Below are 48,656 nucleotides of genomic sequence, written 5' to 3'. Positions count from 1 at the left end.
GATCACAGGAGTAAGGTTTCATTCTACAGGCACTTAGACGTTGATATACTCCATCATCCCATACTGTATTGCACTCAAGCAGGAACTGCTATAGACCTTAAAGCAATGTCTTATGGTTAGATATGTTAAATTCCTAAGCAAAAAAATGATTTTTCATTTATATAACTTAATATAATGATTAGGGACAAGCTGATCGCGTTATGATTTATAATGCACTATAGTTTTATAGTACAATAGTACTAAATAGTCAAAAATTATTATTTATACTGAGAGGCAGTATGAAAGCAGAGCTTCTCAAGAGATTTTTTAGAGCGATCGCTAGTTCAGATCAAGAAGCGATTGACAAGCTGACATATTTAGTAATTGAGGAAGAACGCACTAAGGGGCATACTCTCTTAGCTGACCAGTTAGAGAATATCACTAAAAAAAGCCAGAAAGAGAAGCCTACTAACATCAGCAAACCTGCTTCTTCAATACCAGAAAACTTACAGGCTTTAACTGAATTACCAACTAGTAAGCGATTTAATCTTCCTCTGGTAACTATTATACCAAGGGACAATTTGCGGCATCATATGGTGTTGCCTGAAAATATTGAGAAACGTTTTCGCCGAATTGAACGCGAATATGCAGCAAGAGATAGGCTTGCTCATCATGGATTGCGTTACAGACAAAAAATTCTTCTATATGGGCCTCCTGGCTGTGGAAAGACGCTAGGAGCAGAACGTTTAGCTTGGAATACCGGTTTACCACTTCTGAAAGTTCGATTTGATGCAATGGTATCGTCTTTTTTAGGGGAAACTGCGAGCAATTTGAGACTTGTATTTGAGGATGCTTCAAAAAATCCATGCTTATTGTTTCTTGATGAATGTGACTCAATTGCTAAGACACGAGAAGATTCTCAGGAAGTAGGAGAAATTAAGCGAGTAGTAAATACATTTTTGCAAATTTTGGATGAGTATCAACCCTCTTCAGGGCTTTTAGTAGCAGCAACAAATTTAAATAAATCTCTGGATACTGCTCTTTGGAGAAGATTTGATGATTTGATCGCAGTACCCAAACCCGGAGAACAAGAGCTAGAATTTATACTAAAGGAAACACTATCTGCAATTGAAGTGGGATCTATCAACTGGCCAAGGATCATTGAGCAGATGAGAGGTTTTTCTGCGGCTCAAGCTGTGAGGGTTGCACAAGATGCAGCTAAACGAGCAATCCTTGAGCGGGAGGAGCTAGTGATTCAAGAACACTTAGAAGAAGCGATCGCAGAAATCAAAGTTTCCTAGTATTAAATTTTGCTGTCTGGAAAAATAAATGGTTGAAAGTTTTCAGGGTTTTCCGCATATCCGGCTTAGGCTAACAACAGAAGGACGTGCTGCATCGCCATCAGGAGGAGGAAAAAATAATCTTATAACAGTCGTTAATCTGGGTAATCGCCAGGGACATGGAGGTAAACTCAAAAGTTCGGTTAACTCCTTGATCTTTGAATGGCAAGAAACTCAAGAAGAACGAGAGCAAGAAGAGAAGCCGCCACTTAAATCTCGACGTATTATCTTAGAAATTGATCCTGATTCTTTTAATCCAGATGGGTTGAAAGCATATGGCATTGAATTGATTGCTGATACCGAAGATGGATATATTATCGGTGCATCAGCAGATTTAGAACTTAGTGAATTACAAAAAAAAATAGAAAAATTTATTAATGAGCTGTATGGTGGTAATAAAGTTGCTGAAATTTGGGAAGTAATAGACGGTAAAAAAAAGCCAGAATTGATTCTTTCTCCAAACTTATTCGCTGAATTATATGAGAATTGGCTTGCTATAAAAGAAGAGCAGATATACACTGTTGATGTAGGTGTTGCTTGTGTAGAAACTAAAACCAAGCTGCCTAATTATCCCAAACCCCAACCTAATGAAACTAATGATAAATTTACAACGCGAGTTAATAAGTGGATTCAAAAACGTCAGCTAACTGAGCAGGAATGGGAAGAGATATCCTGGGAAAGGCAAGAAGAATTTGAAGAGTTTATTCAATTTTATAAAGGCAAGATTAGCAAAGGTTTTCAAGATGATGGGGGTGAGATTGGTACAGCTACTTTGCCTGACAGTTTTTCATGTCGAATTCAAATTTCAGGTAAAGGTCTAAAAGATTTAGTTGAAAATTTTCCTTACATTTTTGATGTTAGTGAGCCAGCTGAGTTTGCTGAAATTATTCAGCAAGAGGATCTATCTGATACTGATTCTCCATCATTTAAACTAGAATCGCCAGAATTAAATGCTCCTAAAGTATGCGTTATAGATAGTGGTATTCAAGAAAGACATTCTCTGCTAAGAGCAGCAATTGATTCAAAAAACTCAAGGTCTTGGGTTCCACGAGAAACTGATAAAACTCCAGACTATGTTAATAATGGTGGACATGGAACAAGTGTCGCCGGTGCAGTCCTTTATCCAAAAACTATACCTCGTAATGGTAATGAAAAAGCTGTTTGCTGGATTCAAAATGCCAGAGTTCTTCAGGCTAACTGCAAACTACCTAAACAACTATTTCCAGCGAATCTTCTGGGTGAAATAGTAGAATTTTATCACGAACAAACAGGAACTAGAATTTTTAACCATTCTATTACTGGTTCTGTTCCCTGCCTAACCCGATATATGAGTGCTTGGGCATCGTCTATTGATAATTTAACATGGCAAAAAAAGGATATTCTCTTTATTGTTGCAGCAGGAAATTTACCTCTCAACAGTAGAATTGGTTTTACAAGATTATCTGTGAGAGAACATATAGCAGCAAATCGACAATATCCAGACTATCTATTAGAAGATTCATGCAGAATTGCTAACCCTGCACAAAGTTTTCAAGCTTTAACGGTTGGCTCTATTGCTTTAAATTCTTATCATGCACCACCTTATTATTCGATTGCACAGAAAGATAAACCCTCCGCTTTTTCGTGCTGTGGATTAGGAATTTGGGAGACGATTAAACCGGAAGTAGTTGAGTATGGTGGAGATTTAGTAATAGATGAAGGTTTACCACCAAATATTACTTTTCCTAAAGATGTTTGTCCCGAATTAGTAAGATCAACTTTGAACGGTGGCCCAGCGATTGGGGCTGATAAAGTTGGTACTTCTTTTGCAGTACCCAAAGTAAGCCATATTGCTGTACGTCTTGCTGCTGAGTTACCTAATGAAAGTTGCCTTCTTTACCGTGCATTAATAGTACAATCAGCAAGATGGCCAGAATGGATAGTGGGATATGGTGGCGATAAACTGCACATCCTACGTCAAATTGGTTATGGTCTTCCCGATGTTGATCGTGCTTTGGGTAATACTCCCAATAGAATCACTTTGATGACAACAGGAGAGCGCCGTATTATAGCTAAACAAGCTCATATTTACCAAGTAAAACTGCCAGAAAAATTGCGTTCTCAAGGAGAGGCATTTAAGATTCTTCTGGAGGTTACTTTATCATACAAAGCCCAACCACGTCGAACCCGTAGAAATCGCCGAAAATATCTTTCAACTTGGCTAGATTGGGAATGTAGTAAAAAAGGAGAAGATCCAGAACTTTTTAAGGCTAGAGTTTTGGAAGAGTTTGTTGCTCCAGAAGATGCGGAGAAGGGAGAAGATCTTTTTAAATGGATGCTCGGCAAACAAAATCATCACGGAATAATTAAAAATGTATCTAGAAGTGCAGGAACCCTTCAGAAGGATTGGGCTGTTGTAAATTCATTTGAACTCACGGAAGCATTTTCTATTGCGGTAGTTGGACATGAAGGTTGGAATAACGATCCAGAAGCTAGCGTTCCATACTCTTTAGTTATCAGCTTTGAAGCTATACAAGTTGATATTCCAATTTATACGTCAATTGTCGAGGCTTAAGTTGAAACAGAGATTCAACCCCTGATAGAAGTTCAATCTATTGTAGGTAGCTGAGGCGATCGCACCCCCGCTATTAAACATCTCTAGAAATTAAATATGGATTATCCAAAACCCTTGTAGAGATGTAGCAGTACTACGTCTCTTTTTCAGCAGATGCCTATTAAGATTTGTATTTATCTCGCTAAAAGTGAAGGTTCTTACAGGGGTAATATTATTTACTAACTTGTTTTAGTTAAACTTAAATTCTCTGTGATATATTTATGTAATCAATGATACTTATAATCTAAATAATATTGTAGGAAATATTAAAATTTAGTATTATGTCTAGTCAAGAACAAAATTTCAACAAAGCATTGAAGCAAACGCAGGTTAGCGCAACAAAGAAGAAAGTACAACCTCCCTCAGACCTCAAAAAACCAAAGAAAACCGAATAAAAATTATTAAAGTTACTTGTAGAGACTTAAATTAAATTAAGTCTCTGCAATTTTCGTCAAAAATAAATTAGCTTATTTATTTTTTACTTGAGTCTTTGCCTGTTCTAAAGCTATTTCTTTGATTGCCTGATATGAATTAACATTTGAAGTACCTTCAATAGCTTTCACTGCCAAATCCTGAACTTGTTTGAGAGCAGATTCAAGTTGTTTAGAAAGATTTTGAATTCGCATCTCTTGATTAGTAATAGTTTGTTCTAAAGATTGCAGTCTTTGTTCATAGAAACGCTTTTGTCCTTCCACTTCCTTAGAATATAAATCTGATTTTACTTTAGCCTGGTAGTGGGCAATGCCTTTGCCTTCTTCTATAGCTTTTTTGAGGGCTGCTTCTTTTTCTTTCGGAAAAGCCTCTACTTTAGCTTTTAACTCTTCAAATTGTTTCTCTCTCTCAGAAATTACTTTCTCCCGTTCAGCCCACTGCTTTTCTGTTTCTTGTAGTGATTCTTCCAATTGTTTATATAGCGCTTTCTGCTCCTGTTCGTATTCGTCATTTTGCAGTTGTCGCTGGAGTTCTAAATTATATTTATACTCTGTTGTATCGCGCTGCCGAGTTTTATTCAAGTTTTCATTCTGTTCTTTTATCGTCCGTTGCTGTTCCTCTTGTTCTTTTACCCAAGTATTTCTTTGCTCTAGTATTTCTTGGAATAACACTTCAGAACGTCGGCTATATTCTTCCTGATAAGCTTTAGTATTATCTTCATAAGCTTGGATAAGAGTATCCAAAATATAATCAGAAATTTCTAAATTATGCAACTGTGCTAATTGTTGGATTTCTTCTTCTAAAGTTCGCCTAATTTCTTCTAACTTAGAGGCTTTTGTAGTTAGCTGTTCTGATAAGTTATTAGCAGCACTGCCAAAACCTAACTGAATCTTTGCCAAGCTTTCAATTGTATTGTTCATCTTTTGTTGAACAGTAAAAAGCTGATTGGTAGCTGTTTGTTGTTCTGATTTAGGCTGTTCTTTAGTAACAAACTGGTTTTCTTTAGCAACTTTATCGAGTTCTGATTTCAATGTGACTTTCTCTTTTGCTAACTCCTCATACGCCTGAAGAATTTCTACTTTAGTATTTTTCTCAGTCGGTTTCTTCCCCACCACAACAAACCTCCCCTTCAGGAATTCAAAATTGTTAAGATGCTACAGACTCACAACTATTTAGGGTTAGAACTACCAAAAGCCCTCATAGCTAAATCTTGTGCTTGTTTTAATGCAGTTTGCAGTTGAGCAGAAATACCTTCTATTTGCTCAGACTGTTTCTTAATTGTTTCTTCCAGAGATTGAATTTTTTGTTCATAACTCTGTTTGTTAGATTCCCATTCTTTTTCAAATAAATCAGCCTCAATTTTAGCTTTTTGGCTTGTTTCTTTAATTGCTTCTTCTCTGGCTTTCTTAACGGCTTCTTCAAGTTCATTAGGAAATATAGTTACTTTTTGCTGATAATCTGCAAAAAGTGGTTGGTGTTCAGTGAGGATTTTTTCTCGTTCTGCCCAATTTTTCTCTTTTTTCTGAAAATTTTCTTGTATTTCCCTTTGTTGTTGGCGCTTTATCCCTTTGTAGCTGTCTGTATTGAGTTTACGAGTAGTTTGTAACTTATACTGAAATTCTTCTTGTTCTTGCTGGCGTTCTTTGGCTAATAAATCATTGTATGCTTTGAGTTTTTCTTCATACTCTACTTGCTCTTTTTGCCATTCTTTCCGCCTGATTGTAATTTCTTTTTCTAGCGCTTCCCTTTTGCTAATAGTATCTTGTTCGAGAATTTTTAGTTTTTCTTGGTGTTCTTGACTTAAAATGTCTAGAGTATCCGCTACAACTCTAATTTGTTGCAGTTCTTGTAGGCGTTGAGTTTCAATTTCTATAGCTTGGTTCAATTCATCTAATTTGGAATTTTCCTGAGCTAGTTTTTCAGATAATCCATTGAGAATACTGCCAAACTCTAATTGTAAATCAGCTAAACCTTTGACAATACTATCAACTGTATATGCAGAAACTGCTTGCAGAATTCCTTGACTTTTTGCCTTTTCTGCTTCCTCTTGTTTAGTTGCTATTTTAGATTCAAGTTTTTTTCTTTGAATAATAATTTGTTGAAATGCTTGCATTAGTTGTTGTTTGCTGTCTTTGACTCCAACTGTAGTCATCTTCCAACTCCCTTCAATAGGCAAATTTTCTTGGGTAGCAAGCCATACCAATGACTACCCTATGCAGACATCAGAGTAGCCTTTGAATCAACATTTTTAACGCGGTGGAAATACTGAAATGCTCCATATCTAAGACTTAGTGGGTACGAATTTTCCACGTATATGTCTTTCTGTTTTTCAGGTATAGTTTCTCTTTAAGACTATATAGTATTTTTGTACTAAAATAAATATACCTAAACTAATTTCCTCTGTCAAGATAATCCTTCATACAATAATGTCTTTGAACCTTGCGAAGACAGAATCGATTTAAAGTCCTTAATTAAAAAACTATATTAGAAGCTTGCAGGCACAGTGATTTATGATTTAAAAAACTGCTGTGGTATATATTACTTTTTGTAAATAAAATCTAAAAGAATTAACCCTAGCAAAATTGTGGTTGCAATAAGGCGAGATAATAGATTTAATCATCCTAATTGATACAAGCACAGTCTTAGACTTTTGTGATATCAATGTATACCAGTGAATCGACCAAATACTCAGCCAGAACGGATATTGGACAAACCAGCCGTATTCTAGTAGTAGAAGATGAAGAATTAATCCAGGAAATGCTAGCTGTAGCTCTGGAAGAAGAAGGTTACGGGGTGATAACAGCTCGCGATGGGCGGTCTGCTATAGAGTATCTCAAAAGTTTTGAAACCAATTCAGGGGAACTTCCCTTCGATCTGGTGATTCTCGATTTGATGCTGCCGCAAATCAATGGGCTAGATATTTGCCGTTTGCTACGTCATCAAGGCAACCCAGTACCGATTTTAATGCTCAGTGCTAAGGGTAGTGAAACTGACCGTGTTTTGGGGCTAGAGGTGGGTGCAGATGACTACCTGACCAAACCCTTTAGTATGCGCGAGTTAGTTGCTCGTTGTCGCGCTTTACTCCGCCGCCAACGCCTAAGTAATTTACCGCAAATACCTGTATTAAAATTCAAAGATGTTACTTTGAATCCTCAAGAATGTCGCGTGCTGGTTCGCGGTCAAGAAGTTAGTCTTTCCCCTAAAGAGTTCCGCTTGCTGGAACTGTTTATGAGTTATGCTCGCCGGGTATGGTCACGGGAACAATTGCTCGATCAGGTTTGGGGGCCAGATTTCGTCGGCGATAGTAAAACCGTAGACGTTCACATTCGGTGGTTGCGCGAAAAATTAGAGCAAGACCCCAGTCATCCCGAATATATTGTGACTGTACGAGGTTTTGGCTATAGGTTTGGATAATTAGTTGGGATAGTTGTTAGTTTTTAGTAGTCACCAAAAAACTAACAACTCAAATGCTTTTATTGGGATTTTTTCTAGGTTTAGCGGTAGGCATTGGGTTTTGGGTTTGGCAACAGGTTCAACTTAACCGTTACCTGGGGCGCTTACTCCGACCGTTAACCTCGCATTCTTATAAGATGCTACTGCTGCTGATTCCTGGGTTGCGGCAAGAAATAGCAATGGTGAAACAGCAACGGCAAGATTTGCAGCAGTCGTTGCAAACTTACCAAGACCTGCTAAATTTTGCCCCAGTGGGATATTTGCAGGTGGATGAGGAAAATCAACTGCTGTGGTGTAATCGACAGGCGCAGGAAATTTTGTATCTGCAAAGCTGGCAACCAGAACAGGTGCGCTTGTTACTGGAGTTGGTAAGGTCTTATGAACTTGACCATTTAATTGAGCAAACTCGCGATTGCCAAAAACCACAAACCGGAGAATGGATATTTCATCCATCTTGTGATGATGCAGCAGAGATGGCAACAATTAAATCTCTAGCTTTGCGCGCTTCTAGCTTCCCTTTACCCAATGCACAAGTGGGAGTTTTTTTAGAAAATCGTCAACCCCTATTAGATATAAATCAAGCACGCGATCGCTCTTTTTCCGATCTAGCACACGAACTCAGAACGCCGCTAACTTCGATTCGCTTAGTTGTAGAAACTTTACAAAACCGCTTAGAACCGCCTTTAAATCGTTGGGTTAACCGCCTCATGCAAGAAGTTGATCGGCTGATTAACTTGGTACAAAGCTGGTTAGAACTTACCCAAATGGAAGCAAACCCAAATATGCAATTGCAAGCCAAAACTGTAGAATTGCGATCGCTGATTGCATCTGTTTGGGAAACACTAGAACCCTTAGTACAGCGTCAACATCTGTCTTTTTCTTATTCTGGCCCAGAAAATCTTTGGATTAAGGCAGACAAAGCCAGGATTTACCAGGTTTTTCTCAACTTGCTAGACAATAGCATTAAGTACAGTCCTCCTGGTACAAGCATTTACCTTGAAGCGAAAATCTTATCAACAAAAGATAATGATGCTGCTTCCTCAATCTTAGAAATAAGCCTTATTGATTCTGGAGCCGGCTTTTCTGAGGCAGATTTACCCCACGTTTTTGAGCGATTTTATCGAGGAGATAAAGCGCGAACCCATTCTCCCCAAGATAGTAACTCCATAGGAGCGATCGTTGGTAATGGATTAGGATTAGCGATCGTTGAGCAAATTCTTCTCGCCCACGGAGGTTCAATTAAAGCGATGAACCATCCAGAAACTGGCGGTGCATGGATGCAACTCCAATTTCCGGAAGTTATGGCAAACTCCCTAAGCCAAGACTATAGTTAGTAATATCTTCACCTTTAAAACAACAAGTGTGAAAGCCGTCAATTATACTCCCAATCCGCAAAGACCACAACTCGCACGCGCTATTAGGCGCTTAGAACGGGATGTATTACGCATGGGTGCCTTGGTAGAACAATCATTTCGCCTCAGTCACCAAGCGTTATTTGCTCGTAACTTAACAGCAGCTGAGGAACTCCCCCGATTAGATAAAAAGATTGATCGCTTTTATAGACAAATCGAATCAGACTGTACGGCGATTATGACGCTGCAAACGCCTACAGCTCCAGATTTGCGCTGCTTGAGTGCCTTTATGCAGCTGGTGCGAGACTTAGAGCGTATTGGCGATTATGCTAAGGATTTAGCTGAGATTGCGATTAAAATTTTTCCTTACGCGCCTCATACGTCTTTGCCAGAAATTGAAGCTATGTCCCTTCATGCACAGGCGATGTTAGCAACTAGCTTAAAGGCTTTGGGAGATTTCGATGAAGCCAGTGGACGCCGTTTAAAGCATCTGGATGATACTGTAGACGATGCCTACGATCGCGTTTATCAGACTTTAGCCCAACAACGAGATGTGCCTGGTGTAGTCGAGCCAATTATACTGCTGGCACTGGCAATTCGTTGTCTGGAACGCATGGCAGATCATGCTACGAATATCGGTCAAAGGGTAGCATATATTGTCACCGGTCAACGCTCCTAATTGACATTTGCCCAAATCCCCGACTTCTACGCTCCAGGTGTCTGCAAGAAGTCGGGGATCTAAATCCAGCGATTTCGTAAGCGCTATTCTACCCTATTATTTTCATAGATTATTTGCGCCTACATCCTGATATTAGTCTTCAGAAAATACCAAATAATTAAAAATAAGTTAACTAAATATTTTACTAAAAGCTTACCTGTTCTTAAACTTACACAATTATAGTAACAGATAAATAACTTAAAATTTTGGCTCTATCTCACTGATAGATACCTTAAGCAAAAGTTGTTGCCATCAGAAGATTTTGAGTTAGTCCCTAGCTCTGATTGAGAAGAATAGACTTTTAGATATACAGGTAAATTTTAATACAAATTATTAGAGTTTCTTAATCATTTAAATAGCGAGATTCCCTGATAATTATGTAGTTACGATTAATGATGTATTCCCCAAGTTCTACTTCAAATTCTTCTGCTGTGTCAAATAGCTCTGCTTTCAGCAGACAATTACCCCAGCAGATATTTACCCGTCGGGAAGTAATTCCACCTCAAAATGACGTACTTTGGCGCATTGAATACGGTGCAGTTCGTACCCTAACATGGAGTGAAGATAGAACATTCATTACTCTCGGTTATTGGGGACTAGGGGATCTGATTGGCTATCCTTTATCCAGAGTCAAGCCCTACCAGATTGAATGTCTCACGGGTGTGGAAGTAAGCATTGTGCCACCTCATTTATGGCATCAAGATATTAATGCTTTGTTGTCTCATATTCAACAAGCAGAGGATCTACTAAGCATTGTGCATCGAAAACCAATTTTGCTACGCTTATGGCAGTTTTTAGTCTGGTTAAGTGAAAAATTTGGACGTGACGTAGATAAGGGCAAGTTAATTGATTTAAATGTTACCCATCAAGATATTGCTGAAGTTTTAAATACTACGCGAGTAACAGTTACCCGACTTCTACAGCAGTTAGAGGAAGAAGGAACAGTTTTACGTTACAAACGCCGCATTATTTTGCGCTTACCAAATAAATTAATTAAAAACTATAGTCAGCAGTATGTTAACTAATTGCTTGTAATAATCACAGGATATAGGTATAATCGTTGCTGTGATTGTGTGTGAAATCCACAGAACAAAAGTGCTTAAAGCATTTTATCATGGGTGGATTATTGTAGGTGTGAGTGAAATTAAAAATCATGACAAAACGATTCTGGAATCTTTTTAAAGTTAGCCCGTTTGTATTAGCTGCTACATTTTTCGTTGCTAATAGTGCCTTAGCTGCTGAAGTCAACGAACAGATAACAAATGTTGACCAGTTATCTGAAACTCAAGAGTCTAACGAAATGAGTCAGGTAACATCAGTTTCTCAGTTTTCGGATGTGCAGCCTACAGATTGGGCGTTCCAAGCTTTACAATCTCTAGTTGAGCGCTACGGCTGTATTGCAGGTTATCCTAACAGTACCTATCGTGGGAACCGTGCTTTAACCCGTTATGAATTTGCCGCAGGTTTGAATGCTTGTCTAGACAGAGTTAACGAACTGATTGCTACAGCTACTGCCGATTTGGTCAGCAAACAAGATTTAGCCACTTTACAGCGCTTACAAGAAGAATATTCTGCTGAACTAGCAACTTTGCGCGGTCGTGTTGATGGACTAGAAGCCCGCACTTCTGAGTTGGAAGCTAATCAATTTTCCACTACCACCAAGTTGGTTGGAGAAGCAATTTTCGCCGTGTCTGATGTTTTTGGTGACACTAGAGCAGTTCCTGGTGGTGCTCCTACTCAAGACTTGAATTATAACACCACTTTTAGCGATCGCGTTCGTTTGAACTTGTTGAGCAGTTTCACTGGTACAGACCAGTTGCAACTCCGTTTGAATGCTAACAATACCATTTCTAATGTTGGTAGTGCTGCAACCGGTACTGGTACTGGTACTAACATGACCCGCTTGGGTTTTGATGGAGATAACGGCAACGCTATTGTGATTGATAAAATCAATTATGCTTTCAACTTTTCTGACGCTGTACGTGTCAAAGTTGATGCTAGTGGTGGTGAATTATACGAAAACGTCAACACCTTCAACCCTGACTTTACAAGCTCTGCTAGAGGTGCGCTCTCTCGTTATGGACGTTTTAGCCCCATTTACCGTCAAGGTCAAAATTCTGCTGCTTTAACTGTTACTTTAAATCCTAACAAAGCTATCAGTTTGACTGGTGCTTATTTAGCACCTTCAAGTGGTACTGGTAATATCTTTGGTGGTAATAATCCCGGTCTTAATAATGGGCTGTTCGATGGTGATAACACCATCTTCGGTCAATTAACTTTCAAACCCAGCAAAGCCTTCAATATTGGTCTGACCTACGCCCGTAGTTACTTTGCTGGTAATGCTGTCAATAATCTTTTCCAAGGAACAGGTAGCGCTTTTGCCAATAATCCCTTTGGGGCTGGTACTCGCACTGAATCCAATAACTACGGTATAGAAGCTTCCTTGCAACTTGGTTCTACCTTGACTATTAGTGGTTGGGGGGGTTATACAACTGCTGATGCTCTGACTGGTGCAAATGCAGGTACAGACGCAGATGTTTGGTACTGGGCTGGATCGCTTGCTTTAAAAGACTTTGGTGGAGAAGGCAGTGTTTTAGGTGTGATCTTTGGTCAACCACCCAGAGTTACTGGTGGTAGTATCAAAACAGTCGCCGGCAATACTACCTTCGACGACAGTACTTCTTATCACTTAGAGGGTCTTTACAAGTACAAGGTTTCCGATAATATTCAGGTAACACCTGGCTTGTTGGTAATTTTCAATCCAGAGCACAACGACGCTAACGACACTGAATACGTAGGTACTTTACGTACTACCTTCACCTTCTAAAATTGGTGATGAAATATAAAGCTCAGAATTAGATAAACAAAACCCCACTTCAAGGTGGGGTTTTGTTTAGAAAGAAAATTAGCTATGTAGGATTGTAATCTGGCTGATTGGATATATCTTTTGGTGGGCGATCGCTACTCCAAGCCCACCACACAGAACCACAGTGACAGTAGTAAAACTCTTGCCATTTGCGACGACGGTCTTCTGTAAGTACAGGCGATCGCCGATTTAGCCAAACTTTTTCAGCTTCTAGGCTACTTGAGTGGCAGTTAGGACAGCAAAAATCATAAGCATGTATTGCCTTATTTGTCCATTCAGGTGGGAGGGTAGCAAAAGCGTCCATGTAGTTACAAATATAGTCTTAATCACAAGCCAAAACTTTGAGGTTTTGAATTTGGCGGCAAACGAATATTATAAAATTCCGCCACACTATCAAACTGCTTAATCAATATTTTTATGGCTTGATCTGAATTTATTCAAGACTGCCAGAGCATCTCATCAATCAAAGGTTAACATGAAAACTTTATTTTTTACACACCTACTTACTATGCACATTATGGCTAATAATTAAATTTATGGAGCCAAATGTTGAAATTCGCCGTTTGTTAGATGTGATGCCTGCTTCAGGTCGGATGACAACAAAAATCGTCAGTAAGCCAGAGCAAGCAAAAGTGATTGATGCTTCCTTTCCCCAACCCTGGAACCAAGCGCGACCGATATATATTAATTTTGATTTGTGGCGTCGCTTGCCAAAGCCGCAACGAGACTTGCTGCTGTTGCAAATGGTTAGCTGGTTGACGGGGGTGAAGTGGTTTAAACCCGACATTTATCAAGGCGTGGTGTTAGTTGGGTTATTAGGCGGATTTTTGGAAGCAGCACAGTCAGATGTAGTAGGCGTTGCTGTAGCTGGGGGATTAAGTGCGATCGCTGCTTGGAGGATCTGGCGCACTAATAAATCTCAAGAGTCAGAGTTAAATGCCGATACAGCCGCAATTAAGATCGCACAACGGCGCGGTTATTCAGAAGTTGAAGCAGCACAGCATCTGTTATCTGCAATTGAAGCAGTAGCCAAAATTGAAGGGCGTTCCAGTTTCAATTTTACTGAGTTGATTCGTTGCCAAAACTTACGAGCGATCGCAGGTTTATCAGCAGTAGGTGTACCAGAAAGTGATGATAAGTAGAATAAATGTCTCTGCTGCCTATTTGTAGCAACATTTAAAGTGAAAGGTGTTTATATGAGTTTTTAAGAGCGATCAATCAAAAACCTCTAAATTTCAGATGAGGTTTTGGTCTTGTCTTAGCATCATTTCTCGCTTTTTAGAACTCTAGCAAGCTTTCAGTAACAACTGTGGCTTTGTGCATTTAGACCAAGACTTCTAGTGTTTAGGCAAGAAAATGCAATCCATAAGGATCAAACTGGCTGCAATCCATGAGGCTATTCTACACTGGAATAAGAGATGTGTGTTTAACTTACTTAGATATCAAAAACTGGGAAGTTTTATCATACCTTCTCGGTGTTGCTGATGAGGTGATTACCTCGTGTGGTAAAACTTAACTTAAATTCTGTCAGTTACTAACGGAGTTGATAGGAATGGGTACTTTAATTTTTATTGGCTTGATAGTGGTTTACGGAGGCGGGGCTTGGAAATTTTGGAATGGGTTTGGACGGACTAATTTTAATCCGACTTTCACCAATCGGATTGGTTTATCTTTGCTATGGCCAGCTTTGTTTATTACAAATCAATCTTATCGTCGAAACTTTAGAAAGGCATTGAAGGGTTAAGGATTACTATTAAACCTAACGTGATCACGATCCTGACGCTGCCATAATATCTCAACATTAAAATATCCCAACCTCCCTTTCCTACTAGCAGGAAAGAGAGGTTGGGTTTGATCCTTTTAAGAAAGAAATTAAGGAAGGATAAGTGCGTTAACCGTTGGTAAACTATTTTAGCTGATGATGGGAATTATTTGTGATTGGTTAATAGATGGATTGCTCCACCTACAGCTGCACCATCAACAGCATTGCCAAGGGTATCTCTTTTATCGCCAGTAATTACACCAGTCAATGCACTAGCGCCTGCACCGACTCCGACATCTTGAACAGCGTTCCGGTGATGACGATTACGAGTGTTTCTCAAACCATTTGCACCATTGACGGCTGCGCCAGTAACACCACCCTTAACAGCATTGCCTAATACACTACCATTTCCCCTAACAGCTCCTGTTACCACATTGGTAACAGCCCCAATACCAGCATCTCTTAGTACTTGATCATCAGCAGCAGCGGGTTTTGCGGGAACTAAGGTGACACCAGCTAAACTGGCAGCCATCAGGCTAGGTAGAAGTGTGCGCTTTAGGATATTATTCATTGTCTTACCTTCTCAAAACATCAAACAATTAGCTAAAAACCAAAGTTACTGAAGTCGCATAAAATCTGATTTTTTATCTGAACAACAGCAACTATTTATTGTTTGAGGACATATACATAATCGCATTTGTAAAGTCATAACTGCATCTACTGAAAGCATGAATATAGATTCAGTCCATAGAGGGCCTTGCTGATTTATTAAACTATACAAGTAATTACACCTTGACAAAATGAGTTCAATATGGTATATCTTTTACCTAATAGCAAGGGATTTATAATGAGAAATCACGTAGTGTTTACCCTATCTATCTAAAGATAGTTGCTAAAATAATTAAACTAACTTGTCGAGGTTAATATTTAATTCTCTCAGTTTGGTAGCCAAGCGTTGCGTAGGCCTAGAGCGTGTTTTCAAACTATAACCACAAAAGAATGGAGGCGCTCGTTAACATTGCTGTATAATTTACACCAAGCTTTTCCTATAGGGTGGCGATGCGGCGAAATTGTTTGAGTCGGTTAATAGCACGCTCTACAAAGTTGCGTTGACGGTAAATTTCACGATTAAACGGACATTGACTGCTGTCGTCAGCAAATAGAAGAAGTTTATGGCGATCGCAGTTTAGAAATACTACGCTTTGACAAAGCTGTTGGCCTTTGACACCCAGTCCTCCTTTTTTTGTATAGAGTTGCAATTTATGACAAAAATCTGAGAAAATGATAGAAATATGAAAACACCCTAGCAACCAAAACTACTGCTTGTGAAACTTGATTCTGCACCTTTGGAGATTTCTGGCATATCTCACACTGAGATCGAGCTAGAACTAGAAGACAGCAATAATTTTAACTTAACTCCTGCGATCGCTCCATCAGTTCAGCCTGTGATTGCCGATAGTCCTCAAAAGCAGCAATCAGCGCTAGTAGTTTTTGGTACGACTTTTGTAACCATTTTTTTAGCAGAAATTGGAGATAAGACTCAGCTATCCACTCTGTTAATGAGTGCACAATCTCATTCGCCGTGGGTAGTATTTATCGGATCTGCGGCGGCACTGATAACTACCAGCTTATTAGGCGTACTTTTAGGTAGTTGGATAGCCAACCGACTCAGCCCAAAAACCGTAGAAAAATCAGCAGGCGTGATGTTATTAGTAATTTCTCTAATGCTCTTTTGGGATGTATTTACTATTCATTAGTCATTGGTCATTGGTCATTGGTCATTAGTCATTAGTAAAATTACCCACTTTCCCTTAATTATATGGATTGGCATTTATTAGGACTGAGCTTTATTACGGTTTTTTTATCAGAATTGGGTGACAAAAGTCAACTAGCAGCGATCGCACTTTCAGGACGTTCTAACTCTCCACGTGCAGTATTTTTCGGTGCAGCAGGCGCATTGCTGTTGACAAGCCTATTGGGATCTTTAGCAGGGGGTGCAGTAGCCGAATTATTACCTACACGTGTTTTAAAAGCGATCGCAGCCGTCGGATTTGCCATCCTTGCCGCACGATTGCTGTTATTTAACAATGAACCATCAGCAGATTCTGAACAAACACCTTAGAGAAGAATTCAGAATTGAGAATCTAAGAATCAGAATTAGTCTTTGTGGGGATTGGAACGCGCTAAGGTTTTAAACCAATCTCACTTAACCAGACTTAAATTTATGCTGAATTCTGACTCCTAAGTTCTGAATTATTCTTTACAAACGTTCCCAAGCAGTTCCTTTGTAGCCGTATTGAAAAATTTCTGGATGCAAAATTTCTGCCAAAATTTCTAGCGAATCTACCAGTCGCGGCCCTGGACGATTGAAGTAAGAATTGCCATCAGTAATGTAGACTCTACCAGTTTCGGTAGCGTGTAGTTTCTCCCACTCTGGACGTTGAGTTAATAACTTAGCTTCTTGGCGAGTGCGATTTAAATCAAAGCCACAAGGCATAAAAACAATTACATCTGGATTAGTTGTTAATAGTGTTTCCCACGGCAAGGTCGGAGAAGGCTGACCTGTAGTACAAAACAAAGACTGTCCTCCTGCTAAGTTAACTAATTCAGGAATCCAATTAGCGGCGACCATCAAAGGGTCAGGCCACTCGATACAGGCGACAGTAAGTAGCTCATCTAAAGAAAGTCCTTGGATTTTTTGCTGACAAATTTTGACGCGAGCTTCTAAATTTTCTAAGACTTTTACCGAGTCTACACCAAAGATGTTGCCGACTCGCTCAATGTCAGCCCAAACATCCTGGAGAATATTGGGTTGTAAAGAAATAATCTGAGGTTTACTGTCAATGAGTGTAGCAACTGCCTTTTCAACATCGTCTAAGCTGACAGCACAAACATCGCACTGGTCTTGAGTGAGAATGTGGGTAGGCTGCAATCGCTCTAAAACATCTGTTTTGATTTCATAAATACTAAGAGCAGATTGCAATAAACTGTTCACTTCGTCATGAATTTGCCTGCTGGAGGTATCACTGTTTAAACGTGCTTGGGTACAAATGGGGCGATTGAGGATTTCTGGAGGGTAATCGCATTCGTGCGATCGCCCTACAATAGCATTAACCAATCCTAGTGTCGCTAAAATCTCTGTTCCACCAGGAATCAGAGAAACAATTCTCACATCACTATCTGTCATCTGCTCCACCTCCACAAAAGCTGCCGTTACCTTAAGTTTGGCAGAATTTGAGTCATTAAGTATCTTTCTCTAGGATAATTAAGGGTATTTTGCTAGTCAATACTAAGCAAGAAGTTGAACTGGGGATTGGGTATTAAGAAGAGTCTTTAACACTCCCCAGTCCCAAATTAAAAATACTATACTACTTAATACTACTTGATAGTAGAATTACTTGATAGTGAAATTATTTGAAATGCTAATTATCCCCTGGCAAAAATTACTGGCATGAAGTAATAGAAGTAATGAGCAAAATCTAGCTTATAACTAACTAATCAGACTCATAAAATTTGATTAGAAAAATTATACTTTCCGGTTATGAAAAACCATACCAAGTAATTGTAGTTATACAAAGACAGTTCTACTTTTTCTGTAGAACTGCAAGTCCAAATTATTCCTTCTTGAGGGCAAGTAATGCAGGTGGTGTCAGCTAGAGATATTACAGAGCACAACCAGGCTCAAGAGGCTTTACGAACCAGAGAAAATAGTCGGCGAAAACAAAGCCAGACGCTGGTGCAACTGGCAAGAAGCAAGACATTTCAGCAAGGTAATCTCAATGCAGTGTTGAGGGAAATCACAGAAACTGCTGCTCGGACGCTGTTAGTAGAACGAGTTGGGGTATGGTTATATAATGAAGAACGTTCAAAAATTGAATGTATCAATTTATATGATGTCAGGACTAAGGAGCATACCTTTGGTAACTCGCTTTTAAAAACAAATTTTCCTGCTTATTTTCAGGCTTTAGAAGAGGAACGTACCATTGCTGCAGATGATGCCAGAAACGACACCAGAACCCAAGAATTATCAGAGTCTTATCTTTCAGTTTTGGGCATCACATCTATACTAGATGCACCAATTTGGCTAGAGGGTCATTTGGTAGGCGTAGTGTGTCACGAACACATAGGCGAAGTTCACCAATGGACTTTAGAAGAAGAGACTTTTGCTGGTTCGATTGCAGATTTTGTGACGCTGGCTATGGAAGCGAACGAGCGAAACGTTGTACAGGAAGCACTGCGACAGAGTGAGACACAATTTCGGGCGATTTTTGAGCGTTCTTCTATCGGCATTGGACTTATAGATATGAAAGCGCAGATAGTCGATACTAATCTGGCATTGTGCGAGATTTTAGGATACAGCCGAGAAGAGTTATACGGCAAGCACTTTACGGATTACATTTCCATAGAAAGGGGGGATTTAAAACTTTACAAACAACTGATGTCAGGAATTCGCACGGACTTAAAGAGAACTTTGAGGGAAGGTTTACAACCTTCTAAACATCAGGAACAGCTTGTCGAAAGACATCGGATTGAGATAGAAAGACGCTGCCAGCATCAAAATGGTAATTTATTTTGGACTCATATCTCTGTTTCTGTTATACCAGGCAGCAATGGTGAACCTGAGTTTTTTCTAGCGATGATTGAGGATATTACTGAACGTAAGCAAACAGAATTGAAACTACGTGCTTCTCAAGAAGCAGCAGAAGCTGCCAGTCGGGCAAAAAGTGAATTTTTAGCAACTATGAGCCATGAGTTGCGGACGCCTCTAAATGCGATTATGGGTTTGTCACAGTTGCTGCAACAAGAAATAGTTGGTTCTTTAAATGAAAAGCAGAACGAATATGTAAGTTGTATATATAGTAGTGGCGAACACCTGCTGGCAGTGATTAACGATATTCTTGACTTATCAAAGGTAGAAGCAGGCAAAGAGGAACTGTTACTATCATCTTTATCAGTGGCAGATATATGTAATTATGCTATCTGGACAGTGCGCGATCGCGCCTTAGAAAAGGGATTGCAACTCACACATAAAATTGACCCGAAAGCAGATATTTGTATTGCTGATGAGCGACGCATCAAGCAAATGCTACTCAACTTGCTCACCAATGCGATTAAATTCACCCCAGCAGGTGAAGTATCGCTGGTAGTCAAAAAAGTCCCACAAGGAATAACGTTTACAATTTCAGACACTGGCATTGGTATAGACTTAAATCAGTTTCAATTTATATTTGAACCGTTTAAACAGCTCGATAGTCGGTTAAATCGGCAGTATGAAGGTACTGGTTTGGGTTTAGCGTTGACGCGTAAATTAGCGCGTTTACATGGTGGAGATGTGACCTTTACATCAACTTTAGGAAAGGGCAGTCAGTTCACTGTGTTTCTACCAAATCCAAAGCATCCGGCAAATGAAGAAGATGAGACAAATGAGATAGATGAGACGGAAGAGGAAGCAAATTTTACCTCGTCCTCCTTGTTCTCATCTTCTCCAGTCAGCTCCACAAATAAAACTATTTTGCTTGTAGAAGAAGAGGAAAACACAGCAAAAGTGTTGCAAGATTATCTCCACACAATTGGCTACCAAGTCAAGTGGATAAATAATAGTAACAACTTTTTGCAACAGGTAGAAAGCTTCCAACCAGATTTAGTTTTTTTTGATTTCCAGTTAGTAAAGGATGTTCATATCTGGAATTTGCTGAATATCCTTAGACAAGAGCCTTATCGGAAACATTTACCGATTGTAATGATGACCTTTAGTGAACTTTTAGAGGAGGAAATTGCCACGCTACCAGGTAGTCTTAATGACTACCTCGTTAAGCCAATTCGGATAGCCCAGTTAGAATCAATCCTGATGAAATATTTGAGTTGATTGCTCATAAAAATGCATTTTTGTACGAACAATTAGTTAAAAATATTTACTATATATTTTTACTTGGACTGTGTAAATGTTTTTCTCATTTTCACATGAGGAATACTAGCTTCTTCAAATATTTCTCCTTCTTCTAAAAAATCGAGTTTTTTATATAAATTTTTCACATATTCTTGAGCATGAATTACGACTTCTGGAATATTTTGGTTAGCTATCACCTGTAGGGCATTTTCCATTATTTTCTTACCAATACCCTGCCCTCTAACTATCGATAAAACAGCTAACCTTTCTATTTTAGCAGTTTTATCATCTAAATATCTAATTCTGGCTGTACCCACAGCTTCCAGATTTAAATAAGCAATTAGATGATCGGATATTTCATCTTTGCCATCAAATTCTAAAGCAGGATCTACCCCTTGTTCTTCTTGAAAAACTGATTTTCTAATTGCTTGAATTGCCGGAAAATCTTCAGGTAATTCAGCAACTCTTATAACTAAATTACTCATTAAACTCTCTTTGATGTTACTACCTATTGTAATTTAATGTGAGTTTGATGCACCTCTCCCTACTTTGACCGAAAATACAAATCTGTCTCTCTGTGAGTCAAAGAAGGAGGGTTTTACGTAGTAAAATCAGGGAGAGGTGTTTTGATTTGGCTAATTAGACGGACACCATATCAGCCATGAAATTCACGTTAGTTTAATCTGCTCCTTCAATTGGTGCAAAACCTTGACGTTGAATATTTTCTGTCACGGCGCGTGGTTCTAAAAATTGCAGTAAGTAATCAGGGCCGCCTGCTTTAGAACCTACTCCAGAAAGTTTGAATCCACCAAAGGGTTGCCGTCCAACGATCGCTCCGGTAATATTGCGATTGATGTACAAATTGCCGACTTCAAACTCTGTCTGCGCCTGCTGAATGTGCGAAGGCGTTCGAGAATAAAGTCCGCCAGTCAAGGCGTAGTTTGTACCGTTGGCGACTGCTAACGCTTCCTGGAAATCTTTCACCCGAATTATCGCCAGCACAGGGCCAAAAATTTCTTGCTGTGAAATTACCGCATTTGGTGATACTTCACTAAAAATAACTGGCCCGATAAAATATCCTTGTTCGGGTGCTGGTAATTCCAACGCCACTTCTGCTTCTGCCTTACCCTTCTCAATATACTCGCGGATGCGATCGCGGGCATTAGCATCAATTACTGGCCCAACTTGCGTACTTGGTAACTCTGCTTCTCCAATGTTCAATGATTTTGTCGCTTCTACCAATCGCTGCACAAAGGCATCATAAATCGGTTGCAGCACAATCACTCTGGAAGCAGCAGAACATTTTTGGCCACTGTAACCAAATGCCGACTGTACTACGCCCACAACAGCTTGGTCTAAATCAGCACTTTCATCGACAATAATGGCATTCTTGCCACCCATTTCCGCAATCACACGTTTCATGTGCTTTTGTCTGGGTTTCAAAATTGCCGCCTCTGCATAAATTTTACAACCTACTTCCTGGGAACCCGTAAAAGCAATTACATGGGTATCTGGATGATTTACCAAATGAGCGCCGACTTGCGAACCCTTCCCAGGTAGGTATTGAAATACACCTTTGGGAAAACCAGCATCTACCAAGATTTCTGTGAGTTTCGCGGCAATCACAGAAGATGTTTCCGCAGGTTTGAGGAGAGTACAATTGCCAGAAACCAAAGCTGCAACAGTCATTCCACAAGCGATCGCTAGCGGAAAATTCCAGGGAGAAATTACTACAGCAATACCCCGTGGCTGGTAAATATAATGATTTATTTCACCTGGAATGTCATAATCGACACCTTTATCTAAGCGCTCAATTTCGTCAGCGTAATACCGACAGAAGTCTATTGCTTCCGAAACCTCTGCATCAGCTTCTTTAACTGGTTTCCCAACTTCCAAAACTATCCAAACAGAAAGTTCAGCACGGCGTTCTTCCAGCAAATCACCTGCTTTCCGCAAAATATCAGCGCGTTGTTTAGCTGGTGTTTTCTTCCACCCAGGAAACGCCGCTTTCGCAGCTTGCATCGCCTGTTCTGCTTGTTCAACGCTAATCAACCCAACTTTACCAATTACTTCACTAAACTTAGAAGGATTGAGAGAATCAACAAATTCTGGTGGATTAATATACTCGCCATTAATTAGCGGTAAATAAGTTTTACCAAGTTGTTGGCGAACGTTTTGGAAAGCTTGCGTTGCTTTCATTCTTACCTCTTCCTCAGCGTAATCGGTATCAGCAGCACCGAGAAAATGAGAGTCAAGAGTTAAAGAGTACTTCTCCTCTTTGACAATCGGCGGCGCTAATAATTCCTCAATCGGACGATTTTCGAGATTTTGCCGTAAAAAAGAACTATTAGCTGTATTTTCCAACAATCGCCGAATTAAATACGCCATCCCAGGTAATAATTCACCGTAGGGACAGTAAACTCTGACTCGATAACCTTTGTCAACCAACGCCTTGGCAACTTTATCACCCATACCGTAAAGGACTTGTAATTCAAAACGACGGCGAGGGACATTTAAACTTTCAGCTATGGCAATGGCACGAGAGTGCGAGCGCACGTTATGGCTACCAATGGCAGAATAGACATATTGATGATTTTCTAACAACAATTGAGTGATGGTTTCAAAGTTAGCATCAGTTGCGGCTTTGTCGTTGTAAACTGGCTGTGACCAATGCTTCTGCGCTGCTTTGATAGTTTCTTGATCCCAATATGCGCCTTTTACCAGACGAATTGTCAAGGGATAACCGCGCTGTTTTAACCAAGAAATTAGGTCTACAGTATCTTGTTCGCTATCACGCAGATATGCTTGAATTGTCATGCCAATATCTGTGCGTTGCCGAAATTCTTCTTCTAATAATAGTTTTTTCAAGATGCTGAGAGTTATGTCTTTATAGGCATACTGTTCCATATCAAAATGCACAGCTGCACCTAATTCTTTAGCACGACGTAAGAGAATACGAATGCGATCGCTAACTTTATCCTCACTACCTTTAGCATCTAAAGGGTCAAATTGGGAATAAAACGCCGTTAATTTCACAGAAACCTGAACTTTTGGGATTGCTTTGCCATCAGCCTCATCAATCGCCGGGATAACTGCCCAATTCTTCGATGCTTCTACCAATTGTTGGATTAATTCTAGATAGCGTTCTAGATAAGACTGCGCTTCCGCTTCGGTAATTACGGCTTCACCAAGTAAGTCGATGGTGAAAGCCATTTTTTCTTTTCGCAGTCGTTCAACTGTTTTAATGACTTGTTTAATATTTTCCCCAGAAATATATTTATGGGCAAGAGTCTCAACGGCTGTCCCAACAGTTGTAGCAGCAAGTTGTCCTGGCATAGAGTCGGGGTTAGCAAAGTTTAGCATTCCCTTCAAAGCTGACGGTAATTCTACAGATTCATCACCTAAATATTCTTGTAAATGTGAGGCAATTTCTGATTTACTGTGCAAAGCAGGTAGCGTATCTATAAAGCGAAATAGTTGCACCCGCAACCCAGGATTACTCATCGCCCAAGCTAGTAATTTATCATCCCAACGCATTTGATCCCGCAGAGAAGAAAAAAACGAACGATTTTCCTGCGTTGCTGCTAGAAGTTGTTTAGCAATTTCTTGGGTTTTAGCTTCGTAGGTGCTTGTTTGTACTTGTAATACCACTGATAATAACTCCGTTAATCAAGGCAAGGCTTTTTGTCGAAAGCCTGTGTCTTCTATTTTGACGCTTTCATTTAGCTGTCACCATATCTAATGATTTCCGAAGTTGAAATTGAAGTCTGACAGCAAGAGAATTCTAAACGGTAGCTTTTGACCGTCAGAATTTTAGGGGACACGGATAATTGGGCACAAGAGAAGGATCTTCCTTTACCTCTTCTATCATTGCGTCTTTTGCCTGTCGTTTTAACAGCATGTACTTATTTTTTCCAATACTAAGAATGGGTATACTGCCTCTATGACTACAGAAAACTTTATGGATATTTTATTTTATAACTGGCAACACACACTCCAACCCTTTGGTGTTGACCAGGTAGCGGCTGAGAAAGCCTTTAATAGCTTGGTTGCAGCTTACTCTAGCCCTGGTCGCTATTACCATACACTGAAACACATTGATCACGTCCTCAACACAATTCAGATTTTGCAAGGCTACACCAACAACCTAGCTGCTGTTCAACTAGCTGCCTGGTTTCACGATGTAGTGTATGACACTAAAGCTCAAGATAATGAAGAACAAAGCGCAGACTATGCTTTTGAATTGCTGAGTAATTTAGGTATTCCAGAAAGTACCATAGCTACTGTTACCCATCTCATACTTAATACTAAAGACCACCAAGCTGCAGTGGATGACTGTGATAGTCAAGTTCTACTTGATGCAGATTTAGCAATTTTTGCTGCTAACCCAATGCAATATCTAGAATACGCCCATGCCATTCGCCAGGAATATGGCTGGGTGGCAGAGGCAGACTATATCACAGGTCGTCAGCAGATTTTAGAGCAATTTTTACAGCGATCGCATCTCTATTTTACGCCTTTAATGTCAGAGTTTGCCGAACCATCAGCCCGTGGCAATATCCAGGGAGAAATTCAGTCTTTAGGTTAATGATATGGTTTTTGATAATGCTATGACAAATTGTTCGGTTATTTTAGCGTAGATGCCTACAAGGATTTAGCTAGGTAAAGGGACTATGAGTCCTACCAAAACGCCGAGTTGCAACTAGCGTTACGCAGAATGCTATGCTTGCGTTAAAATCCGTAAGTCCTGCATGGCTGACTAGATGAGACCTTATCATCAAATCCCGATTTTTGAGTGTGGTGAATCGCTAGTAGCGATTCCTTTAGAATTGTTTGCGGTGGAATCTCCCCATCCTTATGAAAAATTAGGTGCGCCTTATGGCGATCGCTCTCCTTATTATCTTCGTCAAAGCGTTATTGAAAATTTGCTCCAAGCGCAAAATTATCTTGAATTGTTGCATCCCAAGTGGCGGATTCAAATCTTTGATGCCTATCGCCCGATCGCAGTTCAGCAGTTTATGGTAGATTACAGCTTTAACCAAGCAGTGCGGGATAGAGGACTGACTAATGTAGAGTTATCATCAAACCAACGCCAAGAGATTTGGGAAGCAGTTTATGAAATTTGGGCTGCACCTAGTTTGGATGAAAAAACTCCGCCTCCTCACAGTACTGGTGGGGCGGTGGATGTGAGGCTAGTAGATGATACAGGGCAAATAGTGAATATGGGTTCGCCAATTGATGAAATGTCAGAGCGATCGCATCCTGATTATTATGCCAATAGTGATCGCTCACAAGCGCAAAAGTATCATGTTCACCGTCAGCTATTGCAAGATGTAATGTTAAAAGCTGGCTTTCAACGCAATCCTAGAGAGTGGTGGCATTTTTCTATCGGCGATCAAATGTGGGCTTGGCTGAATAATCAATCCAATCCAGCCAATCCTGTCACCGCACGTTATGGGCGTCTTCTATAGATGCGTTATGCATCTTGAGGATTTAACTCTCTTAACTCATCAGTGGTATAAGTACCAATAGGAGTCCAAACTAAATAGGGAAGAAGTGACAGCGCCGCCATAAAAGAAATCGGCAAAACACAGATTGCTAGGACAACGCCTGAAATCAAACCGATTAGCCCAAGAATTTCCCCGGTTTTGAGACTGCGAAATCTCAACATTAGCGGTATGTAGGCGACGGTGATAATTTCTACCACGAGATACAAAGCCATTAGTAGCCAAGTAATTAGGCTTCCGGGATTTTTTTGCCAGACAATATTAGCTGAAGCTGCACCACTGATAAAAATCACAGTCCAGATGACCGGAATCAGCGGTTCAAAAACTAGCCAGCGAGGGCGACTTAATCGTGCAAACCATTTAACGTCACCCGGCGTAATCAAGAAACTACCAAGGGCGATGAAGAAAGTTACAGCCCCAATTGTTATCCAAGATGGAATCATGATGCACCTAAGTTTTGTGTATTTTGTCAAGTTATACACTGCAAGTTTGACAACTTAGACTAGATGTTTAATCATTCTCTGGTGCAATTCTTAGCCCAATCTGAAAAGAATTGTTAGCGATGGATTCACAAAATCCAGATAGAGAAAGCTAATTCCATAATACTTTTGACTTCCGCTTTGCGGTACTAGGCATCTTGAGGGTTGAGACGGATCATCTGCCAAGTGGTGTAAGTACCAATGGGACTCCAGAGTAAATAAGGAACTAGTAATAGTGCTGCCCAACCAGAAAACCCTAAGACTGCAAGTATCAATAAAACATTAATAATCAAACCTGTGCCACCGAGAATTGTACCTACTTTCAGACTGCGAAGCTTAAACATTACAGGCGTATAGGCAATGGTAACAATTTCTAATAGCAGATATAAACCCATGATTAACCAGGTTGAGGTGCTTCCTGGATCTTTTTCCCAGACAATATAAGCTGACCAAGCACCGCAAATAAATATTACAGTCCAAATAATCGGAATTGCACCCTCAAATGTTAGCCATCTTGGTCGTTGTAAACGCTTGAACCATTGGCGATCGCTAGGCGTAATCACATTCGCTGCCAAAGCAACCAAGAAAGCCACGCCCCCAATCACCATCCAAGATTTAATCATGTCGGTTAGTCCTTTACAAGCGTTATCTATCGCTTAATATCAATCTTCATAGTGTGATTTTGTCAATTTAATTGCTAATTACTCATCATCCCTGAGTTTGAACCCTTTACATCGTTTGGCAGGATTTTAAATTATAGGAATTGGGAATTGGGAATGGAGCATTGGGCATTGCTATCGCTTTGGAGGCGTTGGCGTAGCCCGCTGTAGGCATCGCTTTGAACACGGATAAAATTGCTGGGGTATGCTTTACTCATGTTGCTCTTTCAGTGCTGTCTACTATCTATTCACAGCGTATACTGAGAGAGCTTTTTTACAACATAACCGACTTTTCATCAAACAGCCTCTTAGAGCGATGTAGATTTTATGACTCAACGCTTAGATTTTAGAGTAGATATTGAAGAAGCCATAAAAACGCTAAACCCTTCTTGCAATGATTTCAGGTTAGTTAGCCTTTATGAATACGAACAGATATTGGTGTCAATTCTTGAGCGATTCACAAGCTTGGGTAAAAAAGGACTAAATTATCTCTGGTGGTGGGGTTCATTCAAAGAACCGTCTTGCTCAATTCATCTCGAATATGCACCCGACGTTTTGAAAGAACTTGTACCTCTAGAAGAGACAGTATGGTTTGTGACTGAAGACTGGAAAAGAACTAAACAGCATGGTAATTACTGGCTCTACGAGGGCAAGATCGCGGTAATTGCTGACCTAATAGCAGAAATGTATGGGTTTGAATATTACATAGTCTCGAAAAAATTTGAGTGGCTACTGGGTGAAGATCGTCACGGGGTATTGATTGGTGTTGGGCAGTCTATGACTGAAAAGATAGAATACTTAAAATAAAATCGTGAAAACGTCAAATCGGTTCAGCATTTTTAAACAGCCAACCACTTTTCAAACAACCTCTGAGACAACCAGAGCTAGGATCAAAAGGTAGTCTGTTGCAGACAAGCTAACTATATGATATCCACATCATGTGTTGTTCATAGTGACCCCGATATATTGGGAGGAACCCCTGTTTTTATTGGTACTCGTGTGCCCATAAAAACCTTGCTCGATTATCTAGAAGCAGGTGACTCACTAGATGAGTTTCTAGACCATTTTCCCAGTGTCAAACGTGAGCAAGCGATCGCTACTCTAGAATTAGCAAAAGAAATGCTGACTGCCTATGTTTATTTACAATCAAATCCCAATCTGAGCGATGCCTGCGGCGGGCTACGCCTACGCACCCTCTGCGATGGCATTGCTACTAACAGCAATTAGCTATGCAGCCAGAAATCAATTACTGCTACTGCGATGCCTGGGGCGGGTGCAGCCATCGCACTTTCGGGAAACTTTCGAGGCGATCGCTTAAATCCAAACCCTCAACAAACCAGAGAAAGCAAGGGGCTAAAATCCTTCCTATACCAAAAAATTTCTCTGTTTATCTTCCCTATAGCAACTTCCGCCTTCCCTGTAGCAGCTTCCGCCTTCCTTGCAGCAACTTCCGCCTTCACATTTCCGTGTTTCACGCAGCCTGTAGCAGCTTCCGCCTTCCTTGCAGCAACTTCCGCCTTCACGTTTCCGTGTTTTGCGTAGCCTGTAGCAGCTTCTGCCTTTAATAGACCTCTTGCAAAAGTGTTTTTTGCAAGAGTTGCGAAAAGGACTCATCTTTCTTGGGGAAGGGGAGAATACAAAACCTTTACCCTTTCCCCCTGCCCCTTATCCCCAGAGGGGACCCCACCTTCCCCTTTTCCCGACTTATGCAAGAAGTCTAATATAATGTGAGTTTAATTACTGCGATCGCATACATCACCAACCAAAATTACTGATTTGGCTTTGTTTGGAGAGCGCGAGCGCTCAGTTGACTATGAAAGCTAGCCTTGATCGTGATTTACTTTTATCAATTTCCCAGTGCTAGTTATTAGTGGGCGATCGCAAAGCTTGAGTTAACAATAATAAAAAATTATCTATTCTTTGTGGCGATCAAACCGAATTCCTAAAAAGATGTCATAAACAAACTCAAAAAAATCCTTTTTCTGCAACAATCCTGAAGTTTGATAACATCCTTTTTCATCTAACAAAGGCTTCATTAGATAATAGCTAGGCTGGTAATTATACCAAGGAATAGAAGGCCACAAATGGTGAATTAAGTGGTAATTCTGTCCCATAATCAGGATATTGAGAACTGGGTTAGGATAGACGCGAGCATTTTTCCAGCGATCGCGCTCTGCAAAAGGACGATGGGGTAAATAGTCAAAAAATAATCCTAGTGCTATGCCCACCACAAAAGCCGGTATAAACCAAAAATTGAGAATGTAACCCAAAAAGTGGTACTGCACTGAGATATAAACAATTACACCGACAATTAAGCGGCTAATAAACCATTCTAGTAGCTCATACTTACGCCACAGTTGCCGTTGAAAGAAAAACACCTCGTGGTACAAAAACCGCACTGCAATCAACCACAGCGGCCCACCCGTGGAGACATAATGATCTGGGTCATCTTTAGGATGGTTAACATGACCATGATGCTGTAAATGCACCCGCGTAAATACTGGAAAAGCAAAAGCTAGCATCAACGCACTGCCATGCCCTAACATCGCATTCATTACTCGGTTGCGATGGGCAGATTGGTGACAGGCATCATGAATTACCGTTCCAGCACAATGCAAGGCAATAGTATTGACGCAAAAGCATAGCCAGTGTGGCCATTCCCAAAGCCAGTAACCAAAGTTGGATAACACCAGCATGGCCACAGCTACAGAAAACAACTGCAGCGTCAGATTGAAATCACCAGGAGGCGCTAAAAATTCCTTAGGTGGGATTGTCAGTGGCTTTTGTGCCTCCGATGCGATCATCTTTAAGATTGACTCCTTCTTAAGCAGACATTACGAATATACGATAAATATTAGTGAATAATAAAGTTTTGCAAAGTTTTATATAGCAAGATTTATCCACAGCTTTGCATATTCAGCAGATGAATAACGCTATGATTCCAGACGAAGCCTAGTCTTTACTGATAAGTGGGGTATGACAATCGGCAAGAAGTTGATGGAATAAACTCCTTCATGGGGAAGATGGATACGAGATTGATGTACTATATCTACTCTATCCCACAGCCCCCACTCTCCCATAAACCCTCTCTAACTGCTTATATCTTATTGATATAGCAGTGACTGAAAAGGAGATGCCACTTAAGTTACGATGACTTCCCAGATAGCTCCCTAACTTCAGCCCCTATGCAATTAAGAGATTCTCTGCGCCGGACAAAAATTGTCGCTACTATTGGCCCCGCCACTAGTAGTCCTGAAATACTCAAGGCGATTATTGAAGCGGGAGCCACGACGTTGCGGCTAAACTTCTCCCACGGAACTCATGCCGACCATCAGCGTAGTATTCGCTTAATTCGGCAAACCGCTTTTGAACTAAATCAGCCAGTGGCTATTCTCCAAGACTTGCAGGGTCCAAAAATTCGCTTAGGAAAGTTTGACAACGGGTCTATAATTTTGGCAAAAGGCGATCGCTTTATCTTGACAAATCGTCCGGTGATCGGTACGCAAGAAATTAGCTGTGTCACCTACGATTATTTAGCCGAAGAAGTCCCAGCTGGAGCAAAAATCCTCCTTGATGATGGACGAGTAGAAATGCTGGTGGAAGAAATTAACCGGGACAAAGGTGATTTGCATTGTCGCGTCACCGTGCCTGGTAAACTTTCTAACAACAAAGGCGTAAACTTTCCCGGAGTTTACCTGTCAATTAAAGCAATGACCGATAAAGACCGAGAGGATCTAATGTTTGGTCTAGATCAGGGTGTCGATTGGGTGGCACTTTCCTTTGTCCGCAATCCCCAAGACATGATCGAAATTAAAGAACTAATTTCCAGTACAGGCAAGCAAGTGCCAGTGGTTGCCAAAATTGAAAAGCATGAGGCCATTGAACAAATGGAAGCGGTTCTGGCTTTGTGTGATGGCGTGATGGTTGCCAGAGGCGATTTAGGGGTGGAATTGCCAGCAGAAGATGTTCCGGTACTCCAAAAACGGCTAATTGCCACAGCAAATCGCTTGGGGATTCCCATCATCACCGCTACTCAGATGTTAGATAGTATGGTGAGTAATCCCCGTCCCACTCGCGCTGAAGTATCGGATGTGGCAAACGCGATTTTAGATGGCACGGACGCGGTGATGCTCTCCAATGAAACCGCCGTGGGTAGCTTTCCTGTTGAAGCAGTGGCGACGATGGCGCGAATTGCCGAACGTATGGAGCAGGAAGAAGCCCAACACTTAAACTTACGTTCTTTGAGAGATGCCCGCCGCTCCATTCCCAATGCGATTAGTCAAGCTGTTGGTCAAATTGCCGAACAACTAGGCGCAGCGGCAATCATGACCCTAACCCAAACAGGGGCAACAGCTCGTAATGTCTCTAAGTTTCGTCCTCACACACCGATTTTGGCAGTGACACCCCATGTAAATGTGGCGCGGCAGCTACAAATGGTGTGGGGAGTCAAACCACTGTTGGTGCTAGGATTACCTTCCACTGGTCAGACATTTCAAGCTGCAATTAACGTGGCTCAGGAACTTCAGTTACTGTCTCAGGGAGATTTAGTAGTGATGACTGCTGGCACACTCCAGGGAATTTCCGGCTCCACAGATTTGATTAAGGTAGAGGTAGTAACGGCAGTACTAGGTCACGGAATTGGACTAGGACAAGGTTCAGTAAGTGGTCGCGCACGGGTAGCAAGTACTGGCATGGATGTGAGTAACTTTAATCCTGGAGACATATTGGTTGCACCCCGCACTAGTGCCGATTTTGTGGAGGCAATTCGGAAATCTGCCGGGATTATTACTGAAGAAGAAAGTCTCACAAGTCACGCAGCAGTAATTGGCTTACGTCTTGGTGTACCAGTGATTGTGGGCGTGAAGCAGGCAACACAGGTGATTCGAGATGGGGCGATTATAACGCTGGATCTGCAACGGGGTTTGATTTACTCTGGGGCGGTGAGAACGGCTTAGGATTGGAGATTGGGAGCAGGGGAGCAGGGGAGAAGTTCAGTAAGTTTTTCCCCTCTGCCCCTGTGTACTCTGCCTCCTCTGCCCAATGCCCCATGCCCCATGCCCCTTTTAAACAGTTGCGATCGCAGCCCCAAGCCATCCAGCAAAGTTTTGCTGCTGTTTGGAGTTAGGATGCTCAACAGGCTTTACTTGATATTTAGTTGGATGTGGTGATGCCAGGGTGATGGAATAAGTACGGAGTTCGTCTTGGTGGAAAACGGTGACTTGAATGGTATCATTTGGTTGATAATCTTTGAGGCGATCGCTTAAGCCACCTGCTGTTACCTTAATTCCATCAATTGCTAACAACTCATCACCTGCATCAATTCCCCCTACTTGTGCAGGTGAACCAGTTTCCACAAACTTAATCATCTCCCGCCCATTTTCTGTATTTATTCTCACGCCCAAGTAAGGTTCTTCTTGCTGTTCGGCTACCAACTGCAAGCCAAAGGGTTCTAAATACTGATTGAAAGGCAAATCATCAGTACTATCAATGTAGCGTTTAAAGAAATCGGTCAAATCAATTCCGGCAACAGATTCGATCACTTCCTGTAACTGTTCTGGAGTATAGCCAATTTCATCTTGCCCAAATTGCTGCCACATTTTCAGCATCACCTGATCAAGGGAGCGCTGATTGTTGTGAGTAGAGCGAATCAGCAAATCCAGCAGCAACGATACCATTTCTCCTTTTAAATAGTAGGAAATTTGGGAATTACCGCTATTGGCATCCGGGCGATAGAGTTTTATCCAGGCATCAAAACTCGACTCGGAAACTGGTTGTACCTTGCGCCCTGGTGTGATTTCATATCTGGTAATTTCTTTGCTCAAGTTATTCAAATACGACTTAACATCATATATTCCCGCCCGTAAAGGAATTAACAAGTCGTAGTAACTAGTAGTGCCCTCACAAAACCACAATGATGGTGTGTAGTTTTCTTGGTCATAATCAAAAACCTCTAATGCTTTTGGGCGAATTCGCTTGACATTCCACAAGTGAAAGAACTCGTGTGCAACTAATTGAAGAAAGCGATTGTACTTATCCTGAGCGCGAAACCCAAAACGTTGGTAAATTAAGGAGCAAGAGTCTTTATGCTCCAAACCGCCAAAAGCTTGGCTAAATAAATGTAGCAGAAACACATATCGTTCATAAGGTAAACCGCCGAACATCTGCGCTTCTACCTGAATAATTTTTTGGATATCAGCAATTAGCTGCTGGGCTTGGTAATTACCTTGTCCCCAAATTGCCAATTCATGGGGTTTTCCTAATACCTCAAATTTATACAATTGGTGGGAACCAATCTCAAAGGGAGTATCAACCAGAGTATCAAAATCGCTAGCTAAGAAAGTATTGGTTTCTTCACCAACGGGTGGTAAGGCAGTAGTTACTTGCCATTCCGGCTGTGGTGGTACGATGGTGACGCGAATGGGTTGCTTATCCCAGCCAGGTATTCTAAAAAATACTGCCGCACCATTAAAATAACCGTGGGTGCGATCTAAGTGATTTGTCCGTACCGATAGCTCATTGGCAAAAATGCGGTAACGTACAGTTAATTCTGAAATACCTATTTTCTCTATCTGCCAATGATTTTTACCAAGCTTTTGCCAATTTAAAGGCTTATTCTCTGCAAAAGCCTCAAAATTCTGTAAATTCTTCGCATATTCCCGGACTAAATAGGAACCAGGTGTCCACACTGGCAGTTTTAAATCGAGAATCGGTGAGGAATAATCTACAAGGTGTAAAGTAATCTCAAACAGATGGGTTTCTGGTTGGGACATTGCCACCAAGTAATGAATTGTTGGCTCGGTTTCTTGGAGATAAGTGTTGGGGCGAGTTGCTGTTGCTTCAGTCATCTTGCGTGCTGAGTTAATAAATCAATGGGCAATTTTCCCCATCATGACAAATTTGCTTTTAACATCGCACACAAAACGTCTTTCGTTGCTCATTATTCAAAATCTCTGGCGTTAAACTTACAAAGAAGTAAGCTATGCAAAGTGTCTTGTAGAGAATCGGATAAAAAAATTACACTTTGCCAGCCAAGTTCATCAACTGTTTAAAGTTCACAAGATAAGTGATATTGTTGGCGCTATCAATTTTTATCCACCGTTTTTCATGCAGTTTTTCCATGATTTTGGTGGTTTCTTCAACGCCGATCTCTGTTACCTCTGCTAAATCTTTAAAGGGAATATTAAAAATTTCTCTTCCTAAGTCTGATTCCTGACCATAGCTTTCACCTAAAGTCACTAGGGTATGGGCGAGTTTGACCGCTGGTGGTGAAGACCGCATTTGTAAGCGCAGGTTAATTTGTCGCAATCGCCGCACCATCAGTTGCAACATTCGGTGGTGTAACTGCGGGTCTTTAAACAATATTTGAATAAACCGCTCTCTGGAGATACTAAGCAACTTCACCGATGAAAGGGCAATGACATCAGTTGAACGTGGAGATTCATCCAAAATTGCCATTTCTCCAAAAAAATCGCCACGCCCAAAAATTGCCAAAGCTACTGAATCTTCTCCGACGGTACGCCGAACTTTGACCCAACCAGAAACCACGAAGTAAACGGCGTTACCCCAGGCATCTTCCATCACAACGGCTCGCCCAGATGGGTATTCATGTTCAATTGCAACGTTGAGTAGCCATTCCAAGGTCTGTGGGTTGGCTGTACTCATTAAGGGGAAAAGTTCACTAAAAACCTCAGTTAGCATGAAATATTTGCAACAATAGGATTTAAGAGCGGGAAACTAACTTTGCTACTATTAAGTTTGTTTAAACCGTAATCTTACTTAGAATACGATCGCAAAATTTGTATTTATTTAGAGATGAATCTTTAAGCTTTATCAGTCTAGGATTCCATTACAACATAACAATTATGTATGCGAACGAAATCAGCGTTTTCACTTACTGACAGATGATTTACTCTTTGTTGGTAGATTGCTATTTAGTGCCAGTATTTTGATCTGTTGGTCTAAATTTTTCACTAATTGATTCAGGGCAACTAAAGCTTCTAATTGCTGAGAATCAAGGCTAGGATTCAGTAAAAGTTGTTCTTGTAGTTCATGTAACTTGATGCTTAGTTGCTGAGAAATTCCTAAAGCATCGCGGCCTAGACGTGTTAACTGCTGTTGTTGATAGAACTTTAATGCTGCTCCCCGCAATACTTGGAGTGTCGCCTCTTCGCCATGGATTCCCGGCATGACTCGCAAACGTAATAATAAGCGATTTTTTTGATATACGTATTCCTTTTCTACCTGTTTTGGTTCTGCAACCGTGGTTACAGGCAGGGAAGCAAACCGCTTTAATTCATTCAGTACGCCTTGGAAAACTGAGAGTGGCAGTTTGTCTAATACAGACTGCAAAACTCCATTGTCACTCCACAGTATTCTGCCTTCATAAGCTTGTCTTTCTAAGTACAGACGACCAATTCCCCCAGTGAAAATTTGCCTTAGTAATTCTTCTAATATTTTTTTTGTTGGCAGTGTTTTTAGCAACTCAATCGAACTTAATAGTTCGGAAGCTTGTATGGGCAAAATAGGTAAATTGTTTGATGATGTGGCTTCAGAATTCTCTTTTTGTTGAGTTCTGAAAACAGGGGTCAAGAACGTTGTAGTTTGAGATGATTGGTCTAGCTGTGGTATTGGAGACAAGTCTACCTGCTGTCCAGAATTTTGACACTTTTGTGTCTGAAATACCATCAATATTGGTTGTTGATTTGATTCCAAGTCGGCATCTGGAGAAGGACTAGGTGTGTCAGCAATCGTAGCTGGGTTATTTGTTGGGGGAGAATCCACTATTGCCTGATGCACAAGTTTTGCATCTAGCTGAGATGTATTTTTATGGTTGAGGTAGGCTAATAATATTCTGCGGTGGGCATCGGCTGCGATCAACTCAATTACCATTGTGCAATTGATAGAAGACAAAATGCGACCAACATAATCTAGGGCTTCGCTGTCTTGTGGATGAACCATACCTAGCAAGAGGTTTTTGTCTTTTAATCCAAAGGGCAAAATCTGGTGGTAGAGGCAAGCTTCAAAGGACAAAAGATTATCAATCAGATAGAGTATTTGTTCGCGATCGCTTCCTTCTTCCCACCTAGTTTGAGCGGCAGTTAGTATTTGCTGTCCATTTGCTGCGGTATCATTTAGTTCGCCCTTTGAAGACAACATAGATTTGATTGGTTGGTGTTTACTTATATTTTGCCTCTAATTCAATAGGTAGTTAATAAAGATACTTTGTTAGATTGTATAAATTTCAATTATATATACTTAAGTAAATGTAAGTAGAAGATGAATTTTAGATTATGGACTGGGGATAATACTGAAGATTGGGCATTGGGCACTTGTACTGAGCGTTTGCGTAGCGTCTTGTAGAGAAGCCGAAGTATTGGGCATTGGGTATTAATTATTCCCCCTGCTCCCCTGTTTCCAATTCTCCATTTTCCACTACAGGTTACTCCTGGGTTCTTAAAGCTTGAGCTCCAAGATAGACTTTCGTCCATTCGCCCAGCACTTGATGGGTTTTGAGTTTTAATTGTTCGGCTATGGCTTCTATTGAATTACCCGCTCTCCGCAAATTTAAAATCTGCCGCCCTAGAGGAGTCAATTTTTCATTAAGTTGTTGCCATTGGTTCTGGGTTAATCCCAAGTTATGTTCTTGCAAGGAAATTGAGAGCCAGCTGTCTACAAGTTCTGGTTTACCTTTGAGGGCAAAAACACGTACAGCATGGTAACTAATTTTTTCTCGCAGACGGTAGACTTCTTTCGTCGGCTTATTTAGTCTTTGGGAAATCTCTTCTTGGGACTTACCTTGCAGATACAATCGTAGCCATTCCACTGCATCTATTCCTAAATTTTCTTGCAAATAATTTTCAAATTCTTTTTGTACTGACTGGCGCAGCCCTTGTTGTTCTTCTAGTTGTTGTACTTCTTGATATTCTGCGATCGCCTGACTATCGACTAAGTTAACTCGATTGTCACTGTCCTCTGTAAGAACTTCTTCTGACACTAGTCTAACCAAGTCACGGCCCGGTACTTGGGTTAAACCACCGCGCTGAGTGCGACGCAAATAATTCACAAATCGGTAAGCTAATAGGGGTTGATTCCGTACTGGTCGCAGACAATATTCTTCTACACTGGCAAATAATAGAGCATCCCCCAATCGTCTATCAGTTGTATATTTGGCAATATCAACCATTTGTTGTTGCATCTGACTGTCACTTTGCAGTAGTTCTTGGAGTACTTCTTGTAATACGTCGATTACACTACGCTGGCGATCGCGGCTGAGAGAAACCCAAGTCTGAATTTTATTCCGTAATGTTACTAAACTCCCCAATCGCGTTATCAAGTTGCGATATGCACGTTCTCGCCCCAGCCCCAAGTAGCGTTGACGTAAAATCCTCCAGCGATATTCCATCGCTTGTTTGGCGATATCGAGTTCTTTAGGATTATACAGATCGAACCGTTTTGAGTCAGATCCCAACAGCCAGAGAATAATGCTTTGCCTAGCGGCTTCATTTTGATCTGGACATTCCACAGCCAAGCGCTTTTGCCAATCTAGAGCCAGTTTTTCTACATCCATTGTCATAGTGAGATTGCATTCCTCGAAACTCAATTTTGAAGTTTGCATCACAACCCCCATTCGCCCCACCTAATTGTTTAACTGGTAGCTGCCCCAGATTTCATGAGTTTCATGAAAATAGCTTAGTGATTCTACTTTTATTACGTCTGAATTCACTAAAATTATGCAGAAAGTTCTATTTTGATATTTTGCTTTCAATCCAAAATTACTAAAAGCCATGTATATCAAGCATTTGGAGCAATTATATTAATTGAAGCTTTTTGTAAAGTTATGTTTTTTAGTTGAGAACAGAAATCTGCTTAAAGTGGTGAGGATACACCTTGCATGAAATGAATCGGGTAAATATAACATTTTGTAACAGATTGAGGAACGAATCTAATTTAACTCAATGTCAGACGTTATTCCACCCGTATAAGTTTCAACCTTCTACAACCCTTTACGTAGTAGAATACTTAGTTAAATCTAAATATCCTTGGTATTAATGAGATTTTGCCCTAGAAGATTCCCCAACCCCTCTGATAAATTGACTTAATTTCCTGCTTTTTAAAGAGGAGCGCGCTTTAGCTGAATCGTATTAAGTCACATTCTCTGATATTTGTTGGTTTTATTAAGTGTATGTACGGTAATTAGCGATTTCAGAGGTTTTTATTTGGTAAGTAGTTGTATAAAATATTAAATAAATACTATCGTTATAGCGTGGAATTAGTCTCAGTATCTTATGTGGCGATGTCTATAACGGGCTACGCCTACGCTATTCTGGATAGTAGGGATTAGGCAAATTTTTTTTTAAACTAGCTTCAGTCACAACTACACCTTTAATATTGCTAAGTTTTTCTTAAAGCTTTTATATTCCTAAAAATGAATAGTCAACAGTCAATATTAGTTATGACTATTGACTTTGACTGTTGCTTTCCTCCTGCCTCAAAATTCAACTTATGCAAAATCTAAAAACAGAAAGAATGTAATCCTCTAAAGTTTTGATAATCAGAAGCCTGACAAGAAACTTCTCTTTTAATTCATTTATGAGAATTTTTTGTTTTGAATTCCCCCGCAAAAGGTTAAATCTATCGATTGTTCGATCTAACAATGGGATTTTCTACAGATTCTCGATAGCTTTGGACTTGTTCTGTGTAAGCAATTGGCAGAACAGCTTCAACGTTTTCATGGGGACGAGGAATAATCACCCAGGATTCTAGAGTACCGCCATAAACATTTTCTGCGGCTTCAATACCAGCAGCCATAGCTGTCTTTACTTCAGAAACATCGCCACGAATATTAACTGTAAAACGGGCGCTACCCACTCTGATATAACCAACAAGGGTAACTCGACCAGCTTTGAGCATAGCATCTGCTGCTGCTAGCACCGCAGGAAAACCTTTAGTTTCGAGTGCTCCAACTGCCTGTAATGACATTATTAATCTCCTGTATGAATAAACGATATGGGGGCTACAAGTTAATTGTACGAAGCTTCGCTACAGATTTGGATAGCAAAATTGCTTAGAAGATGCGGAAAGGTTCTGATTCTTCAGTGAAATGGATTGGTAATATGGTTTCGACATTTTTCGGAGGATTAGGAACGATGTAGTGGGTAATTACTGTACCAACCTTTACTTCCTCTCCAGCCGCGATTCCGGCTTCAACAGCTCTTTTTACCTCAGCAACGTGTCCCCGGACGGCGACTAATAAACGAGCGCTTTCAGCTTGACCATAGTACACAATTGTGACTTCGCCAGCTTTAACCATTGCATCTGCCGCTGCTAAGACACTAGGAAAACCTAAAGTTTCAATTACGCCAACGGCCATTGGCATAGCATTAGCTCCTGGATTAAGGGATAGGCGATTTTAATTGTACGTGGCTTTAGTCCCAATTTTGACATTTTGGAAAACTTTCTTTGATGCCATATTTTTTGGAGGAGTAGAGACGCGATTCATCGCCTCTTTTGGGAGTTAGAATATTTTGATAGCCCACTGGTTTATATTTATATTACAAATAATACCTCAGCATCTTAGATTGTGTAAGTTTATTGTTTAACAAAATCAGTTATGCGTGGAAGTAAGCTAGTACGATAAACTGAAATTTATGTTTCCGAATTTTCTTCCTAAAGCAGTTAGGCAATTAACAGAGCCTACTTCGATCGCACTAGCCCGGAGTATTCAAACAACTGCGATCACTACTCCTTTAACTAATCAACCAATTACTACAACATTTGTCAAGCAAGGGTGTGGTGGAACTCCGATTTTATTAATTCACGGCTTTGACAGTTCTGTATTAGAATTTCGGCGGCTTTTGCCATTGCTTTCTGGAGATAATGAAACTTGGGCAGTGGATTTGCTGGGTTTTGGATTTACAGATAGGCTTTCAGGAATTGCCTATAGCCCAACTGCGATTAAAACCCATCTTTATTATTTCTGGAAATGTCTGATTAACCAACCTGTAATTTTGGTGGGCGCTTCGATGGGGGGTGCGACGGCGATTGATTTTACGCTGGCTTACCCAGAAACAGTCAAAAAGCTGGTGTTAATTGATAGTGCAGGGTTAGCGAGTGGTTCGCCATTGAGCAAATTCATGTTTCCCCCATTAGATTATTTAGCAACTCAGTTTTTGAGTAATCTGAAGGTGCGCGATCGCGTTTCTCGCATTGGATATAAAAATCAAACTCTTGCCTCTATCGATGCGCTATGTTGTGGGGCATTACACTTACAAATGCCGAGTTGGCATCAAGCTCTAATTTCTTTCACTAAAAGTGGTGGTTACAGTGCTTTTAGATTTGAGATAGTATCACAAATTGTGCAACAAACACTAATTTTATGGGGCGATTCTGATAAAATTTTGGGTACTGAGGATGCTATGAAATTAAAAAGGGCAATTCCACACAGTACTCTCACCTGGATTCAAGATTGTGGTCATCTCCCACACTTGGAACAACCACAAATAACTGCTCAGTATATTTTAAACTTTTGTGGTGAACTCATTAATTAGCTAGCCGTAAAAATATAAAGTTTGTAGTAACGACTTTAGTACTGATAATTCTTGTTTTAAGCGATTGATTACTCACTACAAACTCACCGATTATTTCTAATAGTTTTTACAGTTGCTTTCCAATAGATTTCTTGGATGAATCAAACGCCCTCACCCTAAATCTTTCTCCCAAGCTTGGGAGAGGTACTTTAAAATTGGCTGTCTTTCTCCTCGTTCCCAGAATATGGGAACGAAGAGAAAGACAGAACAATAAAAAATCGGGCTTTTTTTGATTTGCGCGTACACCGTAGGGTAGGAGAGGGCAAGCCAAGATTAACTGACTTTAGTCAAGTAACCACATTTCATTAGAACTATCAGGATACTCATTCGGTTGATTTTGAGGTTGATTTTGAGGTTGATTTTGAGCTAGTGTTTCCGATGAGCGATGTGATTTTTTATAGTTAAGTGGATTGTAATGGTCTTTTACTGGTCTGATGGCGCTACTTTCTTTGACAACAAGTTTAGATTTTTCTTTTGCTTTTTGCTCTGCTTGTTGTTTGAAAGCATTAATTTCTTCTATAAGCTGGGAATTTGCTTCTGCAAGTTGCAGTGCTACTTTTTTTGCTTCTTCAAGTTCTTTTGTTAGCTGTTCTAGTAATGATTTTTGTTCTGATGCAAAGGTTTTTTGTTTAGATAATTTTGATTGCAAATCAGCAATTTCTTGTTCAAGAGATGCTTCTTTTTTGTGACTTATTTCTAGATTACTCGTCAAGTCTTTGACAGTTGCTTCTAAATCAGCCTTAGTGAGACTTGTGCGTTTAGTAGAAGTTGGCTCAAGTGTTTGCTCTGATGATTCTTCATCAGATGAAGCCTGTTCTGCGGCAATTTTTTCTGCTGTAACTTCGATCGCAGATTCACCTTCTGGAGGTGTAAATTTTTGTGCCTCTTCTTGTAGTAATTCAGAGAGACTTTGTTTCCTAGCCATTATTATTTTCTCCAATCACGCTGTAATTCATCAGCTGCACGGCGGTAATCTAATTCCGCCTCCCGTGCATTTCCTCCTCGCCATTGAGTAATCGCTACACCTTCTAGTGCTGCTCGTTCATGAGCTTTATAAGCACGGATGAAAGTATTACAAGTAGGAATACCTAAGCGAGTCAGAGTGTTTTTTGCTTCTTGTGCTTCCCCCAGACTGCGCGTATCGACTTTGGTGAGCAATACCCGATGGGGGGTTCCCACTGGGATGACGGCTTCCTTTACTGTTTCCACGAGGATTGCTAAATCCATTGCGGCTGGGGGTGTAGGCAAAACTAGATAATCTGCGATCGCAACTACCGCCACTAATGCTTCAGAGCGTAGCGCGGGAGGTGTATCTACCACTACTAAATCGTAACCTGTTATCTTTGCTAAATCACCTAAAAGTGTGGGATCGGTTTCTTGAGATAAATCAAATCCCATTCCCTGCTGACTGCGCCCAAACCACCAACTGGCAGAACCTTGAATATCTGCATCAATCAGCAGCACCTTTTTTTTCTTCGCAAAGTTTGCAGCCAGATTGACTGCGGTAGTCGTTTTACCGACTCCTCCTTTACCGTTGAGAATAGCGATGATTTTTGGCACTGCTTGCTTCCGATGCTGCCTTTTGAGTGCTGAGTTAGGAGTGCTGAGTGCTGAGTTAGGAGTAGAGACGCGATTAATCGCATCTGTACAAGAGTTATTATTATCCTCTTTGTCTTCTTTTTCAGTCCCCAGTTTCCAGTCTCTAGTCCCCAATGATGAATATACCGCTTTCTGTAACCCTAAGTAACATGAAAAGTCGTAACAATAAAATTCAGAAGCCATCAACTCCCCAAAATTTTATGACAACAACTTACAATTTGCCCGATGGGCCTCAAATGCCGCGCTGGTTACGGATGATCAAGTTTATTAGTCAGCCACTGAAATATGTGGATGATTTTGCCCAAACCTACGGTGACACTTTCACGATCAGGAGTAATCGCTCGGATAACCATCTTGTGTATTTTAGTCAACCCCAAGCGCTTGAGCAGATTTTTACTGCTGATTCCAGACATTTTGAGGTTGGCAGAGGGAACATAGGACTAAAATTTTTACTTGGCGATCGCTCCTTTATGTTAGCGGATGGCAATCGCCACCAGCGCCAACGGCAATTGTTAGCTCCTCCCTTTCATGGCGAAAGAATGCGGGCTTACGGCGAGGAAATTCGGGAAATAACCCAACAGGTAAGTAATGAATGGCAAATTGGCAAGCCTTTTAATATCCGTAAGTTGATGCAAGAAATCACCTTGCGTGTTATTCTCCGGGTTGTATTTGGTTTGAATGAAGGACAGCTATTTGAAGAATTGAGGCGATCGCTAAGTGATTTACTAGATTTCATTAGTTCGCCCGTAATGTCCAGTGCCTTCTTTTTCCGGTTCATGCAAAAAGATTTTGGGGCGTGGAGTCCGTGGGGTTGGATTCTGCAACAACGGCAAAAAATCGATCAACTTATTTATGCTTTGCTTCGAGAACGTCGGGCTGAACTCGATCGAGATCGCCAAGATATCTTGAGTTTGATGATGGCAGCTCGTTATGACGATGGTCAAGCGATGTCAGATGAAGAATTACACGACGAGTTAATGACGCTGCTAGTTGCGGGACATGAAACTACCGCTTCTGCATTGACATGGGCTTTTTACTGGATTGACCATTTACCAGAGGTGCGTGAGAAGTTGCAAAAGGAACTCAACACCATTGGAGTTACCCCTGATTTGAGTAGTGTGGCTAAATTGCCGTATTTGACAGCAGTTTGCCAAGAAACATTGCGAATTTACCCAATTGCCATGACTGCTTTTGTGCGGATTGTGAAGAACCCAATTACAATTATGGGCTACGAACTGCCAGAAGGAACGGCAATAGTCCCCAGTATTTATTTAGCGCATCATCGCCAAGAAGTTTACCCACAATCCAAGCAGTTCAAACCAGAACGCTTTTTAGGAAGACAATATTCGCCTTATGAATATTTACCCTTTGGTGGCGGTAATCGTCGCTGTATTGGAATGGCATTTGCCCAGTATGAAATGAAAATTGTCTTGGCAACTGTTTTGTCAGAATTTCAAGTTTCGCTAGTGAATAAACGTCCCGTGCGTCCTGTGCGCCGTGGGTTAACTTTAGCTGCACCAGCTGGAATGCGGATGGTTGCAACACCTCAAGTAAAGTGTGCAAATACACCAGCGTTAGTTTAGGCAACTAGGGTGGGTATTAAAAAAATGCCCATCCTAACTTCGCAATTTGCTAATATTCACCCTCCTCTATTTCCTGCGGTTCTAGCAATTTCCAAATCAGGAAGGCTAACTCAATTACAATACCTGATAAATAATAAGGCTCAAGATTGCGCATTAATCAGAAGTGATTTGTTAAATTTACATCTACTCCAGCGTAAAAGTGAGGGAATTTATCAACTACATCCCCTGCTGCGGGAGTTTTTCCAAGATAAGCTTACAGGTTTAGAACAGGCAGAGGAATTGAAGCGATCGCTTTGCCAGGTAATGGTAGCAGTTGCCAAGGAGATTCCTGAAACTCCTACCCTTAAGGAAATCACCGCTGTTACCCCAGCAATACCTCATTTAGCAGAAGTAGCGAAGAATCTCATTCAATACATCAGTGATGAAGATTTAATTTGGGCGTTCATTTACAACATTCTGTTTCACAATGGTCAAGGGCTATATAACGAATCTTTACCTTGGTGTAAGCAGTGTCTAGAAATCACCAAAAAACGTCTAGGCGAAGAACATCCAAGCTTTGGAACTCAAACGCAAGCTGCTGGGAGATGAACATCCAGATGTAGCCACTAACCTCAATAACTTAGCGTATCTCTACCGTGACCAAGGCAGATACAGCGAGCGAAGCAGAAACCCTTTTCATCGAAGCTTTGGCACTCAGGCGCAAGCTGCTGGGAAAAGAACATCCAGATGTCGCACACAGCCTCAAGAACCTAGCGGCACTCTACTGTGACCAAGGCAGATACAGCGAAGCGGAACTTTTGTACATACAAGCATTAGATATTTTTGAGCGTCGGTTAGGCGCAAATCATCCTAATACTGTTGCTGTGCGTCAAAGTTTTGAAGATTTACACGATTTTCTATAATCACAATAGCAAAATTCCAGTTCTCCACCTCATCAATCAAGCTTTAATCTCAAAGTTTCACCTTCTGATCCCTCTTTTGTTACCACGGGGAAAGTATAATCAGTGAGAAAAGCGAAAACCTACGCTTTGTTTGTTGATAAGCGCGAAAAAACAAGCAAAGAATTTTTGTGCATATTTGAACAAGCATCGAAGTCGATCTATATCAATTACCTTTAACATTCAGCGCGTATTCTTTAAACCTTTCCAAATCAGCTTGAATCGTTGATTCAACTATCCGCCCCAAAAACAAGTTATCCATAATTTTGCCAAGAATGCCGGGGATGGCATAGGAAATGGTCATTTTGACAATGCTACTATTGTGGCGATCGTAAAAGCGAATCGCTCCCTGATTCGGCAAACCATCAACCGATTCCCATTGGATAATTTGGTTGGGAATAACTTTGAGAATTCGGGATTGCCAATTAAATTCTAGACTGCCAGTTTTTAATTTCCAAAGAGATATATCTGGATTATCTGGCGGAAGTTTCACCGAATCGATCCACTTCATCCACCGGGGCATTTGCTCTAAATCAGACCAGAGGCTCCATACTAAATCTATGGGAGCCTCTACTTCTACCTGCACAGTATGCTCTAACCAGTCTGACATTTCTTTTGTTCCTTCTCTACAAGATGCTTTGCGATCGCGTTCTTTGCACCCTTTGGAGTTTTTTATTTCTTTAAACTCTCCAAAATCACTTTTGCCGCACGTCGTCCAGAAATAGTAGCACCTTCCATGCTGTCAATGTAGTCTTGCTGAGTATAACTCCCTGCAAGGAAGAAATTATCTACTGGTGTTTTTTGGTTGGGACGGTAAGCATCCATCCCTGGCGCTTCTCGATAGAGAGACTGAGCAAGCTTTACAACACTGTACCAAGTCATCTTTAGCTCCCGCGACGAAGGAAACAGTTCATGGACTTGCTTGAGAACATGCTGGGCGATCGCTTCATTACTTTGGGCAATAAACGGATCTCCCGGTGTCAGCACTAGCTGTAACAAAGACCCCTGTCCTGGGCGATAATAATCAGCAGGGCTAGTCACCGCTAAATCGGCAAAACAAGAAAAGTCAGCATCGGCTGTGTAAAGTAAATTATCGATTCCAGCCGCATGGTTTAGTTGTTTGCGTTGCTCTCCATCGTTCAGTTCTGTTACCCAACCATCAAAGCGTAACTGCACTGTGGCCACTGGCACTGCATCCAGTTTGTAGATATTGTCAAATTCTGACCACTTACGCCACTTCTGGGGTAGGATGCGTTGAATTCCTGGAACATCACAGGCAAAAACGTAAGCATCAGCTGCGATCGTTTCTACTGCATCACCTTGGGCAACTACTATACCAGTAACACGGGTTTGTTCGGCTGACTCAGTAAACTGAATTTCCCGAACTTGTCGGCGCGTATAAACTTTGGTGCCTCTAGCTTCCAGATATTCCAGAATTGGTTTGTGTAAATATTCAGATGGAGAACCTTCCAGCATTCGCAAAACCGAAGCTTCAGTTCTAACTGCAAATAACTGGAATATGGTTAACATACAACGGGCAGACATATTTTCGCAATCTATAAATCCCAATGCGTAAGCAATGGGGTTCCACATACGCTTGATGCTGCCATTACTTCCACCATGACTACGAAACCAATCGGCAAAGCTAACTTTATCTAAATTGCGGATAGTTTTCATCGCCCCATTAAAGTCTACCAATCCGCGAACTATCGGACTAGTACCCAAAGCGATCGCATTTTGTAATTTATCCTGCAACGATAGTTGAGAAGTAGTGAAAAATGCCTTTAAACCATTGAAAGGCGCACCTGTAAGAAAGCGAAAATCTAAAGCACCAGTGCGCCCCCCTTTATTAATAAAAGTGTGGGTATGTTCCTTGAGGCGTAAGTTTTCTAACACCCCCACTTTTTTCATTAAGTCAAATAGTTGGTAGTAGCACCCGAAAAATACATGCAACCCCATTTCTAGATGGTTGCCATCTCCATCAACCCAACTGCCAACTTTACCACCGACAAAAGGACGAGATTCAAAAATCTCGACTTCACAACCAGCATCAGCTAGATCTACTGCGGTTGCTAGCCCAGCCAGTCCCGCACCTACGATTGCAACACGCATTCCGTCGTTCCTTTTCAGTTTCTTTACAGATTGTAACTGGGTTAGTGTCGGAATTTGCTACTTAATATCAACTCCAGCAGCATATTAAGACTTGCCAATGTCGATATTAAAACCTCTGTGATTACTTTTTTTAGTCCCGGCAAATGACCAGACGCGATAAAAACGCGTCTGTATCATCTAGACAAACTTTTGTCCATAGTGACGGACTCTCAAAAGTATCAGAGATATTTTTTTGGTGCCAAAGCAGTTTTTTGGATAAGTTGTGAAAGTAACTTCTTAGTTGTTTGCATCTTTGCTGTCGTCGGAGACAGGCAAACTTCTAATCAGTTCACGAATCACATCAGTTGCAGGTCTACCTGTTTGTTGGCAATATTTTTCTAGTTTTTCCGCTTCCTGTGTTGCAAGATTAACTGTTATGCGTTTAACGGCCCATTTTTTATTTGTCATTATCATGCTATCTGCTGTATATTTAGATGGTCGAAAGAGTCTAAATTAATGAGGGAACCGATAAGATTATCAGAGTTTGTCTCAGGAAACAAGTAATACCATTAATATTAAAAATGTTTGTTTTGTCAAAGGATTGATCATTTTCTAAAAAAATTAAAATACTACACTTTATTTGTTACTACTGTGACAGCATAAATAGCACATAGTTGCTTTTGAAGATAATAACCCTACTAACAGCATCAGTAAAGCCTGACAATGAAATTTTATAAAGGAATTTGAGACATCTACTATTGACTCAATAAAGATTTCCAAAGTTATTCTCTATTGAAACCATTTGACCTTCTCTCTTCTCTCAAGTTTGTCAAACCCACTTGGGGAGAACATCTGCTAAAACACCAAAAAATAAAGCTTCAGAATCATTATCATCCTGAAATACTGGTTTACAGGTGGGTTAGAGTGGTGTATACAGAGCGTGAATAGTGACTTAGAAAGTAGGCAAATAAGCGATCGCTTTAAAACAAACACCCATCTCTAACCAAGAAGTTAAGAGTTACTTGAACTGTTATGAATTTTGGCTTACCTCGATCAAGCTGATTGCTTTTTAGTACCAATATAGTAGCTACAAAAAAAGAGGACAAAACTCAGTCTACTGAGGGTAAATTGCCAAGCAATTTGGTAAATTTTGACAGCTATATCTGTAATTTTACACAGACAAATTAATCAATCATAAATATGATGTTACTTGACTGTTGCCAAGTCTAATATTTTAGTTTTGTTTCATACTTTTATAATAACTTATCGTCACAATGCAATAAATTTTTGCATATTTTATCTTCCTTCCAGCGATATAAATTGCTTGAAAATCAACATTTCTTTGCGATTTTTTCTATTCATCTATCTGGAGGTTATATAAATCATTTTTAGCCAAGTAGGGTACTATAATTTTGCCATAAAATCTTTTCCTCACATCTAAGCCAAGATATAAAATACTGTCAATCAAATTGTAATTACAATTATTTTTATTTGGTAAGTATACCTATAAAAATAATCGTATATTTTAATTTTTTCAGCTGTGTGTTTATTATAGCTATTATTTACGCGCTTTAAATAATCTTCATTTAGACACTAAAAAAGCTATTTTTTCTCCTTTATAAAAAAATTACAAAGAAAAAGATATATATCTGAACTTTTGCTTAATGATATTGATATATAACAGGATGCTAAACTCAAAAACTTGTTAAAAAAAAGATTCCAATATCTAAGTGCATTAGTTAAGAGGATGTTTTAAAAGTGAGGGGCTATTGTAAGAAAACTCACAAGGCTTAAGCTGAAAGATTGAAGATATCAGCACCTTGTGAGCAAAT

At 40.5% G+C, this 48,656-nt stretch carries 44 protein-coding genes and 2 pseudogenes; 24 read left to right on the top strand and 22 right to left on the bottom strand.

Translation table 11 applies throughout. The features are described 5' to 3' along the window. The first annotated feature begins 278 nt into the window (after nt 1–278). Both V7K89_RS28970 and V7K89_RS28965 read left to right on the top strand, forming a co-directional pair. Nucleotides 279–1,280, top strand: a complete 1,002-nt coding sequence (locus tag V7K89_RS28970; protein WP_335193440.1) for an ATP-binding protein — start codon at nt 279–281, stop codon at nt 1,278–1,280. 28 nt (nt 1,281–1,308) lie between these two features. Continuing rightward, nucleotides 1,309–3,873 (top strand): S8 family peptidase, encoded by a 2,565-nt coding sequence (locus V7K89_RS28965; protein ID WP_335193438.1) that lies wholly within the window; start codon nt 1,309–1,311, stop codon nt 3,871–3,873. Nucleotides 3,874–4,379: 506 nt separating this feature from the next. Here the strand turns inward: V7K89_RS28965 and V7K89_RS28960 are convergent. Further along, nucleotides 4,380–5,459 (bottom strand): hypothetical protein, encoded by a 1,080-nt coding sequence (locus V7K89_RS28960; protein WP_335193435.1) that lies wholly within the window; start codon nt 5,457–5,459, stop codon nt 4,380–4,382. A 53-nt stretch (nt 5,460–5,512) separates the two neighbouring features. After that, nucleotides 5,513–6,496, bottom strand: a complete 984-nt coding sequence (locus V7K89_RS28955; protein WP_335193433.1) for a hypothetical protein — start codon at nt 6,494–6,496, stop codon at nt 5,513–5,515. A 509-nt stretch (nt 6,497–7,005) separates the two neighbouring features. Here V7K89_RS28955 and V7K89_RS28950 point away from each other — a divergent pair. The 5 genes from V7K89_RS28950 (at nt 7,006) to V7K89_RS28930 (ending at nt 12,694) form a co-directional block, all read left to right on the top strand. Continuing rightward, a complete protein-coding gene (locus tag V7K89_RS28950) occupies nt 7,006–7,758 on the top strand; it encodes a response regulator transcription factor (RefSeq protein WP_334847208.1) in 753 nt (250 codons plus the stop codon). 53 nt (nt 7,759–7,811) lie between these two features. Continuing rightward, entirely contained in the window at nt 7,812–9,131 is a 1,320-nt protein-coding gene (locus V7K89_RS28945; protein ID WP_335193423.1) for a sensor histidine kinase, read from the top strand. 28 nt (nt 9,132–9,159) lie between these two features. Then, complete coding sequence (phoU, locus tag V7K89_RS28940) at nt 9,160–9,828, top strand: phosphate signaling complex protein PhoU (protein WP_335193420.1); 669 nt, start codon at nt 9,160–9,162, stop codon at nt 9,826–9,828. A 431-nt stretch (nt 9,829–10,259) separates the two neighbouring features. Continuing rightward, nucleotides 10,260–10,892 (top strand): Crp/Fnr family transcriptional regulator, encoded by a 633-nt coding sequence (locus V7K89_RS28935; protein WP_335193418.1) that lies wholly within the window; start codon nt 10,260–10,262, stop codon nt 10,890–10,892. A 128-nt stretch (nt 10,893–11,020) separates the two neighbouring features. Further along, nucleotides 11,021–12,694 (top strand): iron uptake porin, encoded by a 1,674-nt coding sequence (locus V7K89_RS28930; RefSeq protein WP_335193415.1) that lies wholly within the window; start codon nt 11,021–11,023, stop codon nt 12,692–12,694. An 82-nt stretch (nt 12,695–12,776) separates the two neighbouring features. Here V7K89_RS28930 and V7K89_RS28925 read toward each other — a convergent pair whose 3' ends face one another. Beyond that, nucleotides 12,777–13,037 carry a hypothetical protein gene (locus V7K89_RS28925; protein ID WP_292774854.1) on the bottom strand — a complete coding sequence of 87 codons (261 nt, stop codon included), beginning with the start codon at nt 13,035–13,037 and terminating at the stop codon, nt 12,777–12,779. Between the two features lie 232 nt (nt 13,038–13,269). On the opposite strand from V7K89_RS28925, the gene V7K89_RS28920 reads away from it, so the two are divergent. Both V7K89_RS28920 and V7K89_RS28915 read left to right on the top strand, forming a co-directional pair. Then, a complete protein-coding gene (locus V7K89_RS28920) occupies nt 13,270–13,875 on the top strand; it encodes a DUF3318 domain-containing protein (RefSeq protein WP_335193413.1) in 606 nt (201 codons plus the stop codon). 410 nt (nt 13,876–14,285) lie between these two features. Further along, nucleotides 14,286–14,477, top strand: a complete 192-nt coding sequence (locus V7K89_RS28915; protein WP_292872983.1) for a hypothetical protein — start codon at nt 14,286–14,288, stop codon at nt 14,475–14,477. Between the two features lie 184 nt (nt 14,478–14,661). On the opposite strand, the gene V7K89_RS28910 is transcribed toward V7K89_RS28915, so the two are convergent. Next, nucleotides 14,662–15,066, bottom strand: coding sequence for a hypothetical protein (locus V7K89_RS28910; RefSeq protein ID WP_335193411.1), 405 nt, complete (start codon nt 15,064–15,066; stop codon nt 14,662–14,664). Between the two features lie 567 nt (nt 15,067–15,633). Here V7K89_RS28910 and V7K89_RS28905 point away from each other — a divergent pair. The 3 genes and pseudogenes from V7K89_RS28905 to V7K89_RS28895 form a co-directional block, all read left to right on the top strand. Beyond that, nucleotides 15,634–15,720: pseudogene (locus tag V7K89_RS28905) on the top strand (YkgJ family cysteine cluster protein); the annotation flags it as partial. A gap of 100 nt (nt 15,721–15,820) precedes the next feature. Then, nucleotides 15,821–16,252 (top strand): TMEM165/GDT1 family protein, encoded by a 432-nt coding sequence (locus V7K89_RS28900; protein WP_335193409.1) that lies wholly within the window; start codon nt 15,821–15,823, stop codon nt 16,250–16,252. 62 nt (nt 16,253–16,314) lie between these two features. After that, entirely contained in the window at nt 16,315–16,617 is a 303-nt protein-coding gene (locus tag V7K89_RS28895) for a TMEM165/GDT1 family protein (protein WP_099100177.1), read from the top strand. Nucleotides 16,618–16,755: 138 nt separating this feature from the next. Here V7K89_RS28895 and V7K89_RS28890 read toward each other — a convergent pair whose 3' ends face one another. Next, entirely contained in the window at nt 16,756–17,682 is a 927-nt protein-coding gene (locus tag V7K89_RS28890) for a cobalamin-binding protein (protein ID WP_335193407.1), read from the bottom strand. Nucleotides 17,683–18,132: 450 nt separating this feature from the next. On the opposite strand from V7K89_RS28890, the gene V7K89_RS28885 reads away from it, so the two are divergent. Next, entirely contained in the window at nt 18,133–20,361 is a 2,229-nt protein-coding gene (locus V7K89_RS28885; RefSeq protein WP_335193404.1) for a hybrid sensor histidine kinase/response regulator, read from the top strand. Between the two features lie 59 nt (nt 20,362–20,420). Here V7K89_RS28885 and V7K89_RS28880 read toward each other — a convergent pair whose 3' ends face one another. Continuing rightward, on the bottom strand, nt 20,421–20,867 hold the full coding sequence (locus tag V7K89_RS28880; RefSeq protein WP_335193402.1) for a GNAT family N-acetyltransferase: 447 nt from the start codon (nt 20,865–20,867) through the stop codon (nt 20,421–20,423). 193 nt (nt 20,868–21,060) lie between these two features. Next, the gene (pruA, locus tag V7K89_RS28875) at nt 21,061–24,033 is read right to left on the bottom strand and encodes an L-glutamate gamma-semialdehyde dehydrogenase (protein WP_335193398.1); all 2,973 of its coding nucleotides are present in this window, start codon (nt 24,031–24,033) and stop codon (nt 21,061–21,063) included. A gap of 292 nt (nt 24,034–24,325) precedes the next feature. Here pruA and V7K89_RS28870 point away from each other — a divergent pair, with 292 nt between their 5' ends. Continuing rightward, the gene (locus V7K89_RS28870) at nt 24,326–24,970 is read left to right on the top strand and encodes an HD domain-containing protein (RefSeq protein ID WP_335193395.1); all 645 of its coding nucleotides are present in this window, start codon (nt 24,326–24,328) and stop codon (nt 24,968–24,970) included. 175 nt (nt 24,971–25,145) lie between these two features. Continuing rightward, nucleotides 25,146–25,853 (top strand): M15 family metallopeptidase, encoded by a 708-nt coding sequence (locus V7K89_RS28865; protein ID WP_335193393.1) that lies wholly within the window; start codon nt 25,146–25,148, stop codon nt 25,851–25,853. A 5-nt stretch (nt 25,854–25,858) separates the two neighbouring features. On the opposite strand, the gene V7K89_RS28860 is transcribed toward V7K89_RS28865, so the two are convergent. The 3 genes from V7K89_RS28860 to V7K89_RS28850 all read right to left on the bottom strand — a co-directional run bounded on the left by V7K89_RS28860 (nt 25,859) and on the right by V7K89_RS28850 (nt 27,245). After that, the gene (locus V7K89_RS28860; RefSeq protein ID WP_335193391.1) at nt 25,859–26,332 is read right to left on the bottom strand and encodes a TspO/MBR family protein; all 474 of its coding nucleotides are present in this window, start codon (nt 26,330–26,332) and stop codon (nt 25,859–25,861) included. Between the two features lie 185 nt (nt 26,333–26,517). After that, a complete protein-coding gene (locus V7K89_RS28855; RefSeq protein ID WP_335193389.1) occupies nt 26,518–26,991 on the bottom strand; it encodes a TspO/MBR family protein in 474 nt (157 codons plus the stop codon). 131 nt (nt 26,992–27,122) lie between these two features. Beyond that, the gene (locus V7K89_RS28850) at nt 27,123–27,245 is read right to left on the bottom strand and encodes a hypothetical protein (protein WP_335193387.1); all 123 of its coding nucleotides are present in this window, start codon (nt 27,243–27,245) and stop codon (nt 27,123–27,125) included. Nucleotides 27,246–27,354: 109 nt separating this feature from the next. Here V7K89_RS28850 and V7K89_RS28845 point away from each other — a divergent pair, with 109 nt between their 5' ends. The 3 genes and pseudogenes from V7K89_RS28845 (at nt 27,355) to V7K89_RS28835 (ending at nt 28,569) form a co-directional block, all read left to right on the top strand. Beyond that, complete coding sequence (locus V7K89_RS28845; protein WP_335193385.1) at nt 27,355–27,834, top strand: DUF6756 family protein; 480 nt, start codon at nt 27,355–27,357, stop codon at nt 27,832–27,834. 117 nt (nt 27,835–27,951) lie between these two features. Continuing rightward, nucleotides 27,952–28,161, top strand: a pseudogene (locus V7K89_RS28840) (DUF433 domain-containing protein); the annotation flags it as partial. A gap of 126 nt (nt 28,162–28,287) precedes the next feature. Further along, nucleotides 28,288–28,569 carry a hypothetical protein gene (locus V7K89_RS28835; protein WP_335193383.1) on the top strand — a complete coding sequence of 94 codons (282 nt, stop codon included), beginning with the start codon at nt 28,288–28,290 and terminating at the stop codon, nt 28,567–28,569. 371 nt (nt 28,570–28,940) lie between these two features. Here the strand turns inward: V7K89_RS28835 and crtR are convergent, their stop codons facing one another. Beyond that, nucleotides 28,941–29,831 (bottom strand): beta-carotene hydroxylase, encoded by an 891-nt coding sequence (crtR, locus tag V7K89_RS28830; protein ID WP_335193381.1) that lies wholly within the window; start codon nt 29,829–29,831, stop codon nt 28,941–28,943. A 381-nt stretch (nt 29,832–30,212) separates the two neighbouring features. On the opposite strand from crtR, the gene pyk reads away from it, so the two are divergent. Continuing rightward, nucleotides 30,213–31,982 (top strand): pyruvate kinase, encoded by a 1,770-nt coding sequence (gene pyk / locus V7K89_RS28825; RefSeq protein ID WP_335193379.1) that lies wholly within the window; start codon nt 30,213–30,215, stop codon nt 31,980–31,982. A gap of 108 nt (nt 31,983–32,090) precedes the next feature. Here pyk and V7K89_RS28820 read toward each other — a convergent pair whose 3' ends face one another. The 6 genes from V7K89_RS28820 to V7K89_RS28795 all read right to left on the bottom strand — a co-directional run bounded on the left by V7K89_RS28820 (nt 32,091) and on the right by V7K89_RS28795 (nt 39,403). Beyond that, on the bottom strand, nt 32,091–33,872 hold the full coding sequence (locus tag V7K89_RS28820) for a M61 family metallopeptidase (RefSeq protein WP_335193377.1): 1,782 nt from the start codon (nt 33,870–33,872) through the stop codon (nt 32,091–32,093). Between the two features lie 169 nt (nt 33,873–34,041). Beyond that, entirely contained in the window at nt 34,042–34,725 is a 684-nt protein-coding gene (locus V7K89_RS28815; RefSeq protein WP_335193374.1) for a Crp/Fnr family transcriptional regulator, read from the bottom strand. 189 nt (nt 34,726–34,914) lie between these two features. Further along, on the bottom strand, nt 34,915–36,183 hold the full coding sequence (locus tag V7K89_RS28810) for a pilus assembly protein PilB (protein ID WP_335193372.1): 1,269 nt from the start codon (nt 36,181–36,183) through the stop codon (nt 34,915–34,917). A gap of 283 nt (nt 36,184–36,466) precedes the next feature. Further along, the gene (locus tag V7K89_RS28805) at nt 36,467–37,654 is read right to left on the bottom strand and encodes a HetZ-related protein 2 (RefSeq protein ID WP_335193370.1); all 1,188 of its coding nucleotides are present in this window, start codon (nt 37,652–37,654) and stop codon (nt 36,467–36,469) included. A gap of 1,004 nt (nt 37,655–38,658) precedes the next feature. Continuing rightward, on the bottom strand, nt 38,659–39,006 hold the full coding sequence (locus V7K89_RS28800; RefSeq protein WP_335193368.1) for a carbon dioxide-concentrating mechanism protein CcmK: 348 nt from the start codon (nt 39,004–39,006) through the stop codon (nt 38,659–38,661). An 85-nt stretch (nt 39,007–39,091) separates the two neighbouring features. Next, nucleotides 39,092–39,403, bottom strand: coding sequence for a carbon dioxide-concentrating mechanism protein CcmK (locus tag V7K89_RS28795; protein WP_335193366.1), 312 nt, complete (start codon nt 39,401–39,403; stop codon nt 39,092–39,094). Between the two features lie 271 nt (nt 39,404–39,674). On the opposite strand from V7K89_RS28795, the gene V7K89_RS28790 reads away from it, so the two are divergent. Then, a complete protein-coding gene (locus tag V7K89_RS28790; protein WP_335193364.1) occupies nt 39,675–40,574 on the top strand; it encodes an alpha/beta fold hydrolase in 900 nt (299 codons plus the stop codon). A 322-nt stretch (nt 40,575–40,896) separates the two neighbouring features. Here V7K89_RS28790 and V7K89_RS28785 read toward each other — a convergent pair whose 3' ends face one another. Further along, nucleotides 40,897–41,538, bottom strand: a complete 642-nt coding sequence (locus V7K89_RS28785) for a hypothetical protein (RefSeq protein ID WP_335193362.1) — start codon at nt 41,536–41,538, stop codon at nt 40,897–40,899. Nucleotides 41,539–41,540: 2 nt separating this feature from the next. Continuing rightward, on the bottom strand, nt 41,541–42,173 hold the full coding sequence (locus tag V7K89_RS28780) for a ParA family protein (protein ID WP_334912503.1): 633 nt from the start codon (nt 42,171–42,173) through the stop codon (nt 41,541–41,543). 239 nt (nt 42,174–42,412) lie between these two features. Between V7K89_RS28780 and V7K89_RS28775 the strand changes: the two genes are divergently transcribed. From V7K89_RS28775 to V7K89_RS28760, 4 genes are read left to right on the top strand one after another with little or no spacing between them, the layout of a single operon-like run. Continuing rightward, nucleotides 42,413–43,795, top strand: a complete 1,383-nt coding sequence (locus V7K89_RS28775; protein WP_335193360.1) for a cytochrome P450 — start codon at nt 42,413–42,415, stop codon at nt 43,793–43,795. Between the two features lie 24 nt (nt 43,796–43,819). Continuing rightward, nucleotides 43,820–44,383: a tetratricopeptide repeat protein gene (locus V7K89_RS28770; RefSeq protein WP_335193358.1), complete on the top strand. Its 564-nt coding sequence runs from the start codon at nt 43,820–43,822 to the stop codon at nt 44,381–44,383. Further along, nucleotides 44,352–44,564, top strand: a complete 213-nt coding sequence (locus V7K89_RS36155) for a tetratricopeptide repeat protein (protein ID WP_442941786.1) — start codon at nt 44,352–44,354, stop codon at nt 44,562–44,564. Before V7K89_RS28770 ends, V7K89_RS36155 begins: the two co-directional genes overlap by 32 nt. Continuing rightward, nucleotides 44,482–44,697, top strand: a complete 216-nt coding sequence (locus V7K89_RS28760; RefSeq protein WP_442941785.1) for a tetratricopeptide repeat protein — start codon at nt 44,482–44,484, stop codon at nt 44,695–44,697. The genes V7K89_RS36155 and V7K89_RS28760 overlap by 83 nt, the downstream gene beginning before the upstream one ends. Before the next feature lie 202 nt (nt 44,698–44,899). Here the strand turns inward: V7K89_RS28760 and V7K89_RS28755 are convergent, their stop codons facing one another. The 3 genes from V7K89_RS28755 to V7K89_RS28745 all read right to left on the bottom strand — a co-directional run bounded on the left by V7K89_RS28755 (nt 44,900) and on the right by V7K89_RS28745 (nt 47,298). After that, nucleotides 44,900–45,343, bottom strand: a complete 444-nt coding sequence (locus V7K89_RS28755) for an SRPBCC family protein (protein WP_335193353.1) — start codon at nt 45,341–45,343, stop codon at nt 44,900–44,902. A 62-nt stretch (nt 45,344–45,405) separates the two neighbouring features. Beyond that, nucleotides 45,406–46,845 (bottom strand): 9,9'-di-cis-zeta-carotene desaturase, encoded by a 1,440-nt coding sequence (gene zds / locus V7K89_RS28750; RefSeq protein ID WP_335193351.1) that lies wholly within the window; start codon nt 46,843–46,845, stop codon nt 45,406–45,408. 276 nt (nt 46,846–47,121) lie between these two features. Next, a complete protein-coding gene (locus V7K89_RS28745; RefSeq protein ID WP_292857258.1) occupies nt 47,122–47,298 on the bottom strand; it encodes a CopG family transcriptional regulator in 177 nt (58 codons plus the stop codon). Nucleotides 47,299–48,656: the final 1,358 nt, after the last annotated feature.

Origin of the sequence: Nostoc sp. (assembly GCF_036917515.1) — a bacterium.
Taxonomy (GTDB): Bacteria; Cyanobacteriota; Cyanobacteriia; order Cyanobacteriales; family Nostocaceae; genus Nostoc.
This window is presented reverse-complemented; position numbering and strand designations above follow the sequence as displayed.

Bases quoted from the DNA above. Each gene is read 5' to 3' on its own strand.
- V7K89_RS28970 (WP_335193440.1), top strand. From the start codon at position 279: ATGAAAGCAGAGCTTCTCAAGAGATTTTTTAGAGCGATCGCTAGTTCA.
- V7K89_RS28965 (WP_335193438.1), top strand. From the start codon at position 1,309: ATGGTTGAAAGTTTTCAGGGTTTTCCGCATATCCGGCTTAGGCTAACA.
- V7K89_RS28955 (WP_335193433.1), bottom strand. From the start codon at position 6,496: ATGACTACAGTTGGAGTCAAAGACAGCAAACAACAACTAATGCAAGCA.
- V7K89_RS28950 (WP_334847208.1), top strand. From the start codon at position 7,006: ATGTATACCAGTGAATCGACCAAATACTCAGCCAGAACGGATATTGGA.
- V7K89_RS28945 (WP_335193423.1), top strand. From the start codon at position 7,812: ATGCTTTTATTGGGATTTTTTCTAGGTTTAGCGGTAGGCATTGGGTTT.
- V7K89_RS28935 (WP_335193418.1), top strand. From the start codon at position 10,260: ATGATGTATTCCCCAAGTTCTACTTCAAATTCTTCTGCTGTGTCAAAT.
- V7K89_RS28930 (WP_335193415.1), top strand. From the start codon at position 11,021: ATGACAAAACGATTCTGGAATCTTTTTAAAGTTAGCCCGTTTGTATTA.
- V7K89_RS28925 (WP_292774854.1), bottom strand. From the start codon at position 13,037: ATGGACGCTTTTGCTACCCTCCCACCTGAATGGACAAATAAGGCAATA.
- V7K89_RS28920 (WP_335193413.1), top strand. From the start codon at position 13,270: ATGGAGCCAAATGTTGAAATTCGCCGTTTGTTAGATGTGATGCCTGCT.
- V7K89_RS28915 (WP_292872983.1), top strand. From the start codon at position 14,286: ATGGGTACTTTAATTTTTATTGGCTTGATAGTGGTTTACGGAGGCGGG.
- V7K89_RS28910 (WP_335193411.1), bottom strand. From the start codon at position 15,066: ATGAATAATATCCTAAAGCGCACACTTCTACCTAGCCTGATGGCTGCC.
- V7K89_RS28895 (WP_099100177.1), top strand. From the start codon at position 16,315: ATGGATTGGCATTTATTAGGACTGAGCTTTATTACGGTTTTTTTATCA.
- V7K89_RS28890 (WP_335193407.1), bottom strand. From the start codon at position 17,682: ATGACAGATAGTGATGTGAGAATTGTTTCTCTGATTCCTGGTGGAACA.
- V7K89_RS28885 (WP_335193404.1), top strand. From the start codon at position 18,133: ATGCAGGTGGTGTCAGCTAGAGATATTACAGAGCACAACCAGGCTCAA.
- V7K89_RS28880 (WP_335193402.1), bottom strand. From the start codon at position 20,867: ATGAGTAATTTAGTTATAAGAGTTGCTGAATTACCTGAAGATTTTCCG.
- V7K89_RS28870 (WP_335193395.1), top strand. From the start codon at position 24,326: ATGACTACAGAAAACTTTATGGATATTTTATTTTATAACTGGCAACAC.
- V7K89_RS28865 (WP_335193393.1), top strand. From the start codon at position 25,146: ATGAGACCTTATCATCAAATCCCGATTTTTGAGTGTGGTGAATCGCTA.
- V7K89_RS28860 (WP_335193391.1), bottom strand. From the start codon at position 26,332: ATGATTCCATCTTGGATAACAATTGGGGCTGTAACTTTCTTCATCGCC.
- V7K89_RS28855 (WP_335193389.1), bottom strand. From the start codon at position 26,991: ATGATTAAATCTTGGATGGTGATTGGGGGCGTGGCTTTCTTGGTTGCT.
- V7K89_RS28850 (WP_335193387.1), bottom strand. From the start codon at position 27,245: ATGAGTAAAGCATACCCCAGCAATTTTATCCGTGTTCAAAGCGATGCC.
- V7K89_RS28845 (WP_335193385.1), top strand. From the start codon at position 27,355: ATGACTCAACGCTTAGATTTTAGAGTAGATATTGAAGAAGCCATAAAA.
- V7K89_RS28835 (WP_335193383.1), top strand. From the start codon at position 28,288: ATGCCTGGGGCGGGTGCAGCCATCGCACTTTCGGGAAACTTTCGAGGC.
- crtR (WP_335193381.1), bottom strand. From the start codon at position 29,831: ATGATCGCATCGGAGGCACAAAAGCCACTGACAATCCCACCTAAGGAA.
- pyk (WP_335193379.1), top strand. From the start codon at position 30,213: ATGCAATTAAGAGATTCTCTGCGCCGGACAAAAATTGTCGCTACTATT.
- V7K89_RS28820 (WP_335193377.1), bottom strand. From the start codon at position 33,872: ATGACTGAAGCAACAGCAACTCGCCCCAACACTTATCTCCAAGAAACC.
- V7K89_RS28815 (WP_335193374.1), bottom strand. From the start codon at position 34,725: ATGCTAACTGAGGTTTTTAGTGAACTTTTCCCCTTAATGAGTACAGCC.
- V7K89_RS28810 (WP_335193372.1), bottom strand. From the start codon at position 36,183: ATGTTGTCTTCAAAGGGCGAACTAAATGATACCGCAGCAAATGGACAG.
- V7K89_RS28805 (WP_335193370.1), bottom strand. From the start codon at position 37,654: ATGGGGGTTGTGATGCAAACTTCAAAATTGAGTTTCGAGGAATGCAAT.
- V7K89_RS28800 (WP_335193368.1), bottom strand. From the start codon at position 39,006: ATGTCATTACAGGCAGTTGGAGCACTCGAAACTAAAGGTTTTCCTGCG.
- V7K89_RS28795 (WP_335193366.1), bottom strand. From the start codon at position 39,403: ATGCCAATGGCCGTTGGCGTAATTGAAACTTTAGGTTTTCCTAGTGTC.
- V7K89_RS28790 (WP_335193364.1), top strand. From the start codon at position 39,675: ATGTTTCCGAATTTTCTTCCTAAAGCAGTTAGGCAATTAACAGAGCCT.
- V7K89_RS28785 (WP_335193362.1), bottom strand. From the start codon at position 41,538: ATGGCTAGGAAACAAAGTCTCTCTGAATTACTACAAGAAGAGGCACAA.
- V7K89_RS28775 (WP_335193360.1), top strand. From the start codon at position 42,413: ATGACAACAACTTACAATTTGCCCGATGGGCCTCAAATGCCGCGCTGG.
- V7K89_RS28770 (WP_335193358.1), top strand. From the start codon at position 43,820: ATGCCCATCCTAACTTCGCAATTTGCTAATATTCACCCTCCTCTATTT.
- V7K89_RS28755 (WP_335193353.1), bottom strand. From the start codon at position 45,343: ATGTCAGACTGGTTAGAGCATACTGTGCAGGTAGAAGTAGAGGCTCCC.
- zds (WP_335193351.1), bottom strand. From the start codon at position 46,845: ATGCGTGTTGCAATCGTAGGTGCGGGACTGGCTGGGCTAGCAACCGCA.
- V7K89_RS28745 (WP_292857258.1), bottom strand. From the start codon at position 47,298: ATGATAATGACAAATAAAAAATGGGCCGTTAAACGCATAACAGTTAAT.